Origin of the sequence: Micromonospora sp. NPDC127501 (assembly GCF_040302185.1) — a bacterium.
Taxonomy (GTDB): Bacteria; Actinomycetota; Actinomycetes; order Mycobacteriales; family Micromonosporaceae; genus Micromonospora.
Map to the genome: position 1 here is coordinate 285089 of NZ_JBEORJ010000006.1, position 56387 is coordinate 341475.

A 56387-nucleotide genomic window follows, 5' to 3' on the forward strand; every position below is an offset into this window, starting at 1 on the left:
ACTCGCCGGCGACCTCCTGCGCGCTCGCGCCGTCGCGGAGCAGCGACTGCCGGATCTCCTCGCGCACCTCGTCCCAGATCCCCTCGGACCGGGGGGCGGCGAAGACGCCCAGTTGGAGCGCGTTGTCACCGTGCACCAGCACCACCTGCTGGACCACACCCTGCGGGTCGGCCTGCACCCGCACCTCGACGTCGGCGATCGCCGGGATGTGCAGGCTGCCCAGATCGAGTCGCTGCACGTCGTCGTAGCTCTCGGAGATGTCGTACGGGCCGCGCTCCAGCGTCGGCGTCGCATCGCCCTGGTCCGGGACCTGGGTGGCCCGCTCGTCACGGGTCTGCCGCTCCGCATCGGCCCGCTTTCGGGAGAAGATCACTGCGCCTGCCCTCCGCTGTTCACACTCACCCTGCCACCTCTTCCGTCTGCCCGCGGCCCGGCTCGCTCGGCCGCTGCTCGACCCGGTCCTGGCCCGTCGGCGACGGCACCAGCCCGGCGTGCCCACCGGTGGACCCGTGCCCACCGGTCCCGCGCCGGGACGCGGGCAGCTCGACCACCGGCTCGAACCGCGCCCGCGCGACCTGTTGGACCACGAGCTGCGCGATCCGATCGCCGCGGGAGATCTTCGCCGGCACATCCCGATCATGATTGATCAGGTTGACCAGGATCTCACCCCGGTAGCCGGCGTCGACCGTACCGGGCGCGTTGAGCACCGTCACGCCGAGCCTGGCCGCCAGACCGGAGCGGGGATGGACCAGGCCCACGTACCCCTCCGGCAGCGCGATGGCCACGCCGGTGGGCACCAGGGCACGGCCGCCGGGTGGCAGCTCCACGTCCGCGGCCGCCACCAGGTCGGCCCCGGCGTCGCCGGGATGGGCGTACGTGGGCAACGGCAGCTCCGGGTCGAGCAGCTGCACGGGCACGGGTACGACGTCGGTCACGGGTCCCCTCTTCCGTCCGGTTCGCGGGGTGACCCTGCCATCCTGCCGGTTCGTCGAGCCGCCGTGCGCCGTACCCTCGCAGGAGTGAGCATGTCGCCCTCCCCGTCCGCCGATCAGCCGCCGGTCGCCGCCCGCTCGGCGTACACCGAGCGGCTGGATCTGCCCTGGTGGCTGTGGCTGGCCGGGCTGGTGGCCGCCGCGTTGCTGGCCGTCGAGATCTGGATGGGCGCCTCCGGCGTCCGCGCCTGGCTCCCGTTCGCCGTGCTGGTGCCGCTCACCGCAGTCGGGCTGTGGTGGCTGGGCCGGATCCGGATCGGGGTGGCCGACGCCGAGCTGCGGGTGGACGACGCCCGCCTGCCGGTCCGTTTCGTGGCCGACGTGGTGCCGCTGGACGTGGCCGGCCGACGTGAGGTGCTCGGCGTCGGCGCGGACCCGCTCGCCTTCGTGGTGCAGCGACCGTGGATCGGCGGCGCCGTGCAGGTGATCCTCGACGATCCCGCGGACCCGACCCCGTTCTGGGTGGTGAGCACCCGCCACCCGGTCGAGCTGGCCGAGGCGGTGCTGAGCGCACGGGACGCCCTGGCGGCTTCCCACCCGACGGCGGGCGAGCCGGGCTGACCCGACGGCGAAGGCCTGGCTCAGGAGCCGGTCCGCGACGCCATGGGCCCGCTCAGGAGCCGGTCCGACGGCCCGCTCAGGAGCCGGTCCGACGGCCCGCTCAGGTGCCGGTCGGTGGGCCCGGGAGGGCCGCCGGCGGCGCGGGCCGGGCGATGCCCCGCCGACGCAGGTCGACCTGGAGTTGGTCGGCCATCTGCTGGGTGGCCCGACGGTTGAGGAAGCTGGCCACCGCCGCGCCGGTCAGGAACGGCCCGAGCGTGGTGAGGTTGCGACCGAAACGCCGCAGCAGCATGTCCCGCAACTCCTTGCGGGCGGCGGTGCCGAGTACCGCTCCCACTCCCACGCCGGGCACCATCGGGTTGACGCCTCGTTGGGTGGCCCAGGAGTGCACGAGCGCGACCGCCCGTTGGCTGCCGGCGGCCGGTAGTGCCACGCCGTGGATCTCGTGCAGCTCGCCGACGAGTTTCAGCTCCACCGCCACCACGGCCACGGTCTCGGCGGCGAGCAGCACCGGCGCGGAGAGCAGGGTCGGGGCCACCGTCCACTCGACGGCGGCGACGCCCCCACCGGCCGCGCCGATCGCGGCGGTGGTCCTCGACGCGTTGCGGATGAGCCGGTCGGCCAGGGCGGCGTCGTCCAGGCCGGGGAAGTGCTGGCGCAGCGTGTCCAGGTCCCGTACCGGCACGTGTGGGGCGATCTCGGTGACGGTGTCGACCATCCACCGCACGGCGGCGCGCGGCTTGAACAGGTCGGAGATGCCCCGCGCACGGGCCTGCCCGACCATCCGGGTCAGCAGTTGACGGCGTCGGGCCGGCGCGATGTCGTCCGCGGTCAACGCCGCGACGGTGGCACCGAGGTCTTCCGTGCCACGGGCGGCACCAGGGTCATCCGTGGCGCGGGTGGCACCAGGGTCATCCGTGCCACGGGCGGCACCAGGGTCATCCGTGGCACGGGTGGCGCCGAGGCCGTCCGTGCCGCCATCGGTGGTGCCGCCTCGATCGCTCATCGGACCTCCCGGTGCTGTGGCTACCGCTACGAGTCAAGCAGGTACCCACCGCTGCCGCATGCCTACACCGGCAGCGGCGACCCCGTTCAGGAGGCCGCCGCCGGTGTTGTTGTGGTTGTCAGACGCACTCGCGGCAGATCAACTCGCCGTTACGCTCGACCGCCAGCTGGCTACGGTGGTGGACCAGGAAGCAGCGGGCGCACCGGAACTCGTCCTGCTGCATCGGAAGCACCTTGACCGTGAGCTCCTCGTCGGCCAGATCGGCACCGGGCAGCTCAAAGCTCTCGGCCACCTCGGCCTCGTCGACGTCCACCGCGCCCGACTGTGAGTCGACGCGCCGTGCCTTGAGCTCTTCCAGGCTGTCCTCGCCGAGGTCGACCTCGTCGCGACGCGGGGCGTCGTAGTCGGTGGCCATCGGTTTCACTCTCCCATATCGATGTTGTCGCTTCCGGTTGTAACGCCGGACGACGCTGTTTCGGTTCCGCTGGCCGGCCACCACTTGTGTCGGGCACCCGACCCGAGGACCGAACGGGTCGAGCTCGCCGGGGCGACTCCCCTGCGAGCGCGGAACCTTACCCCCCCTTGGGCGAGGCATGTATACCGCCCTTGCGGCTGAGATGTACGCCCCCGCACGCGAAGTTGTTCCCAATGTGATTCAGGCGACACGAAGATAGGGGTAGTAGTACCCGGTTCGCGGTCGGCGCGCCGGCATGTCGGGCTGTTTCCACGCGACGGCCGGACAACCGTTAACCTCAGCGGCGTATTCGACGGCCGGCGGCCTGAGCGATCGTTCCCGGCCGCCACCACCCACTGAGGTCCGGGGAGTGCCCTGATGAGTTTTGCGCGCGTGCGAGCACTCGTCGTCGTCGGCCTGCTGGCGATCATCGCCCTGGTCTTCGTCGTCGTGGCCGTGGTCCGCGACAGCCAGGGCAACGTGGGCACCGCGGCGGGTTGCCCCGAGGGCTGGCCGTTGGCGGATCTGACCCTGCGCGAGCGCAAAGACGTCAAGATCAACGTATTCAACGCCACGGATCAGCCCGGCCTCGCCCACACCGTCGCCGACGAGTTCAGCAACCGACAGTTCCAGGTCAAGAAGACCGGGAACGAAAATAAGATCAACAGCGTCGCGGTGCTGCGGTACGGCCCGAAGGGTGTCGGGTCCGCGCACCTGCTCCAGGCGTACTTCCTCAACAACGCGACCCCGGGCTACGACCCGAAGCGCACCGACGACACCGTGGACGTGGTGCTGGGCAACAAATTCCAGCAGCTCGCCACCACGACCGAGGTCAACCAGTCGCTCGGCGACTCGGGTCCGCCGGAGGCCCCCAAGGGCTCCTGCCCGTCCCCACCCGCCAAGTGACGGCGTAACCGGCCCACCGCAGCGCCAGGTCGGCGACCGGCACCGACCTGGCCCGCCAACCAGAGCCGGCGCGTCAAAGGCCCGAGCCGGCCGCTCACAGCCGGCCGACCTGGTCCGCCGGTCAGGGACCGCCGGCGGCGTCCAGCGCGGCCAACCGGTCGTGCAGCGGCGCGAAGAGCGCGGGCGGGGCCGCGACCACCAGGTCCGGCCCTGGCGGCCGACCGGCCAGGCCGGCGACCCGAACCCCCGCCTCGGCGGCCACCAGCCCACCTGCCGCCAGGTCCCAGGCCGCAAGACCCTTCTCGAAGTACGCGTCGAGCCGCCCCTCGGCGACCAGGCAGAGGTCCAGCGCCGCGGCGCCGAGCCGGCGGATGTCCCGGACGTGTGCGATCAGCCCGGCCACCACCTGCGCCTGGTGCGCCCGACGGCCGGCGTCGTAGCCGAAGCCGGTGCCGACCAGCGCCTGCCCCAGATCGACCTCGCCGGAGCAGCGCAGACGGACACCGTCGCGCCAGGCCCCACCGCCGGCCGTGGCGGTCCATTGCTCGCCGGTGCTCACGTTGCGCACCACGCCGGCAACCACCACCCCGTCCACCTCGGCGGCCAGCGAGACCGCGGAGTGCGGCAACCCGTACAGGTAGTTCACCGTGCCGTCGATCGGGTCGACGATCCAACGCACACCGCTGCGCGTCGCGCCGGAAGCTCCCTCGCCGTACTCCTCGCCCAGCACCGAGTCGTCCGGGCGCAGCGCGGCCAACGCGTCGAGGATCTGCCGCTCCACCGCCCGGTCGGCGGCGGTGACCACGTCGGTGACGGTGCTCTTGGTGGCGGCGACAACGACGCCCTCGGCGCGCATCCGGCACGCGGTGTCCGCCGCGTCCCGAGCCACCTCCACCGCGATGGTCAGCAGCTCCGACGGTGTCGTGGCCGAGTTGGTCATGATTCGCCTCTTTCCGCACTCCGGGTGCATGTGGGTGGGTGAAACTACCGACCCGGCTTCCGAAGATCATCGTTCCCGACGCCGCACGACGGCACCAGACCAGGATCTTTGGCACCTGGGATCCGCTGCGAGGTGAGCGCCACCCGCACGCCCGCGCAGCTGGAGCGGCCGACCTCCGCCAATATGCCCCTTTCGGTTGGTAATGTCGCTTAAGTGCTTACCGCCCCGTCCCTGCTCGACTCACAACCGTTGCCCAACCGCGACCTGGTGGGGACGTCACCGGACGGACCGACAGCGACCTTGGTGATCCACACGCGCACCCTCACAACCGCCACGTTGACCTCGTACTGCCTGCTCAAACGGCAGTTCGGACACGATCTGCGCGCCACCGGGCTCGACGACGGAGGCCCTTCGCCGGCCGCGCGGCTATCATTACCGCGTAGCCCATATCTCCGCCCCACCGACGGTCCCCACCGGCGGTACGCGGTGCGGAGCAGGATGATCGCCGCAGACGGCGTTACAATTCACCCCTGCCCACGCGGCACGGACCGCCGACCACCGGCCGGACCGTGACACGAGGGTCCCTCAACCACATCGCCCGGCACGGTAACCCTCGCTGCGCTGGACGAACCCGCCGTGCCCGCTCTTCGCCTCCGGAAGGTCATTCGTGACAGAACCCCGCCAGCCCGGCGCCGACGTTCGCTCGCTCACCGACACCCTGATCGCCCACGCGCAGAGCGCCGGTGGCCAGCTCACGTCGGCTCAGCTCGCGCGCACCGTCGAGTCCGCCGAGGTGACTCCGGCCCAGGCCAAGAAGATCCTGCGGGCGCTCTCCGAGGCGGGAGTGACCGTCGTGGTGGACGGCTCGGCGAGCACCCGCCGCCGCGTCGCCGCGGCCCGCTCGACCACGCCAGCGTCCCGGGCCACCACCGCCAAGACCACCAAGAAGGCCGCCGCGCCGGCCCCGAAGCAGGCACCCGCCGGCGACGACGCCCCGGCGACGTCGGCCCCGCGCAAGGTCGCCGCCCGCAAGGCGACCGGCGCCGAGGCCGCCACGGCGACGCCGGCGAAGGCGACCAAGTCGACCCGAGCCACCAAGGCGACGGTGGCCGCGGCTGCCGGGGCCAAGCCGACCAAGGCTGGCGGCAAGGCGAAGGGCGAGGGCGCCGAGGGCGAGATCGACCCGGAGGAGCTGGCCGCCGCGATCGAGGACGTGGTGGTCGAGGAGCCGGCCGAACTGGCCCAGGCAGCCGAGACCGACGCCGCCGCCTCGGCGACCGACAACGACTTCGAGTGGGACGACGAGGAGTCCGAGGCCCTCAAGCAGGCGCGACGCGACGCCGAGCTGACCGCCTCCGCCGACTCCGTCCGGGCGTACCTGAAGCAGATCGGCAAGGTTCCGCTGCTCAACGCCGAGCAGGAGGTGGAGCTGGCCAAGCGGATCGAGGCCGGGCTCTACGCCGCCGAGCGGCTGCGGGCTGCCGACGAGGGCGAGGAGAAGCTCGTCCGGGAGATGGTCCGTGACCTGGGCTGGATCTCCCGCGACGGCGAGCGGGCCAAGAACCACCTCTTGGAGGCGAACCTCCGACTGGTGGTGTCGCTGGCCAAGCGCTACACGGGCCGTGGCATGGCCTTCCTCGACCTGATCCAGGAGGGCAACCTCGGTCTGATCCGGGCCGTGGAGAAGTTCGACTACACCAAGGGCTACAAGTTCTCCACGTACGCCACCTGGTGGATCCGACAGGCCATCACCCGCGCCATGGCCGACCAGGCCCGCACCATCCGCATCCCGGTGCACATGGTGGAGGTCATCAACAAGCTCGGCCGCATACAGCGTGAGCTGCTCCAGGACCTGGGCCGCGAGCCCACTCCGGAGGAGCTGGCCAAGGAGATGGACATCACACCCGAGAAGGTGCTGGAGATCCAGCAGTACGCTCGGGAGCCCATCTCGCTGGACCAGACCATCGGCGACGAGGGCGACAGCCAGCTCGGCGACTTCATCGAGGACTCCGAGGCCGTGGTCGCGGTCGACGCGGTCTCGTTCTCGCTCCTGCAGGACCAGCTCCAGCAGGTGCTGCAGACGCTCTCCGAGCGTGAGGCGGGTGTGGTACGCCTGCGCTTCGGCCTGACCGACGGCCAACCTCGGACGCTCGACGAGATCGGTCAGGTCTACGGGGTGACCCGGGAGCGGATCCGGCAGATCGAGTCCAAGACGATGTCCAAGCTGCGTCACCCGTCCCGGTCGCAGGTCCTCCGGGATTACCTGGACTGAGCGGGTTTCGTCAACCGAACGTGTCTTTTTGACCACCTGGTGTGCAACACCAGATGGTGATCGTCCGGATGCACGAATGTGATCGTTGACGTGGCACCCTGGGTGCACGGCACACTGTCCCTTCCAGGTGTGACCTCGGTCCCCCGCGGGCACACAGGGAAGGCAGTGCCTAGTAAGGGTGTTGCACGATAGGTGAGCAACGACCGAAGAGATTGTTCATCGGTGACGACCAGAGGAGGAAGGCGATGACCCCGACCCTCACGCCGCCGCCCGAGACGGTGGCGCCCCCAGCCGCCGATGAACGGTGCGACCGCTGCAATGCTGCCGGGAAGCTCCGGATCACTCTGGCGGGTGGGAGCGAGCTGGTGTTCTGCGGGCACCACGCGAACAAGTACGCGGAGGATCTCGTGAAGATCACCGAGCGGTTCGCAACGGAGCCCGATTTCAGCTGGCGTGGCGCCGATCTGATGGCGAACTAAATCCGCAAACCGACATAGCTGACCGGAGGCACCCTCGAGGTGCCTCCGGTCAGCTTTTTTCTGTCCGAACGCCCCGCGCCCCGCGCCCCGCGCCCCGCGCCCCGCGCCCCGCGCCCCGCGCCCCGCGCCAAGATCGTGCTCGAACCAGGATGTAGTGGCCTCACCGCCGCGCCGATGCCACTACATCCCGGATATTGCGCGATCTTGACGCGAGATGCCCCGCGGAGGGCATCCTGGGCCGTCCCGGGCAGGCAATCCTCGGCGCCCCAGCCAGCCGGCTGCGGCTGGACGGGCCTGGAGCCGGACGGGGCCTGGAGCCCCGGGGGCAAGCCCGGAGCCGGACGGGCCTGGAGCCGGGCAGGTCTGGAGCCGGGCAGGTCTAGAGGGTCTGCACGGTGGCGATGCGTTCCTCGAGCTGCTCGATGGTGGCCTGGGCGCTCGGTGGCCCGCCGCAGAGCCGGCGCAGCTCGGCATGGATTTTGCCGTGTGGCTGGCCGGTGCGGTGGTGTCGGGCGGCCACCAGAGCGTTCAGTTGGCGCCGGAGGGCCACGCGACGCTGGGCGGCGCTCATGGGTGCGGGTGGCGCTGCCGTGGGCGCAGCGGCCGGCTGAGCGGCCCCGTCGGCCGTACGACGGCGTTGGGCGGCGAGCTGCGCGGCCTGCCGCTTGGTCAGCAGCAGCGAAACCTGGTCGGCGGTGAGCAGACCGGGCAGGCCGAGGTATTCCTCTTCCTCGGGGGTGCCGGCCTGGGCCGCGGTGCCGAACGACGCGCCGTCGAAGATCACCTGGTCCAGCTCGGCGGTGGCCGAGAGCGCCGCGAACCGCTTCTCCAGCTCCCCGCTGGCCTGGTCGTCGCGCTGCGCGCGTTCCAACAGGTCGTCGTCGAAACCGTCGGCTTCCTTGGGTTTACCGAGTACGTGGTCGCGCTCGGTCTCCATCTCGCTGGCCAACCCGAGCAGGTGCGGCACGCTGGGCAGGAACACCGACGCGGTCTCCCCGGGCCGGCGGGCCCGCACGAACCGGCCGATCGCCTGGGCGAAGTAGAGCGGGGTGCTGGCGCTGGTGGCGTAGACCCCGACCGCCAGTCGCGGGATGTCGACCCCCTCGGACACCATCCGCACCGCGACCAGCCACCGCTGGTCGGACGCCGCGAACGTCGCGATCCGGGCGGACGCGCCCTGGTCGTCGGAGAGCACCACGGCGGCCTTCTCGCCGGTCACCTGCTCGATCAGCTTGGCGTACGAGCGGGCGGTCTGCTGGTCGGTGGCGATGATCAGACCACCGGCGTCGGCCATGCCCGCGTTGCGCAGGACGGTGAGTCGGGCGTCGGCGGCCCGCAGAACCTGTGGCATCCAGTCGCCGGCCGGGTCCAGGGCGGTGCGCCACGCCTGGGCCACCAGGTCCTGGGTCATCGGCTCACCCAGCCGGGCCGCCAGTTCCTCCCCCGCGTTCGTACGCCAGCGGGTCTCCCCGGAGTACGCCAGGAAGAGCACCGGCCGGACCACCCCGTCGCGCAGCGCGTCGGAGTAGCCGTACACCGAGTCGGCGCGGGAGCGCAGCAGCCCGTCTCCGCCCCGCTCGTAGCTGACGAACGGGATCGGGTTGTCGTCGGAGCGGAACGGCGTCCCGGTGAGCATCAGGCGGCGTACGGCGGGTTCGAAGGCGTTCTTCACCCCGTCGCCCCAGGACCGGGAGTCGCCGGCGTGGTGGATCTCGTCGAGGATGACCAGGGTGCGCCGGGTCATGGTGCGTCGCCGGTGCACCTGCGGGGCCATCCCCACCTGCGCGTAGGTGACCACCGCGCCGTGGAAGTCGGCCGCGGAGTGCAGGTCGGCGTTGCGGAAGGCGGCGTCGAGTTGGATGCCCACCCGGGCCGCGGCGTCGGCCCACTGGTTCTTCAGGTGCTCGGTCGGGGCGACCACGGTGACCGCCTCCACGGTGCCGTCACCGAGCAACTCGGCCGCGATCCGCAGGGCGAAGGTGGTCTTGCCGGCGCCGGGCGTGGCGACAGCGGTGAAGTCCTCGCTACGGCGACGCAGGTACTCCACCAGCGCCTTGCGCTGCCAGGCGCGTAGCGCCGGGAACGTCTCGAGCACCGGCGTCCGGGCTGCCACGCGAAGCTCCTCTCCGACCGCACGATGGCGGACCCCGGGCGAGGGCCACGAGGATCCGCCGCCCATGAAAACGCCTCCGCGCAGAAGCTGCCGCGAAGGCCGACTCAGCATAACCAGCACGGGCCGTCGGGCCCAGGCGACGCCACGCTGGTCACAATCCCGCACCCGACCGAACGGCGGCCCGACCGTCTCACCACTCCCGGTCGGTGCGTGGATCCGCCCCGTCGGCACGGGGCGGGCGCAGCGTGGCCACCGGCGCGGACCAGCGTCGACGCAGCGCGATCAGGCGCAGTCCGAAGACCAGGACGGCGGCGGCGGTGAGCGGCGCGGGCCCGGTCTGCCCGGTGACGTACAGCAGCACCACCAGGACCGAACCGGCCAGTGCGGCCAGCGCGTAGATCTCCCGGCGCAGCACGACGGGGATCTCGGCGGTGAGCAGGTCACGGCCCAGCCCGCCGCCGATCGCGGTGAGCATGCCGATCAGGCAGGCCCCGACGGCCGGCACCCGGGCGTCGAGCGCCTTGAGCGTGCCGGTGACGGTGAACAGCGCCAGGCCGGCCGCGTCCAGCACCAGCACGGTGGTGCGCAGTCGGACCAGTTGCGGGTGCAGCCAGAAGACGGCGAGCGCGGTGATCGCGGCGGTGGCCGCGTACCGCCAGTCGGCGAAGGCCAGCGGTGGCACCTCGTCGATGACCAGGTCCCGGAAGATCCCACCGCCGAGGGCGGCCACGAAGCCGACGAACGCGACACCGAACAGGTCCAGTCGCTTGGCCACCGCCGCCGAGGCCCCGGACGCGGCGAACACCGCCACCCCGGTCAGGTCGGCGAGGAGCAGGGCGGTGGAGGTGGTCACCGCCGCAGGCTACGTCGCCGGCCGGAGCACCGGCCGAGGTTCACTCACGGTACGAGTCGTAGATCTCCTTGCACTTGGGGCAGACCGGCGAACCCGGCTTGGCCGCCTTGGTGACCGGGAAGGTCTCGCCGCAGAGAGCGACGACGAAGGTGCCCATGACGGCACTCTCGGCGATCTTCTCCTTGCGGACGTAGTGGAACATCTCGGGACCGGTATCGGCGTCCTTCAGCTCCGGACGCTCGAGAACCTCTGTGCTCACGTCTGCACCTCCAACCGACAAGTTTGGCAGGTCATCATGGCCGGGTCCACTTGAGGCCGGCCGAGGCCCCACCCCGTACGGTGCCCGTGTGACTGACTTTCGCATCAGCTACGGCACCGAGGTCGCCGAAGCCCTGCGCGACGGCCGGCCCGTCGTCGCGCTGGAGAGCACCATCGTCTCGCACGGTCTGCCCCGACCGGACAACCTGCGGGTGGCCAGGGAGATCGAGCAGACGGTTCGGGACGCCGGAGCCGTTCCGGCGACGATCGGCATGATCGCCGGCGAGCTGGTGGTCGGCTTGGACGACGCGCAGCTGACCCGGCTGGCCACCGTCGACGGGGTGACGAAGCTCTCCGTCCGCGACCTCGCGGTGGCTGCCGCGACCGGGGCGGACGGCGCGACCACGGTGGCCGCGACCAGCGCGGTGGCCGCCGCCGCCGGCATCGGCGTGTTCGCCACCGGCGGGCTGGGTGGGGTGCACCGGGAGGCCGCGCACACCTTCGACGAGTCGGCGGACCTGGTGACCCTGGCGCAGACCCCGATCGCGGTGGTCTGCGCCGGGGTCAAGTCGATCCTCGACGTGGGCGCGACGCTGGAGCGCCTGGAGACCCTCGGGGTCGCTGTTGTCGGTTACCGCACCCGCCGGTTCCCCGGCTTCTACCTCACCGACGCCGGCTTCGACCTGGACTGGTCGGTGGATTCGCCGGAGCAGGTCGCCGCCGTGCTCGCCGCCCGGGACGAGCACGCCGTGCACACCGGCGGGCTGCTCATCGCCAACCCGCTGCCGGTCGACGAGCAGCTCGACCCGGAGCTGCACGACCGGACGCTCACCGAGGGCCTGGCCCTGCTGGAGCGGGACGGGATCACCGGAAAGGCCGTCACCCCGTACCTGCTCGCGCACTTCCACTCGGCCACCGAGGGTGCGAGCCTGGCGGTGAACGTGCGGATCATCCTGCGCAACGCCGACCTGGCCGCGCGGATCGCGGTCGCCTCGGTGGCCCGCGGCACCGCCGTCCCGGCATGACCCGACCGGCCCGGGTGGTCGTCGTCGGGGACGTGATCACCGATGTGGTCGCCGTGTTGTCCGGGCCGCTCGCGGCCGGCTCGGACACCGGGGCCGCGATCAGTCTCGGCGGCGGCGGTCAGGCGGCCAACACCGCCGCCTGGATCGCCGCGCAGCGGGTGGACGTCACGCTCGTCGGAGCCGTCGGTGACGACGACGCCGGGCGGGACCGGGTGGCCGAGCTGGAACGGGCGGGCGTCGACTGCGCCATCGAGCGGATCGAGGGCGCCCCGACCGGCACGGTCATCGTGTTGGCCGCCGACGACGAGCGCACCATGGTCAGCCAGCGGGGCGCGAACCTGCGGCTGAGCGCCGCGCACGTCGAGCAGGCCGTCGCGGCGGCGCCCGGCGCTGGGCATCTGCACCTGTCCGCGTACACCCTGTTGGACGCGGAGTCGCGCGGCGCGGGGCTGCGGGCGTTGGCCGCCGCCCGCGAGCGCGGGCTCACCATCAGCGTCGACGCGGCCTCCGCGGCGCCGTTGCGGCGGGTCGGCGCGGCGGCGTTCCTGGGTTGGGTACGCGACATCGACCTGCTCCTGGTCAACGCGGACGAGGCCACGGTGCTGGCCGGCGGGCTGGACCCGGCGGCGCAGGGGCGGGCGCTGTCGGCGACGGCTCGACGGGTGGTGGTGAAGCGCGGCGCGGCCGGAGCGGTCTGGGTGGACCGCACCACGCCGGTCTGCGTGGCTCCGGCCAGCCGGGTGGCGGTGGTGGACGTCACGGGCGCGGGCGACGCCTTCGCGGCCGGTCTGCTCACCGCTTGGCTCGCCGGTGGGACCCCGACCGCGGCACTGAGCCGCGCCACCGACCTGGGCGCGCTGGCCGTCTCCACCGCCGGGGCTCGGCCACAGGCGTAGCGGCCTGCGCCGGGCCTGGCGCGGTCGGGACGGTTCGGACCCTGGCCCGTTCGCGGGTCAGGGTTCGACGTCGATGACCTTGTGTGGGCGCTCCTCGGCGGTGAGGCTCATCGGCGGGGTGTCGTCCTGCTGGCGGGGGTGGAACCGGTTGGCCAGCCGGTGCTCTTCCTTCGGCGGCCGGTCGTTGGCCAGCAGCACGGCCAGCCAGGGGATGAGCACCATGCCGAGGCCGCACAGTGGCAGCCAGAGCCAGAGCAGTGGGGCGTTCGCACCGACCAGGATCGCGCCGACGATGATGCACAGCACCCGGATGCCCATCATCAGGACATAGCGGCGCTGGCGACTGTTGAGCTGATCGTCCTGGCTGCGCGAGGCGTCGGTGATCAGAATCGGCTGGTACGCCTGACGCTTCACCATGGACCTCCTCGAGGGGGTTACGCCTCATCCTGTCACCGCAGGCCCGTGATCAGCGAACTTCGAGTCATCCCGCCGCGTGTTACGCCCGTGGTACGCTGCGCGATGTGGGCAGCAGGTTCAGCTTCACCGACGAGGCGTTGGCCAACCTGAGGGTCTACGACGTCACACCCGGGGAAGTCTGGGAGGCGCTGCACAGCGCCCGACGGGTCATCCGTCATCTGGGTGACGACGTGATGGTGGTCTACGCCGCCGCCCGTCGGGGCCGCCGGCTGGCGGTGCTGCTCGCCGAGGCCGATGGCACCGACAACGACTGGGACATTCTCTCCGCCCGCGAGTTGAGCGACGTCGAGTCCAAGCGCTACGACGAGGCCGTGCGGAGATCTCGGTAGACGAGGAGGCCGTGACGATGCACCGGAACGACGCGACCAAGCAGTTCCACGACGGCGGCGAGCGGATCGCCGAGCTGATCGACGAGAGCCCGGCGGCGGAGCTGCCCACCCCCGACAGCGACGTGCCGATGGTGAGCCGCTCGGTGCGGCTGCCACTGGACACCTACGAGCGGGTTCGCGCCGCCGCCGACGCCCGGGGCATCGGGGTCACCACGTTGATGCGCCAGTGGATCGAGGCCGGCCTGGCCGACCTGGACGACTCGGCGACCGTCTCGCTGGCCGACGTCCGACGCGCACTGGCCTCGCTGGCGCACCCCACCGCCGCCTGAGCGGACGGCTCAGCCGCCGCTCGTCTTCGCCTTGGCCGCCGCCTTCATCTGCTGCTTGAACTCCCGCACCCGACGCAGCGAATCGGCGTCGGTGACGTCGGCCACCGACCGGTACGCGCCCGGGTCGCCGTAGTCTCCGGCTGCCTTCCGCCAGTCCTGCGGGGTCACCCCGAACCGCTTGCCGAGCAGGGCCACGAAGATCTGTGCCTTCTGCTTGCCGAAGCCGGGCAGCGCGGAGACCCGGCGCAGCAGCTCGGGTCCGTCGGCGACCTCGGCCCAGAGCAGCGCCGCGTCACCGTCGTAGCGCTCCACCAACACCTGGCAGACCTCCTGCACCCGGGCGGCCATGGCCTTGGGAAACCGGTGCAACGCGGGCGGCTGGGCGAAGAGGGCGACCAGGGCCTCCGGGTCGTACCCGGCCAGCTCCGCCGCGTCCAGCTCATGGCCGAGCCGCTGCTGGAGCACGTACGGCGACGAGAACGCCTTCTCCATCGGCACCTGTTGATCGAGAACCATGCCGACCAGCAGGGCCAGCGGGCTGCGCTCCAGCAACCGGTTGGCCTCCGGGTCGATGGGCAGGACAAGCGTCATGCGGACCATCCTGCCTGGCGTACCGAGCCGGGCGGACACCGACGCTCCGACGTCTACGGCGGGTGACGCTGACCCGGGACCCAACGGAGGGCAGGATGTCGGGGTGGACGAACACGACATGCTGCTCTCCCCCGCCGGCGTCGACGCGCTGCGCAGCGCACTGACCCGGGCCGGATTCACCAGTCACGGCATCGCCGAGCGGCTGGGCGCCCAGGCGACCGCGGCGGTCGCCCGCAACGACTACCGGGCCGCGCTGCGCGCCACCGGGGACGGCGACCCGCTCGGCACCCTGATCCGGGTGTTCATCTGCGCCCAGACCGAGTCGGAGGCGGCGGTGACCGCCGCCCTGGCGCCGCTGAGCCTGGCCGAGGCGCTGGCCGGCGGGCTGGTCGAGCGGTACGGCGACGGCCTGCGTGCCGGCATCGACCTGGAGCCGTACGGCGAGGACTGGTGGGTGCTCGCCGACGTGCCGGCCAGCGCCCGCCCGGGTCGCCCGTTGCACGCCGAGCACGTCCTCGGCGTCGGCGGGGCGACCCACACCCTGATCGGCGCGACCATGCGCCGGCCGGTCGACACCGCACTGGACCTGGGCACCGGCTCCGGGATCCAGGCCCTGCACCTGGGCACCCACGCCAGGTCGGTGACCGCCACCGACCTCTCCGAGCGGGCGCTGCGCTTCGCCGCGACCACCGCCGCCCTCAACGGTCAGGACTGGGAGCTGCTCCGCGGCGACCTGGTCGCCCCGGTGGCCGGTCGACGGTTCGACCTGGTGGTGAGCAACCCACCGTTCGTGGTCGGCCCGGGCACGACCACGCACGTGTACCGCGACTCCGGCCGGGTCGGTGACGCGATCGGCGCCGAGCTGGCCGCCGCCGCCCCGGGCCTGCTCACCGAGGGCGGCACCATGCAGTACCTGGCGAACTGGGTGCACGTCGCCGGCGAGGAGTGGGACGAGCGGGTGGCCGGCTGGTTCGCCGGGACCGGTCTGGACGCCTGGGTGATCCAGCGGGAGGTGGCCGACCCGATGGCGTACGTCGACCTGTGGCTCACCGACGTCGGCGAGACCGCCGACCCACAGCGGATGGCCGCCTGGCTGGACTGGTTCGACGCGCACAAGGTGGAGGGCATCGGCTTCGGCATCGTGTCACTGCGTCGGGGCGGGCACGCCGACCCGGTGGTCCGGGTGGAGGATCTGCGCCAGCGGGTGCAGCCACCGCTGGGCGACCAGGTCGCCGCCTGGTTCGACCGCCAGGACTTTCTCCAGGTACGCGACACCGAGGCGTTGCTCGCCGAGCGCTACCGGGCCGCCGAGGGCCTCCAGCTGCGACAGGAGGCCACCATGGGCGACGAGGGCTGGGGGGTGGACCGGCAGGTCCTCGCGATGCCGCACGGCCTGCGCTGGACCGAGGAGATCGACCCGCTGGTGCTGGCGCTGGTCGGTGGCGCCGACGGCCGGCTGCCGCTGCGTGACCAGCTCGCCCTGCTCGCCGCAGCGCACGACGTCGAGCCCGACGAGATGGCGGAGGCCGCCGGCCCGATCGTGGCGCACCTGGTGGAGCGCGGCTTCATCGAGCCGGTGAGCGCCTGATGCGGGCGGTGGTGCAGACCGTCGGGCGGGCCAGCGTGACGGTGGACGGCGAGGTGGTCGGTGCCATCGAGAACGGCCTGCTGGTGCTGCTCGGCGTGACACACACCGACACCGCGCAGACCGCTCAGACGATGGCCCGCAAGGTCCACGAGGTACGCATCCTGGACGGTGAGCGGTCCGCCGCCGACACCGGCGCGCCGATCCTGGTGGTCAGCCAGTTCACTCTCTACGGCGACGTCCGCAAGGGCCGGCGCCCGAGCTGGACCGCCGCCGCCCCCGCCGAGGTCGCCGAGCCACTGGTGACAGCGGTGGTCGACGCCCTCCGCGAACGAGGAGCGAAGGTGGAGACCGGTCGCTTCCGCACGCACATGCTGGTGGAGAGCACCAACATCGGCCCCCAAACCCTCCTCCTGGACCTCTAACCCCACCCCACCCCACCCCACCCCACCCCCGGTTGATCATGAGGTTGACGGGCCTTTTGAAGATCGAATCACCGGTCAACCTCATGATCGACGGGAGAGGCCGGGGGGCGGGTGGGGTGGGGGTGGGGGTTAGGAGAAGAGGCCTCGGCGGGACAGGGACTGGCGGAGCCAGTTGTCGAGTTCGGCGGTCCAGTCGGTGCGGTCGGCGGTGGCGTGGTCGACCGTGAACCGACCGAAGGCGTCCCGGCCCTCGGTGAAGACACCGCCGCGCTTGTCGACCTCCAGCACCACCTGCATCTGCTGCGCGTCGGCGATGAAGGTGACCTCCAACTGGTTGATCGAGCGGGCGTACTGCGGTGCCGGGCTGAACTCGATCTCCTGGTAGAACGGCAACGTCTGGCGTACGCCGTAGATGTGGCCACGCTCCACATCGGCGCGTGCGAACCGGAAGCCCAGCCGCAGCAGCGCGTCCAGCAGTCGCTCCTGCGCCGGCAGCGGGTGCACCGACACGGCGTCCAGGTCACCCTTGTCGACCGCGCGGGCGACCTCCAGCTCGGTACGCAGGCCCATCGTCATTCCGTGCAGGTGCTGCCCGTACAGCTCGGTGACCGGTGTCTCCCACGGCACGTCGAAGCGGAACGGAAGGTCGTAGCGCTGCCCCGGCTCCAGCCGGAACGCGCCGGTGACCTGCTGGCGGTGGAACTCCTGAGTGGTGTCGTAGTCGTTGTCGCCGCTCTCCACCTCGACCCGGGTGACCAGGCCGAGAGCGACATGGTCGATGTCGACCTGGTGGTCGCCGCCCAGCACCTGGATCCGGCCCTCCAACTGGCCGCCCGGGCGGCAGTTCGCGTTGGCCAGCACCGTTTCCACCGACGGTCCACCGACGCCCATCGCCTTCATGAGCCGCTTGAAGACCACACCGTCCTCCAACTGTCGTTTCCGGCCGACCAGAGGTGGCCGGCCGTCCGCAACGTAGCCGGGGCGGGCAACCACACATCCCGACGACACACCGCACCAGCGATCCGACGTAATTCCTGTCGGGTGCCCGATCGCCTCACTCCCGTTTTACGCCCCGCCCGCCAAGCTGTTGTTCACACCGGCACCACTGGGCCGGGAACACGGCACCGACGTGGAAACGGGGAGAGACAGAGATGGTCCTTCAGATGACGGAACACCGGACGCGCCCGGCCACCACGACCGACACCGACGGGGCCCCCGAGGCCCTCGTCGACCTGGACGCCACCGACGAGCGCGGCATCTCCACCGACCTGGTCCGGGCCTACCTCAACGGAATCGGCCGGACGAAGCTGCTGACCGCCGCGCAGGAGGTCGACCTGGCCCGGCGCATCGAGGCCGGCCTGTTCGCCGCCGAGAAGCTGGCCACCTGCACCCCGGTCTCCGCGGAGCTGCGAGCCGACCTGGAGCTGATCGTCGCCGAGGGCCGGGCCGCAAAGGACCACCTGTTGGAGGCGAACCTGCGGCTGGTGGTCAGCATCGCCAAGCGCTACACCGGCCGCGGCATGGCGTTTCTCGACCTGATCCAGGAGGGCAACCTCGGTCTGATCCGGGCGGTGGAGAAGTTCGACTACGCCAAGGGCTACAAGTTCTCCACGTACGCCACCTGGTGGATCCGACAGGCCATCACCCGCGCCATGGCCGACCAGGCCCGCACCATCCGCATCCCCGTGCACATGGTCGAGCAGGTCAACCGGATGGTTCGGGCCCGCCGCGAACTGGCGGTGACGCTGGGCCGCGAACCGACGGTCGCCGAGGTGGCCCGCGCACTGGAGATCCCCGAGATCCAGGTCATCGAGCTGATCTCCTACGACCGGGAACCGGTCAGCCTGGACCAGGCCGTCGGCGACGACGGTGAGAGCGCGCTCGGCGACTTCGTGGCCTCGGTGGACCCGCGCACCGAGCCGGGCGACGCCGCCGCCCAGGGCGAGCTGCGCAACGAGGTCAGCATCGTGCTCTCCACGCTGTCCCAGCGGGAACAGGCGGTCATCCGCCTCCGGTTCGGCCTGGACGACGGCCGCCAGCGCACCCTGGACGAGGTCGGCCGGGAGTTCGGCCTGTCCCGGGAGCGGATCCGGCAGATCGAGAAGGTGACGCTGCTGAAGCTGCGCGCCCCAGAGCGGGCCCAGCGCCTGGAGGCGTACGCCTGCTGACGCATCCGGTTCCCACGGAAGGCCCTGGCGGTTCGCCGGGGCCTTCCGTGCTGTCGGGGTGCTTGACTGGGACACCGTCCGCTGACCGACGACCCGAGGAGAGCGACAATGAACTGGACGCTGGAAGTGGTGATCGTGCCGGTCTCCGATGTGGACCGGGCGAAGACGTTCTACGCCGACAAGCTCGGCTTCACGGTGGACCACGACACGGTGATCAGTGACGACGCGCGCATCGTCCAGCTGACGCCGCCCGGTTCGGGCTGCTCGATCGTGATCGGTAAGGGCGTCGTACCGGAGATGCCGCCCGGCTCACTCAAGGGCCTGCAACTGGTGGTTCCCGACCTGAAGCGGGCCCACGAGGAGCTGGTCGGGCGGGGTGTGGAGGTCAGCGAGATCCAGGTGGTGGGTCAGAACCCCCGGCCGGTGCCGGATCCGCTGGACAACGTCGGCTTCGTCTTCTTCGCCGACCCGGACGGCAACACCTGGGGCGTCCAGCAGATCTCCAGCCGCGCCTGAGCGGGCACGCTCACAGGCGGCGGGGGCCGGTGTCCGGGCGGGCGACCACGCCACCCACCCCTACCTGCGCGTGCAGGATCGAGATGCCATCCGGGCGGGCGAGCACCGGGTTGAGGGTCAGCGAGCGCACCCGGGGCTGTTCGTCGGCGAGCTGACCCACCCGCAGCAGCAGATCGGCCAGGGCCGCCCGGTCGACCGGCGCGGCCCCCCGGTGCCCACGCAGCAGCGGCGACGCCCGAGGCTCGTCGACCAGCTCGGCCGCGTCCCGGTCGGTCAGCGGCACCGCCCGCCAGGCCCGATCGCCGAGCAACTCGGTGGCGACCCCGCCCAGGCCGAAGCCGACCACCGGCCCGAACGCGGGGTCTTCCACCACCTCCACCACACAGGCCACGCCGGGCGGGACCATCGGCTGGACCAGCGCGTCCGCACCGAAGGTCGCCGCGAGGTCGGCGTACGCCCGGCGGAGGGTCGGCTCGTCGGGCAGGTCCAGCCGGACCGCGCCGAGGTCGAGCCGGTGCCGCAGCCCGGGAGCGGCCGCCTTGAGCGCCACCGGAAAGCCCAGCCGCGCCGCCGCGTCGACCGCGGCGTCGGCCGTGTCGACGGACACCGAGGCGACCACGTCGATGCCGTACGCGGCCAGCAGCGCACCCGGGTCGGTGGCCTCGGCCCGGAGCGCGGCCTGCGCGGCAGCCCGATCGAGGTCCGGAAGCTCCGGTGCCACCCCGGGCGGGCGGCGAAGCCACTCGGCGTACCGGTGCGCGCGGGCGAGAGCGCGGACCGCCTCCTCCACGCCGCCGTACGCCGGCACCCCCGGTGGCAGCCGCCCGACCAGGAACGTCGCCACTGTCGGCTTGCCCAGCGCGAGGGCGGCCGGCAGTGCGGCGGTCACGTCGGCGTCCACATCGGTCAGCTGGCCGGGTAGCGGCGGGGCGAAGACCACCACCAGGGCGTCCACCCGTTCGTCGGCGGCCGTCTCGGCGAGCGCGGCGGCGAAATCGGCGGCACCGGCGCTCGGCCCTACGTCGCGGGGATAACCGTCGGCCACGCTCAGGCCGTGCCCGACGCAGGCGGTCGCGGCGAGCCCGGTGAGGGCCGAGGAGTTGCCGACCACACCGACCCGGCCGCCGGCCGGCAACGGCTGGTTGGCCAGCAGCACACCCACGTCGAGCAGCTCCGGCACGGTGTCCACCCGGATCACCCCGGACTGGGCGAAGAGCGCCGCCACCGCCACCTCGTCCGGCCCGGCGGCGTCACCGACCCCGGGCGGGCGGGCCGGCGAGGCGAGCGCGACGACCGGTTTGGCGCGGCCGATCCGCCGGGCCAACCGGGCGAACTTGCGCGGGTTTCCGAAGGTCTCCAGGTAGAGCATGATCACATCGGTGCCGGGGTCGTCCTGCCAGTACTGGAGGAGGTCGTTGCCGGAGACGTCGGCCCGGTTGCCGGCCGAAACGAAGCTGGACAGCCCGAGGCCCCGTCGGTCCGCCTCGGCGAGCAGCGCCACCCCGAACGCACCCGACTGACTGAAGATGCCGACCCGGCCGGCCGGCGGCAACACCGGGGCGAGGGTGGCGTTGAGGCGTACCGTCGGGTCGGTGTTGGCCACGCCCAGACAGTTCGGGCCGACGACCCGCATCCCGGCCGCGTGCGCCGCGCGGACCAGTGCCCGCTGGGTGGCCGCGCCCTCGCCGCCGGCCTCGGCGAAGCCTGCCGAGATGACCACCAGGCCGTGCACCCCCGCGGCGGCGGCGTCGGCCACCACCGCTGTCGCCGCCTCCGGTGGGACCGCCACCACCGCCAGGTCCACCGGCGCTCCGGCATCAACCGCCGACGGGTACGCGGGGAGGCCCGCCACTGTCGACGCGCTCGGATGCACCGGCACCACCGCACCGGTGAACCCGCCGTCGCGCAGGTGCCCGAGCACCGCCGCGCCGACGCCCTGGCCGGTGGCGCTGGCGCCGTAGACGACGATGCCGCGCGGGGCGAGCAGCCGGGCGATCGAGCGGGCCTCGGTGCGGTGCTCCCGGCCGCGCTGCACCTCCAGGCTGGCCTCGGTGGGCGCGATGGGAAAACTCAGGTGGACCACGCCGTCGGCGTACTCGCGCTGGACCTGGTAGCCGAAGTCGGCGAAGACCCGCAGCATCGTCCCGTTGGCCGGCAGCACCTCCGCGACGAAGCTCATGATGTCGTTGCGGCGGGCCGCGTCGGCCAGGTGCTCCATCAGCACCGAGCCGATCCCCCTCCCCTGGTAGGCGTCCTCCACCACGAAGGCCACCTCCGCCTCGGGGGCCTGCGGGCCGAGCCGCTCGTACCGGCCGACCGCGACGATCTGGTCGGCGGCCAGCACCACGAACGCCTCCCGGTCGTGGTGGTCCACGGTGACGAAACGGATCAGATCCCGCTCCGGGATGCGCGGGTACGGCGAGAAGTACCGCAGGTAGCGGGTGCGCTCGGAGAACCGGCTGTGCATCGCCACGATGCCCGGCGCGTCGGCCGGGTCGATAGGTCGCAACTGGACCGTGCTGCCATCGCTGAGCAGCACGTCGACCGGCTGGTCCACGGTCGTCACCGGAACGCCCTCCCCCGGCCCGGCTCAGTCCCGTGGATCGTGCGGGTCGAGCCCGAGCAGCGGGAAGACCGTCTTGCGGGTGGCCGCGATCGCCCGGTCCACCGCGTTCGGCTCGCCGGTCGGCTGCCACGGCTCGTACGACGGGTCGGCGTCGTCGGTCATCCGCAGCGGCACCTCCCGGCCCAGACTTCGGGAAGCGACCAGGTCTCGCCACGCGGGTGGGGTGAGCGTGGCCGGGTCGATCGGGTCACCGGTGGCCACGGCCAGCAGGTGACTCCAGGCCCGGGGCACCACCTCGACGAGCGCGTACCCGCCGCCGCCGGTAGCCACCCACCGGCCGTCGCACAACTCGTCGGCGAGCGCCCGCATCGCCAGGTAGGTGGCCCGCTGCCCGTCCACCGTCAGGTTCAGGTCGGCGAGCGGATCCAGCCGGTGCCCGTCGGCACCGCACTGGCTGACCAGCACCTGCGGCCGGAACGCGCGCAGCACCGACGGCACGATCGCGTGGAACGCACGCTGCCAGCCGCTGTCGTCGACACCGGGCGGCAACGGCATGTTGACAGCGGTGCCCTGCGCGCCCGGCCCACCCGTCTCGTCCGGGAAACCCGTGCCCGGGAAGAGCGCCAGCGGGGTCTCGTGCACGCTGACCGTCAGCACGCGCGGGTCGTTCCAGAAGATGTCCTGCACCCCGTCGCCGTGGTGCACGTCGACGTCCACGTACGCGACCCGCTCGGCGCCCAGGTCGAGCAGGCGGGCGATGGCCACCGCGGGGTCGTTGTAGACGCAGAAGCCGGAGGCTCGGGCGGACATCGCGTGGTGCAGCCCACCGGCGACGTTCACCGCCCGCCGGGCTTCGCCGCGCCAGACCGCCTCGGCGGCGGCCACCGTCGCGCCGGCGATGAGCGCGCTGGACTCGTGCATACCCTCGAAGACCGGGTTGTCGGAGGTGCCCAGCCCGTACCCGGCGAAGAGCGGGTCGCGCGGAGCGTTGCGTACCGCGGCGAGGTAGGCCGGCGCGTGCACCCGGGTGAGCAGGGCGTCGTCGGCGGGCTCCGGCTTGACCATCCGCACCCCGGGCCGATTCAGGATGCCCAGCTCGCGGGCGAGCGCGATGGTCAGCTCCACCCGGACCGGGTCGAGTGGATGGTCACCCATGTCGTAGGCGAGCAGCGACTCGTCCCACACCACAACCGTGTCGTCGGACATGAGCCCATCGTCGCACGAGGATCGGCGCCGGCCCACCGCACGCGCTGGTCAGCGGCCGGGTGTCGGCCCGGAGGCGACCGGTCGGGCCGGGTCCGCCACCCAGTTGCTCCACGATCCAACGTAGAGCGCGGCGTCCGTGCGGCCGGCCAGGTGCAGCGCGAGCACCGCCTGGGCGGCGGTCACCCCTGAGCCGCAGTACGCCCCGACGGCCCGCCCATCGGTCACCCCGGCGGCGGCGAACCGCTCGCTCAGCACGTCGGCGGCCAGGAAACGGCCGTCCGGCCCGACGTACTCCCCGGCGGGCAGGTTCGCCGCTCCCGGCACGTGCCCGGCCACCGGGTCGATCGGCTCGACCTCGCCGCGATAGCGGGGCGCCGCCCGCACGTCGAGCAGCACGGCGTCGTCCGCGGCGGCCAGCGCGGCGGCCTGCCCGGCGTCGAGCACCGGGAGATCACCGGGGCGCACCACGACGTCACCGGGGGGTGGGGCGGGCGCGTCGGTGGAGACGGGCCGGCCGGCGGCGACCCAGGCCGGGTAGCCGCCGTGCAGCAGGCGTACCGGCCGGTGACCCGCCCAGCGCAGCGTCCACCAGGCCCGTGCGGCGGCCATGCCGTCGCCGCCGTCGTACACCACCACGGGGTGACCGGCGCGGACGCCGGCGGCCCGCAGTGCGGCCTGCAACGCCGCCGGGTCGGGCAACGGGTGCCGGCCGCCGGCGCCCGGCGCCCCACAGAGCGCGGTGTCCAGGTCGACGAAGACCGCCCCGGGCAGGTGGCCGGCGAGGTAGTCGTCGCGCCCGGGCGGGCCGATGAGGCGCCAGCGGACGTCGAGCAGGGTGGGCGGATCGGCCTTGTCGAGCTCGGCGACGAGCCGATCGACCTCGACCAACGGCTCCTGGGTACCGGACATGGCGACCATCCAACACCATTCGCGTAGACGGCACGCGGTTCGGCGGCGGTCGCCAGTCGTTCACCGAGGTAACATCGTGCACCGGAGGGCCGCTGACCTTATGAAGTCTCACGACCTGGTCGACACGACCGAAATGTACCTGCGCACCATCCTCGAGTTGGAAGAAGAGGGGGTGCCACCGCTGCGTGCCCGGATCGCCGAAAGGCTGCAGCAGAGTGGCCCCACCGTGAGCCAGACCGTCGCCCGGATGGAGCGCGACGGCCTGCTCACCGTCGAGGGAGACCGGCACCTGACGCTCACCGCCCTGGGTCGCGGCAGTGCCGTGTCCGTGATGCGCAAGCACCGCCTCGCCGAGCTGCTGCTGGTCAACGTCATCGGGATGCCCTACGAGGAGGCCCACGAGGAGGCCTGCCGCTGGGAGCACGTGATGAGCGACGCGGTGGAGAAGCGGGTCTACGACCTGCTCAACCGGCCGACCCGTTCCCCGTACGGCAACCCGATCCCCGGGCTTCAGGAGCTGGGTTCGCCGGCGGCGGAGACCACCGAGGCCGCCGAGGGCGAGCGCAACCTTGCCTTCCCCGGCCTCTCCGGGTCGGTCGTGGTGCGCCGGATCTGCGAGAGCGTGCAGAAGGACGCGGACGTGCTGCGCCAACTGCACGCCGCCGGTGTCGACCCGGGCGCCACGGTGACAGTGGCCCAGGAGCGCGACGGGGTGTCGATCGACCGCTCCGGTGACCGGGTGCGGCTGCCCCGCGAGGTGGCCTCCCGGGTCTTCGTCGCCGCCAACTGACCAATCGGGCAGCTGGGCGTCACAACGCCCGGGTGTCCACCTTCTTCGCCAACGCGGTCAGGTCAGCGGTCAGCTTCTCCACCGCCGAGCGCTCACTGCCACGGGCCGTGGTCCAACTCACCGTGGCCAGCCGTCCGTCGCCGGCCAGCCAGCCCACTTCCGCGACCGGCCCGTGCCCGCTCGCTGCGGCGGTGGTCCGCTTGTACGCCTGCTGACCCAGCCCGGTGACCTTCGCCGCCTTGTCCGGCACCACGTCCGCGCCGAAGCTGACCTTGTCGATCGTGGTCTCGGTCACGCTGAGCGTGAGCTCCGGCAGGGTGGCACCTGCGGCCCGGACTACACAGGTGTGGGTGTCGCCCTGTTCGCTGGCCGCCGCCACGTCGAAGCGGACCTTCACCACCTGCTCGATCACCGCGAAGTCCAGCAGACGGCAGGCGCCGCCCGAGGAGGCCGCCGCCACGTCCACCGCGATCGGCACCGGCGACGGCACCGCCGCCGGTTCCGCCTCGTCGGCACAGCCACTCACCAGCAGCCCGGCCAGCCCGGCGATCACGATCCGCCCGCGCACACTTCACCCTCTCGCCGACCGACGGCGGAAGGCGCCCGCCAAGTGTCCGTCGGACACCGTACGGGGTGTCGGTGTCGCGCGGAAGTCCTCGTTTACGCCTGTTCCGAGGGTGGATCATCCACGTACGGACAGTGCCGGCAGCCGCGCCCGCAGCACGTGCCGCGGCGGGCCAGGAAACCGGCGCTGAGCACGAACAGCCCGCTCGCCGGGTCGAGGTAACCGGCCTCACCGGCGGCCAACGCGGCGGTGTGCGCGGCGAGGATCCGGGCCCGGTCGGGGTGTCCGGACGGCAACCGGGACGGGTGCGGCTCGGTGAGCGGCCGGTCGGCCAGGGGTCGTCGCTCTCCGGTCACCCGCAGCAGTCTAGGGACCGGTGCTGGTCGACCTCTCGCTGCCCGGATGCCCGACATGCCCCCGGCGTCGTCGCGGCGAGCGGTCGATTCGTCGTACGGTCCGACGACGATCGGGTTCGACACCCGTCGACGCATACGGAGGAAACGATGCGGAAGATCGTTGTGCAGATGAGTTTGTCGTTGGACGGGTTCTTCGAGGGCCCGGGCGGCGACATCGGCTGGCACCAGGTCGACGAGGAGTTGCACCAGCACTTCAACGACGTGATCGCCCCGATGGGCGGGTTCCTCGGCGTGGTCCTGCTCCGCCACGAGCGGGTCCGCTGACCGATGATCACCACTTTCGACGCGATCGACGGGACCACCCTCGCGTACCGCGAGGTCGGAGTTGGGGACCCGCTGGTCTGCCTGCCGGGCGGGCCGATGCGCGACTCCGCGTACCTCGGTGACCTCGGCGGTCTGGGCGCGCACCGGACGCTGGTCATCCTCGATCCGCGGGGCACCGGCCGCTCGGCGGCACCGGCGGACGTCTCGACGTACCGCTGCGACCGCATGGTCGACGATGTGGAGGCGCTGCGCGAGCACCTGGGCCTCGACCGGCTGGATCTGCTCGGCCACTCCGCCGGCGCCAACCTGGCTCTGCAATACCTGACCCGGCACCCCGATCGGGTGGGCCGACTCGCGCTGATCAACCCGAGCATCCGAGCGGTCGGGCTGACGGTGACCGCCGCGCAGCGCCAGGAGGTCACCGAGGCCCGGGCCGGCGAACCGTGGTTTCCGGCGGCAACGGTGGCGATGGAGTCCATCCTCGCGGGTCGGGCCGGGCCAGAGTCCAAGCAGGAGATCGCGCCGTTCTTGTACGGCCGGTGGGACACGGCCGCTCAGGTCCACCAGGCCGCAGAGGCCGGTCAGCGCAACGAGGAGTTGGCGGGGATATTCAGCTCCGAAGGCGCCTTCGACCCGCCGGCGACCCGTGCGGCGCTCGCCGCACATCGAGGCCCGGTGCTGCTGCTCGCCGGCGCGGTCGACCTGGCCGCACCGCCGGGCCTGGTGACCCAGTTCGCCGAGCTGATCCCCCGCGCCGAGCTGGTCGTTCAGCCGGGCGCCGGGCACTACCCATGGCTCGACGACGCCGAGGCGTTCACCGCGACGGTCGCGGCGTTCCTCGCCGGTCCGGACGGTGCTTGAGTCTCCACCGGGGGGAGACGCGAGGGTGAGGACATGAGCGGGCAGACGTTCCACACGATCGGCGACCTGGCCCGACGGACCGGCCTGAGCGTCAAGACCATCCGGTACTACGCCGACAGCGGGGTGGTGCCGCCGACGGACCGGAGCCCGGCCGGCTACCGACGGTACGGCCCGGCGGCCGTGGCCCGGTTGGAACTGGTTCGGACGCTGCGTGACCTGGGCCTGGACCTGGCCACCATCCGGCGGGTGGTGGACAACGAGGTGCCGCTGCCCGAGGTCGCCGCCGCGCACGCCCAGGCGTTGGCCGTGCAGATCCGGGTGCTGCGGCTGCGCCAGGCGGTGCTCACCGTCGCGGCGAGGCGTGGGTCGGGGCCGATCGAGGTGGACGAGCTGCACCGACTGGCCCAGCTCACCGACCGCGAACGCGGCCAGTTGGTGACCGACTTCCTGGACAGCGTCTTCGCCGGCCTCGGCGACCAGCCCGCGTACCCGGGTGTGTTCGTCTCGTTGACGCCGGAGCTTCCCGACGACCCCAGCACCGAGCAGATCGAGGCGTGGCTGGAGCTGGCCGAGTTGTGCCGGGACCCCGCGTTCCGGGCCCGGATGCGGCGGCTGGCGCGACAGCACGCCGTCGACCACGACGTCCCGGGGCTGCCCCGCCCGGACGCCGTCGCGGTGGTCCGGGACGCGGTGGCCCCCGCCCTCGCCGCTGGTCTCGACCCGGGCAGCCCGGACGCCGATCCGGTGGTCGCAGCGGTCACCAACCGGTACGCAAGCCTGCACTGTCACTCCGACGAGGCCGACCTGCGTCGGCGGTTGCTCGAACGGCTGGTGCCGGCCAACGACCCCCGCCGGGACCGCTACCTCGACCTGTTGGCGGTGCTCAACGGCTGGCCCGCCGGCGATGCGACGGTGCCGGCGGTGGACTGGTTCATCCGGGCCCTGCGCCACCGGATGCCCGAGCCGGCTCGTTGAGCTGACCGCGTCGAAAGAGCGGCTTGGTGACGTCAGCCGAACCAGGTCAGCGCCTGGCCGTGGCCTCTGGCCCAGGCCAGCGGCTTTCCGTCGAGCGCGAGGACGTTGTGCAGCGCGTCGCTCGGCGGGCCGGGCAGCCCGTCGTACCGGAGCACGTCCGGCCCCTCGTTCGCCACCCAGTGCCCCGGCAGCTCGCGGACCAACCGGACGAACGCGTCGCGGCGCGGGGGCGGCACCTGATAGAGCACGGACGTGTGGAAGACCACCAGCGTCGCGTCGGACGGCGCCCGCGCGGCCAGCGCCGGCAGGTCGTCCACCAGGTCGCCGCGGACCAGCAGCGGCGGGTCGGCCGCGGCGACCGCCGCCGCGGCGCGCAGCCGGGCCCGCCGGTGGGCGTGCTCCGGCCAGATCAGCGCGTCCAACCAGGACACGTCGTCGCTGTCGGTCACGTCGAGCGGGTTGAGGTCCAGGCCGGCCCGCCACACCACCTGGGGTACGCGGGCCGGCGGCGCCAACCCGTCGGCCGCGCAGTCGAGGACCAGCTCACCGGAGCCGACCCGATGGTCGCCGTAGCGGTACGCGTAGCGGTCGGGGTAGAGGCAGAGCCCTGCCGACGCACCGACCTCCAGCAGGGCGAGTGGCTGCGGCAACGCGGCGAGCACCGGCAGCAGGACCGCGCACCGGCCCGCCTCGTTCGTCTGGGTGGCCCGGGTGAGCATCTGCGCCTCGATGGCCGGCCAGTGCGTCACCACGTGGTCGTGGAACGCGGCCGGGTCGTCGACCGGGCCGCCGAGCCAGCGGACGACGCCGAACAGCAGATTCGGCTGCCGCTTGGCCGGCGGAAGCCCGTCGAGCAGGGTGAGCAGGTCGTCGTCGCGGGCTACGGCCTGCGACAGGCGCTCATACGTGGGCGACACCCCGCGCGCCTCGCGGCTGCCGAACTCGGCGTACGTCTCAGCGGTCGTCATGCCTCATCGTCGCAGCCCATTCCTCGGTAGTTCAGCCCCCATTTCCGTGCGCTGCCTCACCCGCCTCGTAGAGTGCTGCGGCGGCTGGAGCGTTGAGCAGCAGCTCAGCGGGGTCGAGCAGGGGCAACGGGGAGGAAAGTGTCGTGCGGGGTGACGGTATCCGGGTGCTGATCGTCGGCGGCGGGGTCGCCGGACTGGCAGCGGTGGCCGCGCTACGCGAGTGGGGTGCGACGGTCGACGTGGTCGAGCGGGCACCCGGGCCGACCGACTCCGGCACCGGCATCTACCTCACCGGCAACGCGACCCGGATGCTCGACGTACTCGGTCTGGCCGAGCCGGTCGCCGACGTCTCCGTGGAGATCACCCGGCAGCGCAGTGCCAACCAGCGCGGACGTCGCCTCTTCGACATCGACGTGGCCGCGCTGTGGCAGGGCGTCGGGCCGTGTGTGTCGCTGCCCCGGGCGCACCTGCACCGGGCGCTGCTCGCCGGCGTCGGCGACACCCCGATCCGCTGGGGCCGCCAACCGGTCGCGCTCCTTGCGGAGGGCGACCAGGTCGCCGTCGAGTTCGACGACGGTGCCACCGCGAGGTACGACCTGGTGCTCGGCGCGGACGGAGTGAACTCGACGGTCCGCCGGCTCGCCTTCGACGGTCAGGCGGCCCACGACCTCGGCCAGTACGCGTACCGGTGGGTTGCTCCCCGCGTCGACGACGAGCCGGTCTGGTCGGTGCAGTTGGGGCGTGGTCGGCAGTTCCTGACCATCCCGATCAGCGCCGAGCAGACGTACTGCTACTACAACGACGGCCCGGTGGCCGACCGGCCCGGCTGGCGCGACGAGCTGGCCGCGACGTTCACCGAGCCGGTGACCACCATGCTCAAGGCCCTGGACTACGACGACAGCACCCTGCACGCCGGGCCGAACCAGGAGGTCGTGCTCGACTCCTGGTCCCGGGGGCCGGTGCTGCTGATCGGCGACGCCGCCCACGCCACCTCGCCGAACATGGCCCAGGGCGCGGCGATGGCCCTGGAGGACGCGGTCGTGCTCGCCTCCTCGTTGGCCACCGCCGGGTCCGTTGCCGAAGCCCTGCGCGGGTACGAGGCGCGGCGACGCCCACGCACCGACTGGGTGCTCAGCCAGACCCACCGCCGGGACAAGGCAACCGGGCTCCCGCCCGCGCTGCGCGACCTGGTGATGCGCCGCCTCGGCGAGCAGATGTTCCGCTCGAACTACGGGCCCCTGTTCGTCCAGCCCTGACCGGTGCAACCTCACCGGACCAGTCAGGGCTGGGGCGCGCCCACCACCGATCAGGGCAACTGGCCCGGCCGGTCGACGATGGCGATGCGCAGTTGCGCGATAGCCGCGTACAGGGACTCTTTGCCGTTTCGCACCACCGAACTTCTGGTGCCGAGGAAGACGTGGGTGTCTCGGTCGAAGAGAAGGTCCTCGTTCCCACCAATCACGCCGGGCATCCGGATCGCCACCCCATGCCGACCGGCGGCGTCCACCACGTCGCCCGAAATGACCACCGCTCCGGGCTCCCGTGCCAGCACTTCGAACAGCGCCGCGAGCGCGCGGGGCGGCACGTAGTCGCCACGGACCATCGACCGTGCCGTGGTGTACGCCATGCTCTCGTCCCCGTAGACGGCCTCCTCATCGGCTCCTTCGGGAAGATGCAGGTCGACCGGGTTTTCCCGAAGGTATCGAAGCAGCTCGTCCGGATCGGTGGGGAGGTCGCCGTGGTACGCGGGCGGCTGGAACGCGTCCAGTTCCTTCGTGGGATCGGCGGCATCGCCCATGCGGAGCACCTTCAACTCGCCCCACCCGTTCGGGTCGTTCTCTGGTCGGTAGCGTCCCTGCGTGTACGCGACTCCGCCGGCCGACTGCCACAGTTGGTTCCGAATGGTCTGGTAAGGACCGCTGTCCGGCAGGTCCCGGATCGTCGCCAGGGATTCCGTGAAGACGTACTGGTCGGGTCGGGCGGTGAGCTCCGGCTGCTGCCGGGCCGCCGCAGCCGCCAGGTGGAAGATCTCCGCCGCGTTGGCCGTCGGCGGCGGCTGATCGCCCACCCTCATCGTCTGGACCACCAGCCCACCGGCGGTCAGCGTCACCGCGAGCCCGACCGCTCCGGCGAGACGCCAACCGCGCAGGAATCGGGTACGTCGTCCGGCGGGACGGGCCGCCGACGCCACCTCGGCCCGTTGGGCGACGTGTGCGGTCAGATCCCTGAGGAGTTGCTCCTCGAAGCCCTGCGGCGACCGTTCGGTCTCGTTCATCGTCATCTCCGTCTCATTTCAGGCGAGGGTGGTGACCGGGCGGGCGAGCACGGCGCGGACGAGGCGGCGGGCACGGTGCAGGCGGACCCGAGCGGCGACCGGTGACATCCCGAGCACTGTCGCCGCCTCCGCGACGGTGAGGCCATCCACGGCGACGAGTTCGACGAGCGTCCGGGTGCCCTCGGGCAGCTCGCTCAGCGCCCGATGGGTGTGGCGGGCCGCCGACTCGGCGTCGATCCGCTCCTCGATGCGGGCGATGTCGTCGGGGCCGAGGTCCCGTCGTCCGGCCAGTCGGCCGGTCACCCTCAGTCGTTGGGCCGCCCGACGCCGCTCGTCGCCGATGACGTTGCGGGCCACTCCGTACAGCCAGCCAATCTGGCTCCCCCGCTCCGGTCGGTAGCCGGCCGCCGACTCGATCACCGCAAGGAACACGTCGGCGGTCAGGTCGGCGGCGAGATGGGGGTCGTCGACCCGCCGTGCCACGAACCGGCCCACCGCCTCCAGATGCCGCCGGTAGAAGACCTCGAAGGCCACCGGATCGGCTCCGATGCCGGAAATGTCATCATCGGCTCGGCTCGGCTCATTCACAGGCCGTCCTCCCTCGTAGCCTTCACACCCCTTCTTCGTAAGGCGGAGCACGAGTGTTACCGAACCGCCCATCCGGGCCCCATCGGCGGCACCATCCGACGAGCGACATTCCTCAGGGCCATAAATATGACCCTGAGGCATGTCGCTGTTCGGCAGCACGTCCCGGTGCGGGTCTGCACGGCGCTGGCGGTGGCGCTGCTGGCCCAACTGGGCAACCGCCCAGGTGATGCGGCATTATCGAACCACCGGCGACTGGCGGCACGGGGATGGTGGAACCATCGGGGAGCCTCTCGCGGGCGTCGACCGCCTGGGCGCCTGCGTCGAGGGACCGTCATGACCACGACCAGCGAATCTGCCGAACAGCACACCCCGTCCGGCGCGGCCCGGCTCCTGCCGGGTGCACCCGTCGCCGAAGCCGTCCTGGCCGAGACCGCCGACGCAGCCGCCCGCCTCCGCAACCGCGGCATCACACCGAGCCTCGCCACCATCCTCGTCGGCGACGACGACGCCAGCGCCGGTTACATCGCCATCAAGCAGCGTCAGGCCGCCGCGCTCGGGTTCGCCTCCCCGCACGTGCATCTGCCAGCCACCGCCACCCAGGCCGAACTGCACCAGGCCATCGCCCGGTTCAACACCGATCCGGGCGTGCACGGGCTGCTCGTGCAGTACCCCGTTCCGGGGCATCTGGACTACGACGCGGCGTTGCAGACCATCGACCCGGACAAGGACGTCGACGGCATGCATCCGCTGAACATGGGGCGTCTCGCCGTCGGCCTGCCCGGCCCGCTGCCGTGCACCCCCGCCGGCATCGAAGCGCTCCTGGCGTACTACGAGATCCCCGTCGCCGGTCGTGAGGTCGTGATCCTCGGCCGCGGTGCCACCCTGGGCCGCCCCCTGGCCATGCTGCTCGCCCAGAAGCGCCCGACCGCCAACGCCGCCGTCACCGTCGTCCACACCGGTGTGCCCGACTGGGCCCGCTACACGCGCCGCGCCGACATCCTCGTCGCCGCCGCCGGCGTACCCGGGATCGTGCAGCCTGAGCACGTCAAGCCCGGCGCGGTCGTCATCGGTGCCGGCGTCCGCTACGAAGGGCGGCGGCTCCTACCGGACGTGGACGAAGCGTGCGCCGAGGTCGCCGGCGCCATCACCCCCCGGGTCGGCGGGGTCGGTCCGACCACCGTCGCGATGCTGTTCCGTAACGCCGTGCGCGCCGCTGAGCGAGCGAACCAGTAACCCAATCGCCGAGATCACTTGATGCTGAGTAGTCAGAGCCGATCGCCCACACCTACTCAGCATCAAGTGATCGAGCCGGCTTCCTGCGATGGAAATCTCCTGGCGGGCACCCGGGTCAGATCCTCGGCCGACTGTGGGACCGACTCCGGGCAGCCGCTCTCGGGCCGGTAGAGTCGCGCAAGCTCATCCTGAGGATGGCGGACGACGTAGAGCGGCATCAGACCTGAGAGAGTGATCCTGGAGACTTTGGATCGCCTGGTCTGGCGCAAGTCGAGCTACAGCGACAACAACGGCGGCGCAGGCGTCGAGGTAGCCGAAGTCGGTACGAGCATCGCAGTGCGCGACAGCAAGAACCCCGGTGGCGCGACTCTCCGCTTCACGAGAAGCGCTTGGGCGGGGTTCGTGCGGCGCGTCCGGTAGCTGGGGTTTCAGGCCCTCCCGCTCTTGGCTACCTCCTCGTCATCATTCTTGCCTGCGGCGCTCTTAGCTCCCCCAGAAACCAACATCAAGATGATGACGCCGGCGACCACCCAGGGCCAATAATTGGTCTCCTCGCTGGGCCGCTTCTCCGCCCAGGTGCGAACGTCCAGGTGGACCGTAGTGCGGCCGCCGTCACGACGCAGCCGCTTGACGGTCAACAAACTTCTTCTGCCCGCATCAGTGAGCACACAGTAACGTGCGCCGACTTTTAAGTCTTTGAATGGTATGGCACCATCCGGGACATAATCAGTATTTGCTGAACACATACTAAAGGTCGCTGCTGCGGATCTTTCGACCACCGCGATCTGGGTGCCACCGCTCAGGCTCCGGACGACAGCTTTGCCATTGTTGCCGACGTCTTGCTTCGTGCCGAGCACGTCTGTCACGTTCCAGTCAGGACAGAGAGAATCTAGGTCTGCGTAGTAGCCCTCCGAGATGACCAGTACACCATCGTGGCGCACGACATCGACGGCGCCCGTGCCGCTGGGCGTGGGTGCGATCCCAGCCGGGGAGGCACACGGCTCTGCGCCCCCGACGGGAGAACTCGCTGATGGAGACGGGCTCGCCGATGGAGACGTGCTCGCAGACGGGGAATGATCTGGCAACGTACGCTCATCTTGAGCCTTCGACCCCTCCGTGGCCTGCCCCCCGTTCGCAAAGAGGCCCGCCGCGATCACGATCAGCAGGCCTACGCCCATTACCGCGAGGCCAGCCAATACGCTTGGCCGCTTGAAGAACGACATGTGGGGCTGGGAAGCTTCGTCACCTTGGGCGGAAGACCTGCGCTGTTGCTCAACCAAAGCCCCAGTGAACGTCCCGAGTGCAAGCAACATGCCAATGACGCTCGCGGCCTTGTCGGCCCGGTCGAGAGAATTCTCGCCCATGCAAACCGCCAGCAAGATCCAGGTCACGAGCGCTATGCACACCACCACGACGGCCGGGTGGACTTTCCTGCGGCGCGTCGGTGGCTCCGTCATCCCGGCATGATCTCAGACTGACTCCGCAGCATCATCCCTGATCTATGTCGGCTAGAAGACAGGTTGAGCTGGCGCGGCCGCGACCGGCGATAGAGGGCAAGCCCCATACCTCAGAGTCATATATATACCTCTGGGGTATACCGCCAACAGAGACACATGCTCCCGCGCGAGCCCGAAAGCATCTGGAAAACGGCGCTGCCCCGACTCCCACGAGGGAAGCCGGGGCAGCGCCGCTTTTCGCGTACGTCAGCTGCAACCGCTGGTGGAGCCGCAGCCCTCGCAGACGTAGCAGCTACCGGCGGGCCGCATCTTCGTGCCGCAGGTGAAGCAGAGCGGTGCGTCGGCGGCCTTGCCGATCACGGCCTCCAGCAGTTCGGTGCTGGAACCCACACTCGGAGCCGGCTTGGCGGCGGCCACGTCGGCCATCTCCTGGGCCGGCTGGGCGACAGCCTCCGGCTTGGCCGGGGTCTCCACCGGCGCGGACGACGCCATCGCGGTGAGCTCGGCGCCGGTGACGCCGGCGGCCTCCGCGTCGGCCTCGGCCCGCAGCTGCGCGGCCCGCTCCGAGGCGGTGAAGATGCCCAGCTCGGCGCGACGCTCGTAGGGCAGGAAGTCCAGCGCCAGGCGACGGAAGATGTAGTCCATCACCGAGGCCGCCATCCGCACGTCCGGGTCGTCGGTCATGCCGGCCGGCTCGAAGCGCATGTTGGTGAACTTGCTGACGAACGTCTCCAGCGGCACGCCGTACTGGAGGCCGATGCTGATGGCCACCGAGAAGGCGTCCATCACGCCGGCCAGGGTCGAGCCCTGCTTGGACATCTTCAGGAAGACCTCACCGAGGCCGTCGTCCGGGTAGGACGACGCGGTCAGGTAGCCCTCGGCGCCACCGACGGAGAAGCTGACCGTCTCGGACGGGCGCTTCTTCGGCAGGCGCTTACGCACCGGCCGGTACTCGATGACCTTCTCGACCGTGGCCGGTGCGGTCTCGACGGCGGCCGGCTCGGTGGCCTTGTTGGACTTGGCCACCGAGAGCGGCTGGCCGACCTTGCAGTTGTCCCGGTAGATCGCCAGCGCCTTGAGGCCGAGCTTCCAGCCCTCGAAGTAGATCTTCTCGACGTCCTCGACGGTGGCCGCCTCCGGCATGTTGACCGTCTTGGAGATGGCGCCGGAGACGAACGGCTGGATGGCCGCCATCATCCGCACGTGACCCATCGGGGCGATCGTCCGCTCGCCCATGGCGCAGTCGAAGACCGCGTAGTGCTCCGGCTTGAGGCCGGGGGCGTCCACCACGTGGCCGTGGTCGGCGATGTGCTCGACGATCGCCTCGACCTGCTCCTCGGGGTAACCGAGGCTGCGCAGGGCGCGCGGAACCGTCTGGTTGACGATCTGCATCGAGCCGCCGCCGACCAGCTTCTTGAACTTGACCAGCGCCAGGTCCGGCTCCACGCCGGTCGTGTCGCAGTCCATCATGAAGCCGATGGTGCCGGTCGGTGCGAGGACGCTGGCCTGCGCGTTGCGCCAGCCATTCTTGTCACCGATCTTGTTGCCCTGGGTCCACTGCTTGGTCGCCTCGCGGACGATAGCGGTGGCCACCGGGCTGGTCGGCTTGATCTCGTCGTTGGCCGCGGCGTGCTTGCGCATGACCCGCTTGTGCGGCTCGGCGTTGCGGGCGTAGCCGTCGTACGGGCCGACGACGCCGGCCAGCTCGGCCGAGCGGCGGTAGGCGGTGCCGGTCATCAGGGACGTGATCGACGCGGCGACCGAGCGGCCCTGGTCCGAGTCGTACGGCAGGCCGGTGGCCATCAGCAGGGCGCCCAGGTTGGCGTAGCCGATGCCGAGCTGCCGGTAGGCGCGGGACGTCTCACCGATCTTCTCGGTCGGGAAGTCCGCGAAGCAGATCGAGATGTCCATCGCGGTGATGACGAACTCGACGGACTTGACGAACTTCTCCACCTCGAAGCCACCGTCGGCGCGGAGGAACTTCATCAGGTTGAGCGAGGCCAGGTTGCACGAGGAGTTGTCCAGGTGCAGGTACTCCGAGCACGGGTTCGACGCGGTGATCCGCCCGGTCTCCGGGCAGGTGTGCCAGTCGTTGATCGTGTCGTCGTACTGCAGGCCCGGGTCGGCGCACTCCCAGGCGGCCTGGGAGATGGTGCGGAACAGCTTCTTGGCGTCGACGGTGTCGATCACCGAGCCGTCCAGCCGGCCGCGCAGGTCGAAGCCCTTACCGTTCTCGACCGCCGACATGAACTCGTCGGAGACGCGGACCGAGTTGTTGGCGTTCTGGTACTGCACGCTGACGATGTCGGAGCCGCCGAGGTCCATGTCGAACCCGGCGTCACGCAGCGCGCGGATCTTGTCCTCCTCGCGCGCCTTCGTGACCACGAACTCCTCGATGTCCGGGTGGTCCACGTCGAGGATGACCATCTTGGCCGCCCGGCGGGTCGCGCCGCCGGACTTGATGGTGCCGGCCGAGGCGTCCGCGCCGCGCATGAAGCTGACCGGGCCGGAGGCGGTGCCGCCGGAGGAGAGCAGCTCACGGGAGGAGCGGATGCGCGACAGGTTGACTCCGGAGCCGGAGCCGCCCTTGAAGATCAGCCCCTCCTCCTTGTACCAGTCGAGGATCGAGTCCATCGAGTCGTCGACGGCCAGGATGAAGCAGGCGCTGACCTGCTGCGGCGACGGCGTCCCGACGTTGAACCAGACCGGCGAGTTGAAGCTGAACACCTGGTGCAGCAGCATCCAGGTCAGCTCGTGCGCGAAGACCTCGGCGTCGGCCGGGCTGGCGAAGTAGCCGTACTCCTCACCCGCGGTGCGGTAGGTGGTGACCACCCGGTCGATCAGCTGCTTGAGCGACCACTCCCGCTCCGGGGTCCCCACCGCGCCCCGGAAGTACTTGGTGGTCACGATGTTGGCCGCGTTGACGCTCCACGACTCCGGGAACTCCACCCCACGCTGCTCGAAGTTGATCGAGCCGTCCCGCCAGTTCGTCATCACGACGTCACGGCGCTCCCAGGAGACCTCGTCGTACGGGTGGACCCCCTCGGTCGTCCACACCCGCTCGATCTTCAGCCCCGCGCCTGCCTTGCTTCGTGAACGGCTAGTTGTCACGCCGTCGCCCCCCTCGTCTGCGCGGTCACCCACCGCGCGTCCCAATCTCTTGAAAAACCGTCAAGACTCAGCTGGTACGGCCGGCGGCCTCAACCGCATCGGCCCGGCCCTGCTCCCGGGCTCGCGCCGCGGCCCGCAACGTCTCGATCTCGCGCTCGAAGTCGGCGAGCGAGTCGAACGAGCGGTAGACGCTGGCGAACCGCAGGTAGGCGATCTCGTCCAGGTCGCGTAGCGGACCCAGGATCGCCAGGCCCACGTCGTGGCTGGGGATCTCGGCGGCCCCCTTGGCCCGGACCGTCTCCTCCACCCGCTGCGCGAGCAGCGCGAGTGAGTCGTCGTCCACCGGCCGGCCCTGGCACGCCTTACGTACCCCGCCGATGATCTTCGTGCGACTGAACGGCTCGGTCACCCCGCTGCGCTTGACGACCGCGAGGACCGCCTCCTCGACGGTGGTGAACCGTTTGCCGCACTCCGGGCAGGACCGCCGCCGTCGGATGAGCTGGCCGTCGTCGGCCTCCCGCGAGTCGACCACCCGGGAGTCAGCGTGCCGGCAGTACGGACACCGCATCGCCCACCTCCAAATAATGGTCAACTGCGAGCACACCGGACACCCCCGGGCACGACCCACCACGACGGTGCCACCCTCGGATGACGCCCGCCGTGATCGACGTTATGGGAGTGCGTTCGGTAGTCAGACCCAACCTGTAGGCAACTTACGCCCGTGTCACTACTACATCTAGGGGTCGACCGTATGTCGCCGGGGAAGCCGGGTCAAGTTGACCGGCGTGTCCGGCGCGTCACGGACCAACCGGTCAGCCACGCACCGCACAACGCCCGAAGACCCAACGTCACGACGCCACCCGGGTTACCGGCCAGTCGGCCGAACACGGCCGGAAAATGGTCCAGGATCGAACACCAGTGCTACCTGACGTACCATTTATCAGAACATCCGTACGACCGGAGCGCTTTTTCACCCCGACACGCCGGTGAGAGGTCGTACAGATGTTTGAAAATGACTGATCTCACCTATACGGTCATGAACAACGTGGCACCACCGCACGCACCACGAGCCGACGAGGCACCCAGCGCCGACCAGGGAGGACGGACGTGACCGAGGACCGGGCCAGCCGGCCGAAGAGCCCGCAGCAGATCACCGAGGCGGGCCCCCCGGCCACCCGACGCCGCAGCGCCGCGCGCAGCCGGACGGGTCAGCCCGCCGTGCGCCCGGTCACCCCGGTGGTCAGCGCCTTCCCCGACCCGGCGACAGTCGACCTGACCGCCCGCCAGCGGCGCATCCTGGAGTTCATCCGCACCTGGGTGGAACGCCACGGCTACCCGCCGAGCGTCCGCGAGATCGGCGAGGCGGTCGGCCTGGTGTCGCCGTCCAGCGTCGCCTACCAGCTCAAGGAGCTGGAGAAGAAGGGCTTCCTGCGCCGCGACCCGAACCGGCCACGCGCGGTGGACGTCCGCGCCCCCAGCGAGGCGATCGACGACGAGCTGTCGAGGGCACAGCGACCCACCCCGGCGTACGTGCCGATGCTCGGTCGGATCGCCGCCGGTGGGCCGATCCTCGCCGAGCAGGCCGTGGAGGACATCTTCCCGCTCCCCCGCGAGCTGGTGGGTGAGGGCGAGGTCTTCATGCTCCAGGTCAAGGGTGACTCCATGCTCGACGCGGCGATCTGCGACGGCGACTGGGTGGTCGTCCGGCAGCAGCCGACCGCCGACTCCGGCGAGATCGTGGCCGCCATGCTCGACGGCGAGGCGACCGTGAAGACCTACCGGCGGCGCGACGGGCACGTCTGGTTGATGCCACAGAACCCGGCCTTCGACCCGATCCCCGGCGACGACGCCACCATCATGGGCCGGGTCGTGGCGGTGCTACGCCGGATCTGACTGGTCGGCGGGTGGGTGCCGACGGCGCTCACCCGCACCGCTCGTCAGGGCGGGTGAGCGCCTCGGCGCCCGATCAGTAACGGTCGCCTCGGTGGCCGCGACCGCCCCCGGGATACTGCCCGTACGGGTCTACGGGTGCGTCGTCGTCGCGTCGGCGGCCGGGCCGTTGACCCCGGTAGTCGGGCTCCTGCCCTCCGCGCCGTGGCGGCTCCGCGCGACCGGGCTGACCGCCGTCGCCGCCGTACACGCCACCGCCGGGACGGCCACCGCCGCCCTGCGGTCGACCACCACCACCGCCCTGCGGACGACCACCACCACCGGCCGGTGGACGGCCACCGCCGCCAGCCGGAGGACGACCGCCACTGGCCGGTGGACGGCCACCGCCGCCAGCCGGGGGACGTCCGCCGCCGTAGACGCCAGCACCGCCGCCGTCCGGTCGCGGCGCACCGTAGCCACCGTCAGCCGGAGCCGGCCGGCCGCCACCGCCGTACACGGCACCACCAGCCGGGGCCGGGCCACCGCGACCCGCACCGCCCGCCGGGGCGGGGCCACCACGACCCGCACCAGCCGCCGGGGCCGGGCCACCGCGACCCGCACCACCGCCGTAGACCGCGCCGCCGGCCGGCGCGCCGCCCCCGTAGACACCGCCCCTGCGGTCGTCATCGGCCGGGAACCCGTCAACGGCGCGGCCCGCGCGCGGGCCGAACGGCTCACCGTCCGGGTCCGACGGGTCGGACGCGTCAGCGGTCGGCGGCCGACGGCGGGCGCGAACGATGCCGAAGATTCCGGCGGCGACCAACAGCAGGCCGATCAGCCCGACCGCCCCGACCAGGTACGTGATGTCGTCGAGGCTCAACCCGTCGATCCAGGATTTCGAGGCGGCCGGCTTGGCGCCGTCCTCGGGGGCCAGTGGCACGGCGGTCGACGTGGACGGGGTGTAGCCGAGGATGTCGAGCGGCTCGTCTTCGGTGAACCGGCCCGCGTCGGAGACGGTGACGAACGACTTTCCGTCCGAGGTGTAGCTGATGGCCTCGCCGAACGGGTCGGCCAGCGGCGTCACGCGCGGCTTACCGGTGGTGAGCGCCCCCACGATGTCGCCACCGGTCACGTCGAACTCGAAGGCGTCCGCGTACGTGCGCAGGACCACCCGGGAACCGTCCGGTGCCCGGGATGCGCCGGTGATGGCGATCCGGCCGAACGTGTTGAGGGTGTTCTCCGTCTGGGTCTTCGGCAGCGTGATCTCGCCGGCCTTACGCATCGGCACCGGGTCGGTGTCGCCGCTCTTGAGGGCCGCCGACGGCGTGTAGATCTCGGCCTTGCCGCTGGTCACCTTGGTGATGATCAGCGGTTTTCCGTCGTCGCCGATGAGCAACGCCTCAGCGTCGTGCGGTTTGGCTCCGGGGTACGAGAGCCGGTGCAGCGTCGGCTCGGTGGTGCCGCTGACGGGCATCGACCAGAGCGCGACGCGACTGCGGCGCTCCTTCGAGTCGGGGTTGTCACCGGTGTCGGCGATCCAGAGGGTGCGCCCGTCCTTGGACAGGGCGAGATCCTCGGTGTCGAACGGCCCCTGCCCCGAGTAGCGGACCGGCTCCTTCGAGATCTTGCACTTGCTGTCGAGGAAGAACACCCGCTTGCGCGCCGGGACGTCGGTGCCGTCATTGATGACGATGAAGCCACTCTTGGTGGCCACCAACCCGGACAGCTCCCGTAGCCGCTCGTCGACGATCGTGCATCGCTTCTGGCCAGGGTTCGCGGCGGGCGGCCCGGACGCCCCAGGGGCGGGAGCCGCTGCGGCGACTCCGGCAAGCGCCACGGTTGCCCCGAGGAGGCCGAGGGCAACCGTGACCGAGGAAACAACGCGGCGCATTCGGCCAGTGTCGCATGCCGCGCGTTTCCGGTGGATGACGCCGTGACCGCTCAGGAGCGGCTGCCGGCCGCCTGCCCCTGCCGCTCCACGTCGAACGCCATCAGCTCCGCCGCCAGCTCCGCGCCGACGCGGACGTGCAGCAGAGTGCCCTCCGGCAGGTGCGACGTGCTGAGCACCTCTCCCGTGCGGTGCGCCCGAGCCACCAGGTCGCCCCGGTCGTACGGCAGCACGGCCCGGACCTCCACGGCCGGACTCGGCAGCCGCTCCTCGATCGCCGCGCGCAGCTCGTCCATGCCCCGCCCGGAGTGGGCGGACACGAAGATCGCGTCCGGCCAGAGCCGCTTGAGCCGCAGCAGAGTGTCCTCGTCGGCCGCGTCGGTCTTGTTGACCACCAACAGCTCGGGGAGCCGGTCCGCACTGACCTCGGCAAGCACCGCGTGGACCGCCCGGACCTGCTCCTCCGGATCCGGGTGGGTGCCGTCCACGACGTGCACCACCAGATCCGCCTCCGCGACCTCCTCCAGCGTCGAGCGGAACGCCTCGACGATCTGGTGCGGAAGGTGTCGGACGAAGCCGACCGTGTCGGAGAGGGTGTAGAGCCGCCCGTCCGAGGCGGTGGCCTTGCGGGTCGTCGGGTCCAGCGTGGCGAACAGCGCGTTCTCCACCAGCACGCCCGCGCCGGTCAGGCGGTTGAGCAGGCTGGACTTGCCGGCGTTGGTGTAGCCGGCGATGGCGACCGCGGGAACGGCGTTGCGGGAACGCCGGGCGCGCTTGGTCACGCGTACCGTCTTCATGCTCTTGATCTCGCGACGCAGCCGGGAGATGCGGTGGCGGATGCGCCGCCGGTCGGTCTCCAGCTTGGTCTCACCGGGACCACGAACACCCACACCGCCGCCGGCGCCGCCGCCCCGGCCGGAACCACCGGTCTGCCGGGAGAGCGTCTCACCCCAACCGCGCAGTCGGGGCAGCAGGTATTGGAGCTGGGCCAGCTCGACCTGCGCCTTACCTTCCTTGCTCTTGGCGTGCTGGGCGAAGATGTCGAGGATCAGCGCGGTGCGGTCGACGACCTTGACCTTGGTGCGCTGCTCCAGGTTGCGCAGCTGCGACGGGGACAGCTCACCGTCACAGATGACCGTGTCGGCGCCGGTGGAGAGCACCACCGCGCCAAGATCGTCGACCTTGCCGCGGCCGATGTACGTGGCCGGGTCGGGTCGGGTACGACGCTGGATGAGCCCTTCGAGCACCTGCGAACCGGCGGTCTCGGCCAGCGCGGCGAGCTCGGTCAGCGAGTTTTCCGCGTCGGTGACGGTGCCTTCGGTCCAGACGCCCACCAGGACGACCCGCTCCAGCCGCAGCTGGCGGTATTCCACCTCGGTGACGTCGGTGAGCTCGGTTGACAGGCCCGGGACGCGTCGGAGGGACTGCCGCTCCGACAGCTCCATCTCGCCGGTGGTGACGTCGTCGAGCTCGTCCTCGACGGGGACAAAGCTCTCCTGGTCTCGCAAGCGGTTCTCCTGTCCGTTTTGATAAGTAGAACGTAATCCTGACATGACACAACGCCGAACGCACCCGCTATATGCCCATGGTGAAGGTCGCCAAAAGTGGGGGCGAATGCTGGTCGGCCGCGACAACCCGGTAGAAATGCGGGCGGCGGCCGATCGGCCGCACAGCCGTTACGGAGGGATCCCGTGGCCATCACCCGAATGCCCAGCGCCGGATTTTCGATCACCATTCGGATCGCCGTGACCGCGGACGCCTCCTCGATCGGCCGGCTCACCACCTCCGTCGGCGAGGCGGGGGCGATCGTCACGGCGCTGGACGTGGTGGACTCGGACCCGACCCACGTGATCGTCGACCTGACCTGCGACACCGCCGACGCCGGTCACGCCGACCAGGTGGTCGATGCGCTGACCGCGCTGGACGGCGTGGACGTGCGCAAGGTGTCGGACCGGACGTTCCTGCTGCACCTGGGCGGCAAGATCGAGGTGACCTCGAAGGTCGCGCTGCGCAACCGCGACGAGCTGTCCCGCGCGTACACCCCGGGGGTGGCCCGGGTCTGCATGGCGATCGCCGAGAACCCGGCCGACGCCCGGCGACTGACCATCAAGCGCAACACCGTCGCGGTGGTCAGCGACGGCTCGGCGGTGCTCGGCCTGGGCAACCTCGGCCCGGCCGCGTCGCTGCCGGTGATGGAGGGCAAGGCCGCGCTGTTCAAGCGCTTCGGCGGGGTGGACGCCTGGCCGGTGGTGCTGGACACCCAGGACACCGACGAGATCGTGCAGATCGTCAAGGCGATCGCGCCGGCCTACGGCGGCATCAACCTGGAGGACATCGCCGCGCCGCGCTGCTTCGAGATCGAGGCCCGGCTGCGCGAGGCGCTGGACATCCCGGTTTTCCACGACGACCAGCACGGCACCGCGATCTGCGTGCTGGCCGCGCTGACCAACGCGCTGCGGGTGGTGGGCAAGCGGCTCGAGGACGTCCGGGTGGTCGTCTCCGGCGCCGGCGCGGCCGGCACCGCGATCATGAAGCTGCTGCTGCGCCAGGGCGTCGGCGACATCATCGCGTACGACCGGGAGGGCGCTCTGCACCGCGGGCTGACCGGGCTCAACTCGGCGTGGCAGTGGCTCGCGGAGAACACCAACAAGGAGAACTACTCCGGCGACCTGCCCGGCGCGATCCGCGGCGCGGACGTGTTCATCGGGGTCAGCGCGCCGAACCTGCTCACCGGCGACGACATCGCCCAGATGGCGAAGGACTCGATCGTCTTCGCCCTCGCGAACCCGGACCCGGAGGTCGACCCTCGGGAGGCGCGCAAGCACGCCGCCGTGGTCGCCACCGGCCGCTCGGACCAGCCGAACCAGATCAACAACGTGCTCGCGTTCCCCGGGGTGTTCCGCGGCATGCTGGACGCCCACGCCGAGGAGTTCACCGAGGAGATGGCCATCGCGGCCGCCCGGGCCATCGCGGACGTGGTCGGCGAAGAGAAGATCAACCCGACGGTGATCGTGCCGAGCGTCTTCGACTCCCGGGTCGCCCCGGCGGTCGCCGCCGCCGTGCGCGCCGCCGCGCACAACCCGAGCCCGCTCCCGGCCGCCGACCCCGGCCCCGCCGACCTCCCCGAGATCGCCGCCAACGCCAGCGCCACCCCGTAAGGCGCGAACCCGCGCACCGGCCACGCCGTTGATCAAGAGGTTTGCGTCAGGAACCACGCGAAACGTGACGCAAACTTCTTGATCAACACGGGTGGGGGGTGGGGCGGCGTGGGGTGCGGGTCAGGGATGGAGCGTTGTTGGGTTCAGCTCGCCGGTGGCTACCAGGACGGCGGGGCCGGAGAGCCAGCAGGAGTTCTCGGTCACCGTCACAGTGAGGCGGCCGCCGGGTACGTCGACCGCGACCACGCCGGTGTCCCGGCCGGCGTCGCGCAGCGCCACCGCACCCACCGCGCAGGCGCCGGTGCCGCAGGACAGGGTCTCGGCGCTGCCGCGCTCGTACACCCGCATCACCGTGTGCTCGTCGGTACCGTCGACCGGGTCGCCCGCCACGATGAACTCGACGTTCACCCCACTCGGGAAGACCGTCGGGTCGAACCCGGGCGCGACGGTCAGGTCCAGCGCCGACAACTCCACGCCGGCCGGCAGCACGCAGACCAGGTGCGGGTTGCCGACGTCCACCACCGCACCGGTCACTGTCAGTCCGCCGAGGGTGGCGGCGGAACTGTCGTACACCTGGGGTCGGCGCATCTCGACGGACACGGTGTCGCCCTCGACCAGCGCGCGCACGACGCCGGCCCGGGTGGCCACCGGCAGCGCCGCGCCGGCGGGCGTGGCCAACCCGGTGTCGAGCAGGTAGCGCACGAAGACCCGGGCGCCGTTACCGCACATCTCGGCGAACGAGCCGTCGGCGTTCCAGTAGTCCATGAACCACTCGGCCTCGCCGGCCAGACCCGCGCCGTCCGGATGCTTGGCCGCGCGGACCACCCGCAACACGCCGTCCGCGCCGATGCCCCGACGTCGATCACAGAGCGCCGCGACCAGCTCCGGGGTCAGGTCGAGCTGACCGTCCGGGTCGGGAAGGAGGACGAAGTCGTTGCCGGTGCCGTGGCCCTTGGTGAACTCCACAGCCCCATCATCGCGCAGCCGCCGGCACCAGACGCAGGGCGGCCCCGATCAGGTCCGGGGTCGTCGAGTCCAGCCAGTGGATCCGCTGGTCGCGGCGGAACCAGGACCGCTGCCGGCGGACGAAGCGTCGGGTCGCCCGGACCGTCTCATCGTGTGCCTGCGCCTCGGTCAGCTCACCGGCGAGCAGGCGCAGCACCTGCTGGTAGCCCAGCGCCCGACTCGCCGTCCGCCCCTCGGGCAGGCCGCGCCCGACCAGCTCACGGGTCTCCGGCACCAGGCCGTCGGCCCACATCCGGTCCACCCGCAGCGCGATCCGCTCGTCCAGCAGGCCGGTGTCCAGGTCGACGCCGAGCTGCACCGACGGGTAGTACGGCGTGGGCTGCGGCAGCGAGGCGGCGAACGGCGCGCCGGTGAGCTCGATCACCTCAAGGGCCCGCACGATCCGCCGGCCGTTGCCGGGCAGGATGCTCTCGGCGGCGACCGGGTCCGCGGCGCGCAGCCGTGCGTACAGCGGCGCCGGGCCGACCTCGGCCAACTCCCGTTCCAGCCGCTCCCGCAGCGCCGCGTCCGTGCCGGGAAACTCGAAGCGCTCCAGCACCGCCCGCACGTACAGCCCGGAGCCACCGACCAGCAGCGGCACCCGCCCCCGGGACAGGATGTCGTCCACCGCCGCGCGGGCCAGTCGCTGGTACTCCGCGACGCTCGCCGGCTCGGTGACCTCCCAGATGTCCAGCAGGTGATGCGGCACCCCGTCCCGCTCGGCGAGGGTCAGCTTGGCGGTGCCGATGTCCATGCCCCGGTAGAGCTGCATCGAGTCGGCATTGACCACCTCGCCGTCCAGGGCGTGCGCCAGAGCGATGCTCAGCGCGGACTTGCCGGCCGCGGTCGGGCCGACCACCGCGACGACCATGCCTGTCACACCCGCTCCCAGGACGCGACGAAGTAGGCCACACCGTAGGGGGCGGAGTCGTGCAGCAACTCGCCGCGCCACCCACCCCCGGCCGCGCGGGCCGCGCCGGCGAGCACCTGCCAGGGTGCGCGACCGGCGGCCTTCAGCTCCGTCGACACCGCCGGGTCGAGGTCGAGCAGGGCGTCCAGGTCCGCGTCGGCCAGCGCCGCGGCAACCCCCTGGTCGTACGGCAGGGCGCGCGCGTCGTCGTACCCGGGTGCTTTCTCTCCCCGGCAGGCCGACCCGTCCCCGAGCACCAGCGACGCCACCCGGTCACCGGCGGCGCCGACCTCGTCGGCGAGCGCGGCCAGCTCGGCCGGGCCGGCATCGGCGGCCACCTGCACGGCGGTCACCGGCGGTCGGGTGTCGTGACGGGCCAGCAACCACGCGCCGATGGTCAGGCTCAACGGCAGCACCGCACCCCGGTCCGGTTGACCCGGCACCAACGGCAGGTACAGGTCGACACCCCAGGGCTGAAGAGAACCGCTCGCCGGGGTGCGGATCGGGCCGGTCACCGGGCCGGTGCCCACCAGCACCACAATGTCCGGATCGGCGGCCAACAGCCGGCGTACGGCGGTGTCACAGGCCGCCCGCAGATCGTCCAGCTCCGGGGCCGCGGAGCCGGCCACCTCGGGCACGAGCAGGGGCGGATGCGGGCAGACGGCGGCGGCGACCAGTGGCACCCGTCCACCGTAGCGGGAATCCCCGGTGCGTCTCCGCGCCGATCCGGTCATTCGGTCCCTAGGACACCGTATGGTCACGGTCGGCGATAGGCGCTCGACGCGGACCGGGTCGGACCTGTGACAATGCCGGAAGCAACTTGGCTGCGCCGTGGCGGCGACGGGGGATCGATCCCTCGACGCCGGGAGAACGAGGATGGGCACATGAGCGACTGGACTGCCTTCGGACGGGTGGACGCGGACGGCACCGTGTACGTCAAGACCACCGAGGGAGAGCGGGTGGTCGGATCCTGGCAGGCGGGAGCACCGGAGGAGGGCCTGGCTCACTTCGCACGCCGCTTCGCCGACCTGGTGACCGAGGTGGACCTGACCGAGGCGCGACTCAAGTCGGGTGCGGCGGACGCCGGGCACTCGTTGAGCACGATCCGGCGGATCCGTGCCACGCTGCCCGAGGCCAATGTCGTCGGCGACATCGACGCCCTGGCCACCCGCCTGGACAAGCTGGCGACCCTCGCCGAGGAGAAGGCCGGCGAAGCGCGCGCCGCCCGGGACGCCGCTCGCGGCGAGGCCCTGGCCCGCAAGACCGCGCTGGTCGAGGAGGCCGAGAAGCTGGCCGCCGAATCCACCGGGTGGAAGACCGCCGGGGACCGGCTCAAGGAGATCCTCGACGAGTGGAAGACCATCCGCGGGGTCGACAAGAAGGCCGACGGTGAGCTGTGGAAGCGGTTCGCCGCCGCCCGGGACGGCTTCACCCGCCGCCGGGGCGCCCACTTCGCCTCGCTGGACTCGCAGCGCAAGCAGGCCCAGACCGCCAAGGAGGAGTTGGTCGCCGAAGCGGAGAAGCTCTCGGACTCCACCGACTGGGCCGCCACCGCCAACCAGCTCAAGGACCTGATGACCCAGTGGAAGGCCGCTCCGCGCGCCTCCAAGGAGGCCGAGCAGAAGCTCTGGGAACGGTTCCGGGGTGCGCAGGACGCCTTCTTCAGCCGGCGCAGCGAGGTCTTCTCCGCACGGGACAACGAGCAGCGCGGCAACCTGGAGCGCAAGCAGGCCCTGCTCGCCGAGGCCGAGGCGTTGGACATCGACGCCGACCCGAAGGGCGCCCAGGCCAAGTTGCGGGAGATCCAGGCCCAGTGGCACGAGGCCGGCCGGGTGCCCCGCGAGGCGGCCGCCGGGCTGGAGCGTCGACTGCGCGTCATCGACGACAAGGTCCGTGACGTGATGGACTCGGCGTGGCGCCGCACCACCAAGGAGGACAACCCGCTGCTCGCCCAGATGCGGGCGCAGGTGGCGGAGGCCGAGGACCGGCTGGCCCGGGCGCAGAGCGCCGGGGACGCACGCCGGATCAAGGAGGCTGAGCAGGCCCTCGCCTCCAAGCGGCAGTTCCTCCAACTCGCCGAGCAGGCCGGCTGAGCTGACGACGTCCGGAGCCCCCGGTCCCGCTCGGGACCGGGGGCTCCCGCGTGTCCGCCCCCGCCCCCGGCCGTCACGGTCACGCTCGATCCAGGATGTGGTGGCCACCCGGCGCCGGGAAACCACTACATCCATCTTCCAGCGCGATCATGCAGGGGGCACGCGGCGCAGAACGGGCAGCGCGGGCGGGATCGACGCGCTGCGCGAGCGCGGGGGAACGGCCGGCGGGGTCGGGGCGCGGCGGCGCGACGGCGCAGGTTGACGCATTGACGTGGGCTGATCAGAATGAGCGACGGAGCCAGGTAGGGCCACCGGCGCGAGGGCGACGAAGGCGGAACATCCGCCGTCGAGGGTCGCCGGTGAGTTTCCGCGAGTGAGCACGTCCGCGTGACATGGGCCGTCGCGCACTGTCCGCGTACCCCTTGGGGACCGTGACGTGCGGACGGCCGCCCGCCGGCGTCGTTTCTGGACGGCGGCGGACCTCCGAAGTGGAGCTCGAATTGTTCCGTCCGAAAGCTCTCGGCGGCGCGCTCACCGCGCTCGTCACCGTCGCGGCTGGCGTGTTCCTCGCCGCCGCCGTCAGCACCAGCCCCGCCGTGGCCGCCGGCACCGGCACGGGTTATCTGCATACCAGTGGCAACCAGATCGTGGACAGCACCGGTGCGACGGTCCGGTTGACCGGCATCAACTGGTTCGGCATGGAGACCGACAACAAGACCTTCCACGGGCTGTGGTCGAACAACCCGTGGCGGGGACAGCTCGACACGATGGCCCGGCTGGGTTACAACACGTTGCGGGTGCCGTACTCGAACGACGCGCTGAAGCCGGGTGCGACCGCCAGCGGGATCAACGACTTCGTCAACCCGGACCTGATCGGGCTGTCGCCGTTGCAGATCCTGGACAAGGTGATCGACTACGCCGGCAGCAAGGGCATGCGGATCATCCTGGACCGGCACCGGCCGACGGCGGCCGGGCAGTCACCGCTCTGGTACACGTCGACGGTTTCCGAGGCGACCTGGATCAACGACTGGAAGATGCTCGCCCAGCGGTACGCGGGCAACACGACGGTGATCGGTGCCGACCTGCACAACGAGCCGCACGCGGAGGGCACCAACCCGGCGGCCACCGGCGCATGCTGGGGCTGTGGCGACACCACCCGGGACTGGCGGCTCGCCGCCGAGCGGGCCGGGAACGCCATCCTCGGTGTCCAGCCCAACTGGTTGATCTTCGTGGAGGGGGTGAGCTGCCCGAGTGGTGGCCTCTCCAACGTCTGGGACGGCGACACCAGCAACGACGAGGACTGCGGTTGGTGGGGCGGCAACCTGTCGAAGGCCGGTCAGTTCCCGGTCCGGCTGAACGTGGCGAACCGGTTGGTCTACTCGCCGCACGAGTACGCCACCTCGGTGTACCGGCAGACCTGGTTCGACGCCCCGGACTACCCGGCGAACATGCCGGCCATCTGGGACAAGTACTTCGGTTACCTCTACAAGCAGAACATCGCCCCGATCATGATGGGCGAGTTCGGCAGCACCCTGGTCGACCCGAAGGACAAGGTGTGGCTGGAGAAGCTGATGGCGTACACCGGGACCGGGGTGACCGGGATGTCGTTCACCTACTGGTCGTGGAACCCCAACTCGGGTGACACCGGCGGTATCGCGTTGGACGACTGGACCAATGTCAACACCGCCAAGCAGGCGATCCTCCAGCCGTACCTGATCGCGCCGTCCGGTGGCGGCACCAGCGGGCCGCCGACCGGTGGGCCGACGGACCCGCCGACGGATCCGCCGACCGGCGCCTGCACGGCCACCTACCGGCAGGTCAACGCCTGGCAGGGCGGCTTCCAGGGCGAGTTGACCGTGAAGAACACCGGCTCGGGCGCGGTGAACCCGTGGTCGGTCACCTGGAGTTGGCCGGCCGGGGTGACGTTGGGCAGTGGCTGGAACGCCACCGTCACGCAGTCCGGTACGACGATCACCGCGGCGGCTCCGAGCCACGCTCCGTCCCTGCCGGCGGGCGGGTCGGTCACCGTGGGCTTCACCGCCAACGGCACGGCCAGCGCACCGGGCACTGTGAAACTCAGCGGCACCGGCTGCTGATCCACCGGGACGGCCGGTGCGCTGCCGCCGGGACGGCCGGTGCGCACCGCATCGGCCGTTCCGGCCATTTACATTGAGGGTCTTCTATGTTGTTATCGGGAAAGCGCTTGCCTCTCTGCCGGCGAGCGCGATCGCGGGAGCCGCTTTCCTTCACGAACCTGCACTGGCGGGCCCGAGGACCACTGGTCCCGGCCGAGATCCGCCGCCCACGGGCATGGGCGTCGCGACACCTCCGTCCGCCTCACCGAAAGGAAGCAGCATGCGCACAGGACGGCGTCGAACGACGCTGATCGCCACCACCGCCGCAGCCACCGCCACCCTGGTCACCGCCGGGCTGTTGACCTCCGTGTCCGCCCAGGCGGCCGCCGGTTGCCAGGTGGCCTACTCGGTCGCCAGCCAGTGGCCCGGCGGATTCACCGGCAACGTCACCGTCACCAACCTCGGCGACCCGGTCTCCGGGTGGACGCTGCGCTGGTCGTACGGGGCCGGCCAACAGGTCAGCCAGGCGTGGGGCGCCACCGCCTCGCAGAGCGGCAGCCAGGTCTCCGCGACCAACGTCGACTACAACGGCAACCTGGCGACCAACGCCAGCGCCACGTTCGGCTTCAACGCGAGTTGGAACAGCTCCAGCAACCCGGCTCCGAGCAGCTTCAGCCTGAACAACGTCGCCTGCACCGGCAGCACCACACCGACCACCCCGCCGCCGACCGACCCGCCTCCGTCGAGCACTCCCCCGCCCAGCACGCAGCCGCCGTCGGCCCTGGTCGGCTGGGCCACCCAGAACGGCGGCACCACCGGTGGCGGCAACGCCGCCATCACCACGGTCACCACCGCCTCGGCGTTGACCAGCGCGCTGAACGCGACCGGCGCCGCGGTGATCCGGGTGTCCGGAACGATCACCTGCTCGGGCATGCTGCGAGTCCGGTCCAACAAGACCATCCTCGGCAACTACGGCGCGACCATCGCCGGCTGCGGGTTCAACATCAGCGGCGACCGCAACGTGATCATCCGCAACCTGACCTTCCGCAGCTGGAACGACGACGCGATCAACGTGCAGGAGTCGGCCACCAACATCTGGATCGACCACAACAGCTTCAGCAACGGGTACGACGGCGCCGTCGACATCAAGCGCGGCTCGGACTTCGTCACCGTCTCGTGGAACCGGGTCTTCAGCCACGACAAGACCATGCTGCTCGGTCACAGCGACGACAACGCCAGCCAGGACGTCGGTCACCTGCGGGTGAGCTACCACCACAACTGGTTCGACGGCAGCAACCAGCGCAACCCCCGAGTGCGCTTCGGCAACCCGGTGCACGTGTTCAACAACTACTACCGGGCCAACGGCGGCTACGGCGTGGCGTCCACCGAGAATGCCGGGGTGCTCGTCGAGGGCAACTACTTCGAGAACGTCGACGACCCGTACCACCTCGGCGAGGGGGACTCGGGGCCCGGCAGCCTGGTCGCCCGCAACAACCACTTCGTCAACTCGCCCACCGGCCAGGCCGGCGGCAGCGTGGCCAGCATCCCGTACTCCTACCAGCTGGACACCGCGAGCAACGTCAAGTCCATCGTGACGGCGGGTGCCGGCGCCAGCCGGATCACCGTCTGACTCGGCCTTCAGCGGAAGGGCCCCTCGTCCAGGGGCCCTTCCGTGCGGTCAGTGGGTGGCGCAGCCGGCGGCGGGGGCAGCCACGACCGGCGGTGCGCCGATCGTCGGCAGACCGAGCAACACCCCAGGGGTACGCGGGGAGCGACCCGCCTCGGCCGCGTCACCAGCCCGGGTGCGACGGTGCGCCACCGGCGCACCGTCGGCGTTCAGGTGGTGCGGGGCGGCGTACGTGACGGTGGTGTGCACGATGTCCCCGGGCCGGATCTGACCAGCGAGGGACTCCCCGTCGGCGGTCCCGGTCGCGAAGTGCACCAGGCGACCGTCGCGGGCCCGGCCGGACATCCGACCGGTCCGCTCGTCCTTACGGCCCTCGCCGACCGCGACCAGCACCTCGACGGTCTCACCGACGAGGCGCTTGTTCTCCGCCCAGGTGATCTCCTCGACGCAGGTGATCAACCGCTCGTAGCGCTCCTGCACGACCTGTTTGGGCAGCTGATCGTCCATGATCGCGGCGGGGGTGCCGGGCCGCTTCGAGTACTGGAAGGTGAAGGCCGAGGAGAACCGGGCCTCCCGGACCACGTCCAGGGTGCGCTGGAAGTCGGCCTCGGTCTCACCGGGGAAGCCGACGATGATGTCAGTGGTGATCGCCGCGTCCGGCATCGCCGCGCGGACCTTCTCGATGATCCCCAGGTAGCGCTCGGAGCGGTAGGACCGGCGCATCGCCCGGAGCACGTCGTCGGAGCCGGACTGCAACGGCATGTGCAGCGAGTGGCAGACGTTCGGCGTCTCGGCCATCGCGGCGATCACGTCGTCGGTGAAGTCCTTCGGGTGCGGGCTGGTGAACCGGACGCGCTCCAACCCGTCGATGTCGCCGCAGGCCCGCAGCAGCTTGCCGAACGCGTACCGGTCGCCGAACTCCACACCGTACGAGTTGACGTTCTGCCCGAGCAGGGTCACCTCCAGCACGCCCTCGTCGACCAGGGCGCGCACCTCGGAGAGGATGTCGCCGGGGCGCCGGTCCTTCTCCTTGCCGCGCAGCGCCGGCACGATGCAGAACGTGCAGGTGTTGTTGCACCCCACCGAGATCGACACCCAGCCGGCGTACGTGGACTCGCGGCGGGTCGGCAGCGTGGACGGGAAGACGTCGAGGGACTCCAGGATCTCCACCTCGGCGGCGGCGTTGTGCCGGGCCCGCTCCAACAGCACCGGCAGCGCGCCGATGTTGTGGGTGCCGAAGACCACGTCCACCCAGGGGGCCTTGCGGACGATGTCGCCCCGATCCTTCTGGGCGAGGCAGCCGCCGACCGCGATCTGCATCCCGGGGTGCTTGTCCTTCACCGGGCGCAGACGACCGAGGTTGCCGTAGAGCCTGTTGTCCGCATTTTCCCGCACCGCGCAGGTGTTGAAGACCACGATGTCCGGGGTGTCGTCGCCAGCGGGTGCACGCTCGTATCCCGCCTGCTCAAGCAGGCCGGAGATGCGTTCGGAGTCGTGCACGTTCATCTGGCAGCCGTACGTGACGACGTTGTAGGTCCTAGCCACCCTGTTGGTGCCCCTTCCCCTCGGGCTACCAGGGTAGCGGCCCGGTCCGGGGGGACGTCCGACCGGCATTGTCCCGTCCTGCGGCGTTGGCCCGGCACCCCATGGTGGGGGATTCACGGCGGGCAGTTCGCGGCGGCACAGAACCTGTTTCCGGGCGATTCGAGGTCTTCGCAGGATAGGCAACAGCCCCAGCGATGGCATCGTTGGTCGAGTAGCGCGCCAACCGAGGAGGAACTCACATGTGCCGGAGCATCAAGACGCTGCGTGAGCCGTTCACCCCGCAGGTGACCGACGCGGACGTCGAGGCGGCGGCGTTGCAGTACGTCCGGAAGATCTCTGGCTTCCGGGCGCCCGCCGCGCACAACGCCGCCGCGTTCGACGCCGCAGTGGCCGCCGTGGCCGAGGCGACGCGCACCCTGCTCGACCAACTGGTGGTGCGGGGTGCCGGATCGGGCACCACCGACCGGTCGGCCACCGCCGCCAGTTGACCGCCGCTGACCGGCACGGCACCCGGCCGGGCCTGACCCTGGGGAGGGTCAGGCCGCGGCGAGCGCCGGAGCGACAGTGTCGGGCGCCCAGCGTGAGCGGTGGCACTGCGACCAGCCCCGGCAACCCGGGTCACCCAGCGAGCAGAGCCGCAGCCTGCTGAGCACCTCACCGTCCTCAGTGTCCCGCACGTCGAAGTGCACCGGACGGACCGTGCCGTCCGGAGCGACGAGCAGGTGCCGGCCCGCGTCGAGCGTGTCGTCGCGCAACAGGCAGTTGCGGCCCAGCAATCGGGCCAGTGCGGCGATGCTCGCGTGCTCGGCGAGCTGCTCGGGCACCCCGTAGCAGTCCACCACCGTCGCGAACTCGCCCGGCGCCTGCCAGACGTCACACACCACCGCGTACGCCGGCAGCCGCGCCGGGTCGGCCACCGCCAGCGGCATCACCACCCGACCGAGCGCCTCCGCCAGCGCCGGGTAGACCTCCACGGGTTGAGCCCCGTCGATTCTCCAGTTCCACAGCTCGGTCATTCCGCCTCCTCGCTGCGTTCGTCCCCACCGGCCTCCGGATCGGGCCTTACACACGATGGTGGGGGGCATTTGACCCCAGCCGGGGGCAAGTTACCGGTCTGTGACCATTCCGGGCAAAATTTCCCTGAGCAGCATTGCTCGGAGTAGCGGGAAGGTGACAGTTTATCGGGTATGGTGCGCCATCCGCACCACCGCCACCGCGTGTCCTCCCGCAGGTCGGCCGCCCCCGGTCAGCGCAGGACGACCAGGTGCTCCCCCCGGGGCAGCAACTCGCCCACCACCGGAGCGCCGGGCACCTCGCCGGCGACCAGCAGGCCGCCGGAGGTCTGGGCGTCGGCCAGCAGCAGCCGCTCCGCCTCGTCCGCCGCGCCGAAGTCGGTCCACGGGGTCACCCACTCCAGGTTGCGCCGACTGCCGCCGCTGACGAACCCGTCGCGCAGCGCCTCGCGGGCGCCGGCCAGATAGGGCACCCGGGCGGTGTCGATGGCCACCGTGACCTGGCTGGCCCGGGCCAGCTTCGAGGCGTGCCCGAGCAACCCGAACCCGGTCACGTCGGTGCCGCACCGGATGCCGGCGGCGACCGCCGCGCGGGCGGCCTCCCGATTGAGCGCGCTCATCGTGGCCACCGCCTCCGGGAAGCTCTCCCCGGTCGCCTTGTGCCGGGTGTTCAGCACACCCACCCCGAGCGGCTTGGTCAGCGACAACGGCACCCCGGCCCGCCCGGCGTCGAGGGTGATCAGCTCCTCCGGCCGGACCGTGCCGGTGACCGCGAGACCGTACTTCGGGCCGTCGTCGTCCACGCTGTGCCCGCCGGCCAGGTGGCAGCCGGCCTCCCGCGCCACGTCCTGGCCGCCGCGCAGCACCTCACGGGCCAACTCCAACGGCAGCACGTCGCGCGGCCAGCACAGCAGGTTGAGCGCCACCAGCGGGGTGCCGCCCATCGCGTACACGTCGGAGAGCGCGTTGGCCGCGGCGATCCGACCCCAGTCGTACGCGTCGTCGACCACCGGGGTGAAGAAGTCGGCGGTGCTGACCAGGCCGGTCCGCTCATCCAGGCGCACCACCGCCGCGTCGTCGCCGTGGTCCAACCCGACCAGCAACTCGGCGGTGCCGGTCGCCGGGCCGAGACCGGCCACCATGATCTCCAGCTCGCCCGGCGGGATCTTGCAGGCGCAGCCACCACCGCGGGCGTACTTGGTCAACCGTACGGGTTCGGTCATCCACCCATGATCGCGACAAGGTGCCACGATCGCCACCGTGACCACCCATCCGGTGACCAAAATCGGACGCCCGAGAACGATCGTGACCGGTGTTACCGCTCCGTGACCCGCTGGGTTGCGTTCTGCCACATCAGGCCGCCTACAGTGGCCGCACCGGGGGTCAACCGACCCCGATCCGGGAGACGACAGGGGACGGTGGACGACGTGACGACGGGCGAACCGCTCATCGTGCTGGACGCGGTCAACAAGTGGTTCGGGCCGCTGCACGTGCTGGACGACGTCTCACTGTCGGTGGGTCGGGGCGAGGTGGTCGTGGTGATCGGCCCGTCCGGCTCCGGCAAGTCGACGCTGTGCCGCACGATCAACCGACTGGAGCCGATCAACTCGGGCACCATCACCTTCGACGGTCAGCCGCTGCCGGCCGAGGGCAAGCCCCTCGCGAAGCTGCGCAGCGAGGTGGGCATGGTCTTCCAGTCGTTCAACCTCTTCGCGCACAAGACCATCCTGGAGAACGTCACCCTCGGCCCGATCAAGGTCCGCAAGGAGAAGCCGACCGCCGCCCGCGAGCGCGGCCTGGCCCTGCTGGACCGGGTCGGCATCGCCAACCAGGCGGACAAGTTCC

56 protein-coding genes and 1 riboswitch (2 of these 57 running past the window's edge) are annotated in these 56387 nt (G+C 71.4%); of the genes, 26 read left to right on the forward strand and 30 right to left on the reverse strand.

Annotated features, from left to right (window positions below; genetic code table 11):
* Together ABTW72_RS16490 and dut are read right to left on the reverse strand one after the other, a co-directional pair.
* Positions 1-373, reverse strand: the 5' portion of a protein-coding gene (locus tag ABTW72_RS16490) for a DUF3710 domain-containing protein (RefSeq protein WP_350859559.1). The gene continues 290 nt to the left of window position 1, outside the view; the window shows 373 of its 663 coding nt (coding positions 1-373); its start codon is at positions 371-373; its stop codon lies off the left edge, out of view.
* Positions 374-398: 25 nt separating this feature from the next.
* Positions 399-935: a dUTP diphosphatase gene (gene dut / locus ABTW72_RS16495; RefSeq protein ID WP_350859561.1), complete on the reverse strand. Its 537-nt coding sequence runs from the start codon at positions 933-935 to the stop codon at positions 399-401.
* Between the two features lie 84 nt (positions 936-1019).
* Here dut and ABTW72_RS16500 point away from each other — a divergent pair, with 84 nt between their 5' ends.
* Complete coding sequence (locus ABTW72_RS16500) at positions 1020-1553, forward strand: DUF3093 domain-containing protein (protein WP_502892211.1); 534 nt, start codon at positions 1020-1022, stop codon at positions 1551-1553.
* Positions 1554-1653: 100 nt separating this feature from the next.
* Here the strand turns inward: ABTW72_RS16500 and ABTW72_RS16505 are convergent, their stop codons facing one another.
* Positions 1654-2559 carry a hypothetical protein gene (locus ABTW72_RS16505; protein WP_350859565.1) on the reverse strand — a complete coding sequence of 302 codons (906 nt, stop codon included), beginning with the start codon at positions 2557-2559 and terminating at the stop codon, positions 1654-1656.
* Between the two features lie 118 nt (positions 2560-2677).
* Positions 2678-2974, reverse strand: a complete 297-nt coding sequence (locus ABTW72_RS16510; RefSeq protein ID WP_007075406.1) for a DUF4193 domain-containing protein — start codon at positions 2972-2974, stop codon at positions 2678-2680.
* 432 nt (positions 2975-3406) lie between these two features.
* Here ABTW72_RS16510 and ABTW72_RS16515 point away from each other — a divergent pair, with 432 nt between their 5' ends.
* Positions 3407-3919: a LytR C-terminal domain-containing protein gene (locus tag ABTW72_RS16515; protein WP_350859965.1), complete on the forward strand. Its 513-nt coding sequence runs from the start codon at positions 3407-3409 to the stop codon at positions 3917-3919.
* 121 nt (positions 3920-4040) lie between these two features.
* Here the strand turns inward: ABTW72_RS16515 and ABTW72_RS16520 are convergent, their stop codons facing one another.
* Positions 4041-4859 (reverse strand): inositol monophosphatase family protein, encoded by an 819-nt coding sequence (locus ABTW72_RS16520; protein WP_350859568.1) that lies wholly within the window; start codon positions 4857-4859, stop codon positions 4041-4043.
* A 667-nt stretch (positions 4860-5526) separates the two neighbouring features.
* On the opposite strand from ABTW72_RS16520, the gene ABTW72_RS16525 reads away from it, so the two are divergent.
* Both ABTW72_RS16525 and ABTW72_RS16530 read left to right on the forward strand, forming a co-directional pair.
* A complete protein-coding gene (locus ABTW72_RS16525) occupies positions 5527-7131 on the forward strand; it encodes an RNA polymerase sigma factor (RefSeq protein WP_350859570.1) in 1605 nt (534 codons plus the stop codon).
* A 245-nt stretch (positions 7132-7376) separates the two neighbouring features.
* Positions 7377-7610: a DUF7455 domain-containing protein gene (locus ABTW72_RS16530; RefSeq protein ID WP_030337431.1), complete on the forward strand. Its 234-nt coding sequence runs from the start codon at positions 7377-7379 to the stop codon at positions 7608-7610.
* Positions 7611-7989: 379 nt separating this feature from the next.
* Here ABTW72_RS16530 and ABTW72_RS16535 read toward each other — a convergent pair whose 3' ends face one another.
* From ABTW72_RS16535 to ABTW72_RS16545, 3 genes are all read right to left on the reverse strand, one after another.
* Positions 7990-9723, reverse strand: a complete 1734-nt coding sequence (locus ABTW72_RS16535) for a DEAD/DEAH box helicase (protein ID WP_350859573.1) — start codon at positions 9721-9723, stop codon at positions 7990-7992.
* A gap of 190 nt (positions 9724-9913) precedes the next feature.
* A complete protein-coding gene (locus ABTW72_RS16540; protein ID WP_091400592.1) occupies positions 9914-10576 on the reverse strand; it encodes a trimeric intracellular cation channel family protein in 663 nt (220 codons plus the stop codon).
* Positions 10577-10616: 40 nt separating this feature from the next.
* Positions 10617-10835, reverse strand: coding sequence for a DUF3039 domain-containing protein (locus ABTW72_RS16545; protein WP_007456912.1), 219 nt, complete (start codon positions 10833-10835; stop codon positions 10617-10619).
* An 88-nt stretch (positions 10836-10923) separates the two neighbouring features.
* Here ABTW72_RS16545 and ABTW72_RS16550 point away from each other — a divergent pair, with 88 nt between their 5' ends.
* Together ABTW72_RS16550 and ABTW72_RS16555 are read left to right on the forward strand one after the other, a co-directional pair.
* Positions 10924-11859, forward strand: coding sequence for a pseudouridine-5'-phosphate glycosidase (locus tag ABTW72_RS16550; RefSeq protein ID WP_350859578.1), 936 nt, complete (start codon positions 10924-10926; stop codon positions 11857-11859).
* Positions 11856-12755 (forward strand): carbohydrate kinase family protein, encoded by a 900-nt coding sequence (locus ABTW72_RS16555; protein ID WP_350859580.1) that lies wholly within the window; start codon positions 11856-11858, stop codon positions 12753-12755. Before ABTW72_RS16550 ends, ABTW72_RS16555 begins: the two co-directional genes overlap by 4 nt.
* A gap of 57 nt (positions 12756-12812) precedes the next feature.
* Here ABTW72_RS16555 and ABTW72_RS16560 read toward each other — a convergent pair whose 3' ends face one another.
* Entirely contained in the window at positions 12813-13172 is a 360-nt protein-coding gene (locus ABTW72_RS16560; protein WP_030337423.1) for a DUF3099 domain-containing protein, read from the reverse strand.
* A 104-nt stretch (positions 13173-13276) separates the two neighbouring features.
* On the opposite strand from ABTW72_RS16560, the gene ABTW72_RS16565 reads away from it, so the two are divergent.
* Both ABTW72_RS16565 and ABTW72_RS16570 read left to right on the forward strand, forming a co-directional pair.
* On the forward strand, positions 13277-13561 hold the full coding sequence (locus ABTW72_RS16565) for a hypothetical protein (protein ID WP_030489374.1): 285 nt from the start codon (positions 13277-13279) through the stop codon (positions 13559-13561).
* Positions 13562-13578: 17 nt separating this feature from the next.
* Positions 13579-13890 (forward strand): YlcI/YnfO family protein, encoded by a 312-nt coding sequence (locus tag ABTW72_RS16570; RefSeq protein ID WP_091400586.1) that lies wholly within the window; start codon positions 13579-13581, stop codon positions 13888-13890.
* A 9-nt stretch (positions 13891-13899) separates the two neighbouring features.
* Here the strand turns inward: ABTW72_RS16570 and ABTW72_RS16575 are convergent, their stop codons facing one another.
* The gene (locus tag ABTW72_RS16575; protein ID WP_350859584.1) at positions 13900-14490 is read right to left on the reverse strand and encodes an HhH-GPD-type base excision DNA repair protein; all 591 of its coding nucleotides are present in this window, start codon (positions 14488-14490) and stop codon (positions 13900-13902) included.
* 94 nt (positions 14491-14584) lie between these two features.
* On the opposite strand from ABTW72_RS16575, the gene ABTW72_RS16580 reads away from it, so the two are divergent.
* A complete protein-coding gene (locus tag ABTW72_RS16580; protein ID WP_350859587.1) occupies positions 14585-16069 on the forward strand; it encodes a DUF7782 domain-containing protein in 1485 nt (494 codons plus the stop codon).
* On the forward strand, positions 16069-16491 hold the full coding sequence (gene dtd, locus ABTW72_RS16585) for a D-aminoacyl-tRNA deacylase (protein ID WP_350859590.1): 423 nt from the start codon (positions 16069-16071) through the stop codon (positions 16489-16491). The genes ABTW72_RS16580 and dtd overlap by 1 nt, the downstream gene beginning before the upstream one ends.
* Positions 16492-16620: 129 nt before the next feature.
* On the opposite strand, the gene ABTW72_RS16590 is transcribed toward dtd, so the two are convergent.
* Entirely contained in the window at positions 16621-17409 is a 789-nt protein-coding gene (locus ABTW72_RS16590; protein WP_112604546.1) for a sporulation protein, read from the reverse strand.
* Between the two features lie 233 nt (positions 17410-17642).
* On the opposite strand from ABTW72_RS16590, the gene sigB reads away from it, so the two are divergent.
* Both sigB and ABTW72_RS16600 read left to right on the forward strand, forming a co-directional pair.
* Positions 17643-18659 carry an RNA polymerase sigma factor SigB gene (sigB, locus tag ABTW72_RS16595; protein ID WP_502892212.1) on the forward strand — a complete coding sequence of 339 codons (1017 nt, stop codon included), beginning with the start codon at positions 17643-17645 and terminating at the stop codon, positions 18657-18659.
* A gap of 108 nt (positions 18660-18767) precedes the next feature.
* Positions 18768-19175, forward strand: a complete 408-nt coding sequence (locus tag ABTW72_RS16600) for a VOC family protein (protein WP_350859596.1) — start codon at positions 18768-18770, stop codon at positions 19173-19175.
* Between the two features lie 10 nt (positions 19176-19185).
* On the opposite strand, the gene ABTW72_RS16605 is transcribed toward ABTW72_RS16600, so the two are convergent.
* From ABTW72_RS16605 to ABTW72_RS16615, 3 genes are read right to left on the reverse strand one after another with little or no spacing between them, the layout of a single operon-like run.
* The gene (locus tag ABTW72_RS16605; protein WP_350859599.1) at positions 19186-21741 is read right to left on the reverse strand and encodes a bifunctional acetate--CoA ligase family protein/GNAT family N-acetyltransferase; all 2556 of its coding nucleotides are present in this window, start codon (positions 21739-21741) and stop codon (positions 19186-19188) included.
* Positions 21742-21765: 24 nt separating this feature from the next.
* Positions 21766-22947, reverse strand: a complete 1182-nt coding sequence (locus ABTW72_RS16610) for an acetoin utilization protein AcuC (RefSeq protein WP_350859602.1) — start codon at positions 22945-22947, stop codon at positions 21766-21768.
* 48 nt (positions 22948-22995) lie between these two features.
* A complete protein-coding gene (locus ABTW72_RS16615; RefSeq protein WP_350859604.1) occupies positions 22996-23856 on the reverse strand; it encodes a sulfurtransferase in 861 nt (286 codons plus the stop codon).
* A gap of 100 nt (positions 23857-23956) precedes the next feature.
* Between ABTW72_RS16615 and ABTW72_RS16620 the strand changes: the two genes are divergently transcribed.
* Complete coding sequence (locus tag ABTW72_RS16620; RefSeq protein ID WP_091400569.1) at positions 23957-24646, forward strand: iron-dependent transcriptional repressor DtxR; 690 nt, start codon at positions 23957-23959, stop codon at positions 24644-24646.
* 19 nt (positions 24647-24665) lie between these two features.
* Here the strand turns inward: ABTW72_RS16620 and ABTW72_RS16625 are convergent, their stop codons facing one another.
* Together ABTW72_RS16625 and ABTW72_RS16630 are read right to left on the reverse strand one after the other, a co-directional pair.
* Positions 24666-25214 (reverse strand): hypothetical protein, encoded by a 549-nt coding sequence (locus tag ABTW72_RS16625; protein WP_350859607.1) that lies wholly within the window; start codon positions 25212-25214, stop codon positions 24666-24668.
* Positions 25215-25306: 92 nt separating this feature from the next.
* Positions 25307-25567 (reverse strand): DUF5522 domain-containing protein, encoded by a 261-nt coding sequence (locus ABTW72_RS16630; protein WP_350859609.1) that lies wholly within the window; start codon positions 25565-25567, stop codon positions 25307-25309.
* 147 nt (positions 25568-25714) lie between these two features.
* On the opposite strand from ABTW72_RS16630, the gene ABTW72_RS16635 reads away from it, so the two are divergent.
* Genes ABTW72_RS16635 through ABTW72_RS16645 form a run of 3 tightly spaced genes read left to right on the forward strand, consistent with a single transcriptional unit; the run spans position 25715 to position 27727 of the window.
* Positions 25715-25891 carry a dihydrofolate reductase family protein gene (locus ABTW72_RS16635; RefSeq protein ID WP_350859612.1) on the forward strand — a complete coding sequence of 59 codons (177 nt, stop codon included), beginning with the start codon at positions 25715-25717 and terminating at the stop codon, positions 25889-25891.
* A gap of 3 nt (positions 25892-25894) precedes the next feature.
* Positions 25895-26752, forward strand: coding sequence for an alpha/beta fold hydrolase (locus ABTW72_RS16640; protein WP_350859615.1), 858 nt, complete (start codon positions 25895-25897; stop codon positions 26750-26752).
* Between the two features lie 33 nt (positions 26753-26785).
* Positions 26786-27727: a MerR family transcriptional regulator gene (locus ABTW72_RS16645; protein ID WP_350859618.1), complete on the forward strand. Its 942-nt coding sequence runs from the start codon at positions 26786-26788 to the stop codon at positions 27725-27727.
* A 32-nt stretch (positions 27728-27759) separates the two neighbouring features.
* On the opposite strand, the gene ABTW72_RS16650 is transcribed toward ABTW72_RS16645, so the two are convergent.
* Positions 27760-28695, reverse strand: a complete 936-nt coding sequence (locus ABTW72_RS16650; RefSeq protein WP_350859621.1) for a DUF2332 domain-containing protein — start codon at positions 28693-28695, stop codon at positions 27760-27762.
* 143 nt (positions 28696-28838) lie between these two features.
* On the opposite strand from ABTW72_RS16650, the gene ABTW72_RS16655 reads away from it, so the two are divergent.
* Entirely contained in the window at positions 28839-29951 is a 1113-nt protein-coding gene (locus ABTW72_RS16655; protein WP_350859624.1) for an FAD-dependent monooxygenase, read from the forward strand.
* 50 nt (positions 29952-30001) lie between these two features.
* Here ABTW72_RS16655 and ABTW72_RS16660 read toward each other — a convergent pair whose 3' ends face one another.
* Together ABTW72_RS16660 and ABTW72_RS16665 are read right to left on the reverse strand one after the other, a co-directional pair.
* On the reverse strand, positions 30002-30976 hold the full coding sequence (locus ABTW72_RS16660) for a CU044_5270 family protein (RefSeq protein ID WP_350859627.1): 975 nt from the start codon (positions 30974-30976) through the stop codon (positions 30002-30004).
* 12 nt (positions 30977-30988) lie between these two features.
* Positions 30989-31558 carry an RNA polymerase sigma factor gene (locus tag ABTW72_RS16665; protein WP_350859630.1) on the reverse strand — a complete coding sequence of 190 codons (570 nt, stop codon included), beginning with the start codon at positions 31556-31558 and terminating at the stop codon, positions 30989-30991.
* 238 nt (positions 31559-31796) lie between these two features.
* A riboswitch (ZMP/ZTP riboswitch) is annotated at positions 31797-31878 on the forward strand.
* Positions 31879-31891: 13 nt separating this feature from the next.
* On the opposite strand from ABTW72_RS16665, the gene ABTW72_RS16670 reads away from it, so the two are divergent.
* Positions 31892-32791, forward strand: a complete 900-nt coding sequence (locus ABTW72_RS16670; RefSeq protein ID WP_350859633.1) for a bifunctional 5,10-methylenetetrahydrofolate dehydrogenase/5,10-methenyltetrahydrofolate cyclohydrolase — start codon at positions 31892-31894, stop codon at positions 32789-32791.
* Positions 32792-33022: 231 nt separating this feature from the next.
* Positions 33023-33211 carry a DUF397 domain-containing protein gene (locus ABTW72_RS16675; RefSeq protein ID WP_502892213.1) on the forward strand — a complete coding sequence of 63 codons (189 nt, stop codon included), beginning with the start codon at positions 33023-33025 and terminating at the stop codon, positions 33209-33211.
* Between the two features lie 8 nt (positions 33212-33219).
* Here ABTW72_RS16675 and ABTW72_RS16680 read toward each other — a convergent pair whose 3' ends face one another.
* The 3 genes from ABTW72_RS16680 to nrdR all read right to left on the reverse strand — a co-directional run bounded on the left by ABTW72_RS16680 (position 33220) and on the right by nrdR (position 37927).
* A complete protein-coding gene (locus ABTW72_RS16680) occupies positions 33220-34182 on the reverse strand; it encodes a hypothetical protein (RefSeq protein WP_350859636.1) in 963 nt (320 codons plus the stop codon).
* Positions 34183-34494: 312 nt separating this feature from the next.
* The gene (locus ABTW72_RS16685) at positions 34495-37392 is read right to left on the reverse strand and encodes a vitamin B12-dependent ribonucleotide reductase (RefSeq protein WP_350859638.1); all 2898 of its coding nucleotides are present in this window, start codon (positions 37390-37392) and stop codon (positions 34495-34497) included.
* Between the two features lie 34 nt (positions 37393-37426).
* Positions 37427-37927: a transcriptional regulator NrdR gene (gene nrdR, locus ABTW72_RS16690; RefSeq protein WP_091400542.1), complete on the reverse strand. Its 501-nt coding sequence runs from the start codon at positions 37925-37927 to the stop codon at positions 37427-37429.
* A 539-nt stretch (positions 37928-38466) separates the two neighbouring features.
* On the opposite strand from nrdR, the gene lexA reads away from it, so the two are divergent.
* Positions 38467-39252 (forward strand): transcriptional repressor LexA, encoded by a 786-nt coding sequence (lexA, locus tag ABTW72_RS16695; RefSeq protein ID WP_091400540.1) that lies wholly within the window; start codon positions 38467-38469, stop codon positions 39250-39252.
* A gap of 73 nt (positions 39253-39325) precedes the next feature.
* On the opposite strand, the gene ABTW72_RS16700 is transcribed toward lexA, so the two are convergent.
* Both ABTW72_RS16700 and hflX read right to left on the reverse strand, forming a co-directional pair.
* A complete protein-coding gene (locus tag ABTW72_RS16700; protein ID WP_350859643.1) occupies positions 39326-41119 on the reverse strand; it encodes a hypothetical protein in 1794 nt (597 codons plus the stop codon).
* Between the two features lie 50 nt (positions 41120-41169).
* Positions 41170-42624 (reverse strand): GTPase HflX, encoded by a 1455-nt coding sequence (gene hflX, locus ABTW72_RS16705; RefSeq protein WP_350859646.1) that lies wholly within the window; start codon positions 42622-42624, stop codon positions 41170-41172.
* Positions 42625-42807: 183 nt separating this feature from the next.
* Between hflX and ABTW72_RS16710 the strand changes: the two genes are divergently transcribed.
* On the forward strand, positions 42808-44274 hold the full coding sequence (locus ABTW72_RS16710) for an NAD-dependent malic enzyme (RefSeq protein WP_112586695.1): 1467 nt from the start codon (positions 42808-42810) through the stop codon (positions 44272-44274).
* 120 nt (positions 44275-44394) lie between these two features.
* Here the strand turns inward: ABTW72_RS16710 and dapF are convergent, their stop codons facing one another.
* From dapF to ABTW72_RS16725, 3 genes are read right to left on the reverse strand one after another with little or no spacing between them, the layout of a single operon-like run.
* A complete protein-coding gene (dapF, locus tag ABTW72_RS16715) occupies positions 44395-45240 on the reverse strand; it encodes a diaminopimelate epimerase (RefSeq protein WP_350859649.1) in 846 nt (281 codons plus the stop codon).
* 7 nt (positions 45241-45247) lie between these two features.
* The gene (gene miaA, locus ABTW72_RS16720; protein ID WP_350859970.1) at positions 45248-46150 is read right to left on the reverse strand and encodes a tRNA (adenosine(37)-N6)-dimethylallyltransferase MiaA; all 903 of its coding nucleotides are present in this window, start codon (positions 46148-46150) and stop codon (positions 45248-45250) included.
* Positions 46151-46155: 5 nt separating this feature from the next.
* Complete coding sequence (locus ABTW72_RS16725; RefSeq protein WP_350859652.1) at positions 46156-46923, reverse strand: class III extradiol ring-cleavage dioxygenase family protein; 768 nt, start codon at positions 46921-46923, stop codon at positions 46156-46158.
* A 150-nt stretch (positions 46924-47073) separates the two neighbouring features.
* On the opposite strand from ABTW72_RS16725, the gene ABTW72_RS16730 reads away from it, so the two are divergent.
* The 3 genes from ABTW72_RS16730 to ABTW72_RS16740 all read left to right on the forward strand — a co-directional run bounded on the left by ABTW72_RS16730 (position 47074) and on the right by ABTW72_RS16740 (position 51987).
* Entirely contained in the window at positions 47074-48282 is a 1209-nt protein-coding gene (locus tag ABTW72_RS16730) for a DUF349 domain-containing protein (protein ID WP_238671818.1), read from the forward strand.
* Positions 48283-48782: 500 nt separating this feature from the next.
* A complete protein-coding gene (locus ABTW72_RS16735) occupies positions 48783-50378 on the forward strand; it encodes a cellulase family glycosylhydrolase (RefSeq protein ID WP_350859655.1) in 1596 nt (531 codons plus the stop codon).
* Positions 50379-50637: 259 nt separating this feature from the next.
* On the forward strand, positions 50638-51987 hold the full coding sequence (locus ABTW72_RS16740) for a pectate lyase family protein (protein WP_350859657.1): 1350 nt from the start codon (positions 50638-50640) through the stop codon (positions 51985-51987).
* Positions 51988-52035: 48 nt separating this feature from the next.
* Here ABTW72_RS16740 and miaB read toward each other — a convergent pair whose 3' ends face one another.
* Complete coding sequence (gene miaB / locus ABTW72_RS16745) at positions 52036-53529, reverse strand: tRNA (N6-isopentenyl adenosine(37)-C2)-methylthiotransferase MiaB (RefSeq protein ID WP_350859660.1); 1494 nt, start codon at positions 53527-53529, stop codon at positions 52036-52038.
* Between the two features lie 239 nt (positions 53530-53768).
* On the opposite strand from miaB, the gene ABTW72_RS16750 reads away from it, so the two are divergent.
* Positions 53769-54017, forward strand: coding sequence for a DUF2277 family protein (locus tag ABTW72_RS16750; RefSeq protein WP_112676127.1), 249 nt, complete (start codon positions 53769-53771; stop codon positions 54015-54017).
* Between the two features lie 48 nt (positions 54018-54065).
* Here ABTW72_RS16750 and ABTW72_RS16755 read toward each other — a convergent pair whose 3' ends face one another.
* Together ABTW72_RS16755 and selD are read right to left on the reverse strand one after the other, a co-directional pair.
* Positions 54066-54545: a hypothetical protein gene (locus tag ABTW72_RS16755; protein ID WP_350859663.1), complete on the reverse strand. Its 480-nt coding sequence runs from the start codon at positions 54543-54545 to the stop codon at positions 54066-54068.
* Between the two features lie 230 nt (positions 54546-54775).
* A complete protein-coding gene (gene selD, locus ABTW72_RS16760) occupies positions 54776-55765 on the reverse strand; it encodes a selenide, water dikinase SelD (RefSeq protein ID WP_350859666.1) in 990 nt (329 codons plus the stop codon).
* A gap of 195 nt (positions 55766-55960) precedes the next feature.
* On the opposite strand from selD, the gene ABTW72_RS16765 reads away from it, so the two are divergent.
* Positions 55961-56387 carry the 5' portion of an amino acid ABC transporter ATP-binding protein gene (locus tag ABTW72_RS16765; protein WP_088946762.1) on the forward strand. The gene runs 329 nt beyond the window's last position, so 427 of the gene's 756 nt are visible here — the first part of the coding sequence; its start codon is at positions 55961-55963; its stop codon lies off the right edge, out of view.

Coding starts and splice junctions, on each gene's coding strand:
- ABTW72_RS16505 (WP_350859565.1), bottom strand. CDS start 2,559: ATGAGCGATCGAGGCGGCACCACCGATGGCGGCACGGACGGCCTCGGC.
- ABTW72_RS16510 (WP_007075406.1), bottom strand. CDS start 2,974: ATGGCCACCGACTACGACGCCCCGCGTCGCGACGAGGTCGACCTCGGC.
- ABTW72_RS16520 (WP_350859568.1), bottom strand. CDS start 4,859: ATGACCAACTCGGCCACGACACCGTCGGAGCTGCTGACCATCGCGGTG.
- ABTW72_RS16530 (WP_030337431.1), top strand. CDS start 7,377: ATGACCCCGACCCTCACGCCGCCGCCCGAGACGGTGGCGCCCCCAGCC.
- ABTW72_RS16555 (WP_350859580.1), top strand. CDS start 11,856: ATGACCCGACCGGCCCGGGTGGTCGTCGTCGGGGACGTGATCACCGAT.
- ABTW72_RS16560 (WP_030337423.1), bottom strand. CDS start 13,172: ATGGTGAAGCGTCAGGCGTACCAGCCGATTCTGATCACCGACGCCTCG.
- ABTW72_RS16570 (WP_091400586.1), top strand. CDS start 13,579: ATGCACCGGAACGACGCGACCAAGCAGTTCCACGACGGCGGCGAGCGG.
- ABTW72_RS16575 (WP_350859584.1), bottom strand. CDS start 14,490: ATGGTCCGCATGACGCTTGTCCTGCCCATCGACCCGGAGGCCAACCGG.
- dtd (WP_350859590.1), top strand. CDS start 16,069: ATGCGGGCGGTGGTGCAGACCGTCGGGCGGGCCAGCGTGACGGTGGAC.
- sigB (WP_502892212.1), top strand. CDS start 17,643: ATGGTCCTTCAGATGACGGAACACCGGACGCGCCCGGCCACCACGACC.
- ABTW72_RS16600 (WP_350859596.1), top strand. CDS start 18,768: ATGAACTGGACGCTGGAAGTGGTGATCGTGCCGGTCTCCGATGTGGAC.
- ABTW72_RS16610 (WP_350859602.1), bottom strand. CDS start 22,947: ATGTCCGACGACACGGTTGTGGTGTGGGACGAGTCGCTGCTCGCCTAC.
- ABTW72_RS16615 (WP_350859604.1), bottom strand. CDS start 23,856: ATGTCCGGTACCCAGGAGCCGTTGGTCGAGGTCGATCGGCTCGTCGCC.
- ABTW72_RS16620 (WP_091400569.1), top strand. CDS start 23,957: ATGAAGTCTCACGACCTGGTCGACACGACCGAAATGTACCTGCGCACC.
- ABTW72_RS16635 (WP_350859612.1), top strand. CDS start 25,715: ATGCGGAAGATCGTTGTGCAGATGAGTTTGTCGTTGGACGGGTTCTTC.
- ABTW72_RS16640 (WP_350859615.1), top strand. CDS start 25,895: ATGATCACCACTTTCGACGCGATCGACGGGACCACCCTCGCGTACCGC.
- ABTW72_RS16645 (WP_350859618.1), top strand. CDS start 26,786: ATGAGCGGGCAGACGTTCCACACGATCGGCGACCTGGCCCGACGGACC.
- ABTW72_RS16650 (WP_350859621.1), bottom strand. CDS start 28,695: ATGACGACCGCTGAGACGTACGCCGAGTTCGGCAGCCGCGAGGCGCGC.
- ABTW72_RS16660 (WP_350859627.1), bottom strand. CDS start 30,976: ATGACGATGAACGAGACCGAACGGTCGCCGCAGGGCTTCGAGGAGCAA.
- ABTW72_RS16670 (WP_350859633.1), top strand. CDS start 31,892: ATGACCACGACCAGCGAATCTGCCGAACAGCACACCCCGTCCGGCGCG.
- nrdR (WP_091400542.1), bottom strand. CDS start 37,927: ATGCGGTGTCCGTACTGCCGGCACGCTGACTCCCGGGTGGTCGACTCG.
- ABTW72_RS16700 (WP_350859643.1), bottom strand. CDS start 41,119: ATGCGCCGCGTTGTTTCCTCGGTCACGGTTGCCCTCGGCCTCCTCGGG.
- miaA (WP_350859970.1), bottom strand. CDS start 46,150: ATGGTCGTCGCGGTGGTCGGCCCGACCGCGGCCGGCAAGTCCGCGCTG.
- ABTW72_RS16725 (WP_350859652.1), bottom strand. CDS start 46,923: ATGACCGGATCGGCGCGGAGACGCACCGGGGATTCCCGCTACGGTGGA.
- ABTW72_RS16730 (WP_238671818.1), top strand. CDS start 47,074: ATGAGCGACTGGACTGCCTTCGGACGGGTGGACGCGGACGGCACCGTG.
- ABTW72_RS16740 (WP_350859657.1), top strand. CDS start 50,638: ATGCGCACAGGACGGCGTCGAACGACGCTGATCGCCACCACCGCCGCA.
- ABTW72_RS16750 (WP_112676127.1), top strand. CDS start 53,769: ATGTGCCGGAGCATCAAGACGCTGCGTGAGCCGTTCACCCCGCAGGTG.
- ABTW72_RS16755 (WP_350859663.1), bottom strand. CDS start 54,545: ATGACCGAGCTGTGGAACTGGAGAATCGACGGGGCTCAACCCGTGGAG.
- selD (WP_350859666.1), bottom strand. CDS start 55,765: ATGACCGAACCCGTACGGTTGACCAAGTACGCCCGCGGTGGTGGCTGC.